At 59.2% G+C, this 40948-nt stretch carries 39 protein-coding genes and 7 pseudogenes; 16 read left to right on the top strand and 30 right to left on the bottom strand.

Annotation, left to right across the window (positions count from 1 at the left end):
* Both ltrA and FVF58_RS46235 read left to right on the top strand, forming a co-directional pair.
* A partial coding sequence (gene ltrA, locus FVF58_RS46240; protein ID WP_223191230.1) for a group II intron reverse transcriptase/maturase occupies positions 1–1634 on the top strand: 1634 nt, incomplete at its 5' end.
* A 92-nt stretch (positions 1635–1726) separates the two neighbouring features.
* Positions 1727–1932 (top strand): annotated as a pseudogene (locus tag FVF58_RS46235) (IS6 family transposase); the annotation flags it as partial.
* Between the two features lie 58 nt (positions 1933–1990).
* On the opposite strand, the gene FVF58_RS46230 reads toward FVF58_RS46235, so the two are convergent.
* The 3 genes from FVF58_RS46230 to FVF58_RS46220 form a co-directional block, all read right to left on the bottom strand.
* Positions 1991–2989 carry an NAD(P)H-dependent flavin oxidoreductase gene (locus tag FVF58_RS46230; protein ID WP_149676243.1) on the bottom strand — a complete coding sequence of 333 codons (999 nt, stop codon included), beginning with the start codon at positions 2987–2989 and terminating at the stop codon, positions 1991–1993.
* A gap of 61 nt (positions 2990–3050) precedes the next feature.
* Positions 3051–3683, bottom strand: coding sequence for a 2-hydroxychromene-2-carboxylate isomerase (locus tag FVF58_RS46225; protein WP_149676242.1), 633 nt, complete (start codon positions 3681–3683; stop codon positions 3051–3053).
* A 111-nt stretch (positions 3684–3794) separates the two neighbouring features.
* Positions 3795–5426: an AMP-binding protein gene (locus FVF58_RS46220; RefSeq protein WP_149676241.1), complete on the bottom strand. Its 1632-nt coding sequence runs from the start codon at positions 5424–5426 to the stop codon at positions 3795–3797.
* Between the two features lie 293 nt (positions 5427–5719).
* Between FVF58_RS46220 and FVF58_RS46215 the strand changes: the two genes are divergently transcribed.
* Positions 5720–6418 carry a TetR/AcrR family transcriptional regulator gene (locus tag FVF58_RS46215; RefSeq protein WP_149676240.1) on the top strand — a complete coding sequence of 233 codons (699 nt, stop codon included), beginning with the start codon at positions 5720–5722 and terminating at the stop codon, positions 6416–6418.
* A gap of 82 nt (positions 6419–6500) precedes the next feature.
* Positions 6501–6689: pseudogene (locus FVF58_RS46210) on the top strand (hypothetical protein); the annotation flags it as partial.
* Between the two features lie 89 nt (positions 6690–6778).
* Here the strand turns inward: FVF58_RS46210 and FVF58_RS46205 are convergent.
* The 4 genes and pseudogenes from FVF58_RS46205 to FVF58_RS46190 all read right to left on the bottom strand — a co-directional run.
* A pseudogene (locus tag FVF58_RS46205) lies at positions 6779–7042 on the bottom strand (ISKra4-like element ISBusp5 family transposase); the annotation flags it as partial.
* An 84-nt stretch (positions 7043–7126) separates the two neighbouring features.
* Positions 7127–8236: a M14 family metallopeptidase gene (locus FVF58_RS46200; protein WP_149676239.1), complete on the bottom strand. Its 1110-nt coding sequence runs from the start codon at positions 8234–8236 to the stop codon at positions 7127–7129.
* 42 nt (positions 8237–8278) lie between these two features.
* Complete coding sequence (locus FVF58_RS46195; RefSeq protein ID WP_149676238.1) at positions 8279–9472, bottom strand: M20 aminoacylase family protein; 1194 nt, start codon at positions 9470–9472, stop codon at positions 8279–8281.
* Positions 9473–9512: 40 nt separating this feature from the next.
* Positions 9513–10838 carry an MFS transporter gene (locus FVF58_RS46190; protein WP_149676237.1) on the bottom strand — a complete coding sequence of 442 codons (1326 nt, stop codon included), beginning with the start codon at positions 10836–10838 and terminating at the stop codon, positions 9513–9515.
* A gap of 250 nt (positions 10839–11088) precedes the next feature.
* On the opposite strand from FVF58_RS46190, the gene FVF58_RS46185 reads away from it, so the two are divergent.
* A complete protein-coding gene (locus FVF58_RS46185; protein ID WP_149676236.1) occupies positions 11089–11961 on the top strand; it encodes a LysR family transcriptional regulator in 873 nt (290 codons plus the stop codon).
* A gap of 299 nt (positions 11962–12260) precedes the next feature.
* Here the strand turns inward: FVF58_RS46185 and FVF58_RS46180 are convergent, their stop codons facing one another.
* Positions 12261–13073 carry a class I SAM-dependent methyltransferase gene (locus FVF58_RS46180; protein WP_149676235.1) on the bottom strand — a complete coding sequence of 271 codons (813 nt, stop codon included), beginning with the start codon at positions 13071–13073 and terminating at the stop codon, positions 12261–12263.
* 420 nt (positions 13074–13493) lie between these two features.
* The gene (locus FVF58_RS46175) at positions 13494–14327 is read right to left on the bottom strand and encodes an alpha/beta hydrolase (protein ID WP_149676234.1); all 834 of its coding nucleotides are present in this window, start codon (positions 14325–14327) and stop codon (positions 13494–13496) included.
* A 359-nt stretch (positions 14328–14686) separates the two neighbouring features.
* On the opposite strand from FVF58_RS46175, the pseudogene FVF58_RS53775 reads away from it, so the two are divergent.
* A pseudogene (locus FVF58_RS53775) lies at positions 14687–14863 on the top strand (LysR family transcriptional regulator); the annotation flags it as partial.
* Here FVF58_RS53775 and FVF58_RS46165 read toward each other — a convergent pair.
* On the bottom strand, positions 14864–15445 hold the full coding sequence (locus FVF58_RS46165; protein ID WP_149676233.1) for an SDR family NAD(P)-dependent oxidoreductase: 582 nt from the start codon (positions 15443–15445) through the stop codon (positions 14864–14866).
* 245 nt (positions 15446–15690) lie between these two features.
* Between FVF58_RS46165 and FVF58_RS46160 the strand changes: the two genes are divergently transcribed.
* Positions 15691–16074, top strand: coding sequence for a TraR/DksA family transcriptional regulator (locus tag FVF58_RS46160; protein WP_149676232.1), 384 nt, complete (start codon positions 15691–15693; stop codon positions 16072–16074).
* Between the two features lie 119 nt (positions 16075–16193).
* On the opposite strand, the gene FVF58_RS46155 is transcribed toward FVF58_RS46160, so the two are convergent.
* The 3 genes from FVF58_RS46155 to FVF58_RS46145 form a co-directional block, all read right to left on the bottom strand.
* Positions 16194–16793: an NADPH-dependent F420 reductase gene (locus FVF58_RS46155; protein WP_149676231.1), complete on the bottom strand. Its 600-nt coding sequence runs from the start codon at positions 16791–16793 to the stop codon at positions 16194–16196.
* 76 nt (positions 16794–16869) lie between these two features.
* Positions 16870–17847, bottom strand: a complete 978-nt coding sequence (locus tag FVF58_RS46150; protein WP_149676230.1) for a zinc-dependent alcohol dehydrogenase family protein — start codon at positions 17845–17847, stop codon at positions 16870–16872.
* Between the two features lie 153 nt (positions 17848–18000).
* Complete coding sequence (locus FVF58_RS46145; protein ID WP_149676229.1) at positions 18001–19017, bottom strand: zinc-binding dehydrogenase; 1017 nt, start codon at positions 19015–19017, stop codon at positions 18001–18003.
* Positions 19018–19197: 180 nt separating this feature from the next.
* Here FVF58_RS46145 and FVF58_RS46140 point away from each other — a divergent pair, with 180 nt between their 5' ends.
* Entirely contained in the window at positions 19198–19782 is a 585-nt protein-coding gene (locus tag FVF58_RS46140) for a TetR/AcrR family transcriptional regulator (RefSeq protein WP_149676228.1), read from the top strand.
* A gap of 345 nt (positions 19783–20127) precedes the next feature.
* Here FVF58_RS46140 and FVF58_RS46135 read toward each other — a convergent pair whose 3' ends face one another.
* The 3 genes from FVF58_RS46135 to FVF58_RS46125 form a co-directional block, all read right to left on the bottom strand.
* Positions 20128–21150 (bottom strand): aldo/keto reductase, encoded by a 1023-nt coding sequence (locus FVF58_RS46135; RefSeq protein WP_149676244.1) that lies wholly within the window; start codon positions 21148–21150, stop codon positions 20128–20130.
* Positions 21151–21242: 92 nt separating this feature from the next.
* On the bottom strand, positions 21243–22109 hold the full coding sequence (locus FVF58_RS46130) for an NmrA family NAD(P)-binding protein (protein ID WP_149676227.1): 867 nt from the start codon (positions 22107–22109) through the stop codon (positions 21243–21245).
* A gap of 35 nt (positions 22110–22144) precedes the next feature.
* Positions 22145–22486, bottom strand: coding sequence for a DUF4148 domain-containing protein (locus tag FVF58_RS46125; RefSeq protein WP_149676226.1), 342 nt, complete (start codon positions 22484–22486; stop codon positions 22145–22147).
* Between the two features lie 159 nt (positions 22487–22645).
* Here FVF58_RS46125 and FVF58_RS46120 point away from each other — a divergent pair, with 159 nt between their 5' ends.
* On the top strand, positions 22646–23560 hold the full coding sequence (locus tag FVF58_RS46120) for a LysR family transcriptional regulator (RefSeq protein WP_149676225.1): 915 nt from the start codon (positions 22646–22648) through the stop codon (positions 23558–23560).
* 335 nt (positions 23561–23895) lie between these two features.
* Here the strand turns inward: FVF58_RS46120 and FVF58_RS46115 are convergent, their stop codons facing one another.
* The 3 genes and pseudogenes from FVF58_RS46115 to lhpI all read right to left on the bottom strand — a co-directional run bounded on the left by FVF58_RS46115 (position 23896) and on the right by lhpI (position 26331).
* Positions 23896–24672 (bottom strand): alpha/beta hydrolase, encoded by a 777-nt coding sequence (locus tag FVF58_RS46115; protein WP_149676224.1) that lies wholly within the window; start codon positions 24670–24672, stop codon positions 23896–23898.
* A gap of 336 nt (positions 24673–25008) precedes the next feature.
* A pseudogene (locus FVF58_RS46110) lies at positions 25009–25149 on the bottom strand (proline racemase family protein); the annotation flags it as partial.
* Positions 25150–25419: 270 nt separating this feature from the next.
* Positions 25420–26331, bottom strand: a complete 912-nt coding sequence (lhpI, locus tag FVF58_RS46105) for a bifunctional Delta(1)-pyrroline-2-carboxylate/Delta(1)-piperideine-2-carboxylate reductase (protein ID WP_149676223.1) — start codon at positions 26329–26331, stop codon at positions 25420–25422.
* Between the two features lie 251 nt (positions 26332–26582).
* Here lhpI and FVF58_RS46100 point away from each other — a divergent pair, with 251 nt between their 5' ends.
* Complete coding sequence (locus FVF58_RS46100) at positions 26583–27332, top strand: FadR/GntR family transcriptional regulator (RefSeq protein WP_149676222.1); 750 nt, start codon at positions 26583–26585, stop codon at positions 27330–27332.
* Positions 27333–27445: 113 nt separating this feature from the next.
* Here FVF58_RS46100 and FVF58_RS46095 read toward each other — a convergent pair.
* The 4 genes and pseudogenes from FVF58_RS46095 to FVF58_RS46080 form a co-directional block, all read right to left on the bottom strand.
* Positions 27446–27603 (bottom strand): annotated as a pseudogene (locus tag FVF58_RS46095) (ABC transporter ATP-binding protein); the annotation flags it as partial.
* 95 nt (positions 27604–27698) lie between these two features.
* On the bottom strand, positions 27699–28811 hold the full coding sequence (locus FVF58_RS46090; RefSeq protein ID WP_149676221.1) for a branched-chain amino acid ABC transporter substrate-binding protein: 1113 nt from the start codon (positions 28809–28811) through the stop codon (positions 27699–27701).
* A gap of 170 nt (positions 28812–28981) precedes the next feature.
* Complete coding sequence (locus FVF58_RS46085; protein ID WP_149676220.1) at positions 28982–29470, bottom strand: aconitase X swivel domain-containing protein; 489 nt, start codon at positions 29468–29470, stop codon at positions 28982–28984.
* Entirely contained in the window at positions 29463–30710 is a 1248-nt protein-coding gene (locus FVF58_RS46080) for an aconitase X (protein WP_149676219.1), read from the bottom strand. The genes FVF58_RS46085 and FVF58_RS46080 overlap by 8 nt, the downstream gene beginning before the upstream one ends.
* 278 nt (positions 30711–30988) lie before the next feature.
* Between FVF58_RS46080 and FVF58_RS55075 the strand changes: the two genes are divergently transcribed.
* A complete protein-coding gene (locus tag FVF58_RS55075; RefSeq protein WP_425469029.1) occupies positions 30989–31153 on the top strand; it encodes a Sua5/YciO/YrdC/YwlC family protein in 165 nt (54 codons plus the stop codon).
* A gap of 244 nt (positions 31154–31397) precedes the next feature.
* Here FVF58_RS55075 and FVF58_RS46075 read toward each other — a convergent pair whose 3' ends face one another.
* The 3 genes from FVF58_RS46075 to FVF58_RS46065 all read right to left on the bottom strand — a co-directional run bounded on the left by FVF58_RS46075 (position 31398) and on the right by FVF58_RS46065 (position 34274).
* Positions 31398–31904: a winged helix-turn-helix transcriptional regulator gene (locus FVF58_RS46075; protein ID WP_149676218.1), complete on the bottom strand. Its 507-nt coding sequence runs from the start codon at positions 31902–31904 to the stop codon at positions 31398–31400.
* Positions 31905–32058: 154 nt separating this feature from the next.
* A complete protein-coding gene (locus tag FVF58_RS46070) occupies positions 32059–33636 on the bottom strand; it encodes an aldehyde dehydrogenase (NADP(+)) (RefSeq protein ID WP_149676217.1) in 1578 nt (525 codons plus the stop codon).
* A gap of 14 nt (positions 33637–33650) precedes the next feature.
* Positions 33651–34274 carry a cysteine hydrolase family protein gene (locus tag FVF58_RS46065; protein WP_149676216.1) on the bottom strand — a complete coding sequence of 208 codons (624 nt, stop codon included), beginning with the start codon at positions 34272–34274 and terminating at the stop codon, positions 33651–33653.
* Between the two features lie 646 nt (positions 34275–34920).
* Here FVF58_RS46065 and FVF58_RS46060 point away from each other — a divergent pair.
* From FVF58_RS46060 to FVF58_RS46040, 5 genes are all read left to right on the top strand, one after another.
* On the top strand, positions 34921–35367 hold the full coding sequence (locus FVF58_RS46060; RefSeq protein ID WP_149676215.1) for an Ohr family peroxiredoxin: 447 nt from the start codon (positions 34921–34923) through the stop codon (positions 35365–35367).
* A gap of 204 nt (positions 35368–35571) precedes the next feature.
* Positions 35572–36018: an OsmC family protein gene (locus FVF58_RS46055; protein ID WP_149676214.1), complete on the top strand. Its 447-nt coding sequence runs from the start codon at positions 35572–35574 to the stop codon at positions 36016–36018.
* A 70-nt stretch (positions 36019–36088) separates the two neighbouring features.
* On the top strand, positions 36089–36361 hold the full coding sequence (locus FVF58_RS46050; protein WP_149676213.1) for a hypothetical protein: 273 nt from the start codon (positions 36089–36091) through the stop codon (positions 36359–36361).
* Between the two features lie 106 nt (positions 36362–36467).
* Positions 36468–36860, top strand: a complete 393-nt coding sequence (locus FVF58_RS46045) for a VOC family protein (protein ID WP_149676212.1) — start codon at positions 36468–36470, stop codon at positions 36858–36860.
* A gap of 231 nt (positions 36861–37091) precedes the next feature.
* Positions 37092–37544 carry a MarR family winged helix-turn-helix transcriptional regulator gene (locus tag FVF58_RS46040; RefSeq protein ID WP_149676211.1) on the top strand — a complete coding sequence of 151 codons (453 nt, stop codon included), beginning with the start codon at positions 37092–37094 and terminating at the stop codon, positions 37542–37544.
* 487 nt (positions 37545–38031) lie between these two features.
* Here FVF58_RS46040 and FVF58_RS46035 read toward each other — a convergent pair whose 3' ends face one another.
* The 4 genes and pseudogenes from FVF58_RS46035 to FVF58_RS46020 all read right to left on the bottom strand — a co-directional run.
* On the bottom strand, positions 38032–39201 hold the full coding sequence (locus tag FVF58_RS46035) for a DUF445 domain-containing protein (RefSeq protein ID WP_149676210.1): 1170 nt from the start codon (positions 39199–39201) through the stop codon (positions 38032–38034).
* A 116-nt stretch (positions 39202–39317) separates the two neighbouring features.
* A complete protein-coding gene (gene phaZ, locus FVF58_RS46030; RefSeq protein WP_149676209.1) occupies positions 39318–40151 on the bottom strand; it encodes a poly(3-hydroxyalkanoate) depolymerase in 834 nt (277 codons plus the stop codon).
* A gap of 73 nt (positions 40152–40224) precedes the next feature.
* Complete coding sequence (locus FVF58_RS46025) at positions 40225–40650, bottom strand: phasin family protein (RefSeq protein ID WP_149676208.1); 426 nt, start codon at positions 40648–40650, stop codon at positions 40225–40227.
* Between the two features lie 52 nt (positions 40651–40702).
* Positions 40703–40948: pseudogene (locus FVF58_RS46020) on the bottom strand (class II poly(R)-hydroxyalkanoic acid synthase); the annotation flags it as partial.

The following is a 40948-nucleotide window of genomic DNA, read 5'->3' as shown; positions in this document are numbered from 1 at the left end:
CACGGGCGCGTGCACCTTCTGGCGTGACGTGGGACGGCATCAATTGGGCCGATGTTCAACGTCAGGTAAGAAGGCTGCAGTCGCGTATGGTGAAGGCGGTACAGGCTGGCCGCCATAACAGGGTGAAAGCCCTGCAATGGCTGCTGACCCACTCGTTCAGCGGCCGTGCATTAGCCGTCAAGCGGGTGACTGAAAACAAAGGCAGGAACACCCCCGGTGTGGACAAGGTAACGTGGAAAACACCGGCGGCAAAGGCCAACGCGATTGCGTCGTTGAAGAGGCGGGGTTATTCGCCCCTTCCGCTTCGGAGAGTTTTTATTCTGAAGAAAAATGGCAAGACGAGGCCGCTCGGCATCCCCGTGATGAAATGCCGCGCCATGCAGGCGTTACATCTGCTGGCGCTGGAACCCGTTGCGGAAACCACCGCCGATCTGAACTCTTACGGGTTCAGGCCGGAACGCTCAACTGCTGACGCTGGAGGACAATGCTTCATTTCTCTGGCGAAAAAGGCGAGCGCGGAATGGCTGCTGGAGGCTGACATTCAAGGCTGTTTCGACAAAATTTCCCACGACTGGATGATCGCCAATATCCCCACGGACAAGGTGATTCTAAAGAAGTGGCTCAAAGCGGGCTACGTGTATCAAAACGAACTCTTCCCCACTGACGCCGGCACCCCGCAAGGGGGAATCATTTCACCGGTGGCAGCCAACATGACGCTTGATGGCCTCGAAGCGATGCTCGCGGAGAGATTCCCGCGAGCCCGGCAGAGAGGACTGAAAGTGAACATGGTGCGTTACGCGGACGATTTCATTATCACCGGCCATTCGAAAGAGTGGCTGGAACATGAGGTCAAGCCGGCAGTAGCTGAATTTCTGGCGGAACGCGGGCTGGTCTTGTCGCCCGAAAAGACCAGGATAACGCACATCAAGGACGGGTTTGATTTCCTCGGATGGAACATCCGCAAGTACAACGGCAAGCTCTTGATGAAACCGTCGAAAGCGAACGTCAAAGCACATCTTGACAAAGTCCGTGAAATCATCAAGGCCAACAAGACGGCTAAACAGGCGAACCTGATAAGGCTGCTCAATCCTGTTTTGCGAGGATGGGCGAATTACCACAGCCATGCAGTCGCCAAGAAAGCCTTCAATCGGGTTGATCACGAGGTCTGGTCAATGCTATGGCGATGGGCGGCAAGACGGCATCCTAACAAAGGCACCCGATGGATCAAAACAAAATACTTCAAAACCAAAGATCTGCGGGACTGGGTATTTGCCGCTACAGAAAAACAAGAAGATGGCACGACAAGAGAGGTCACCTTGCTGAAGGTATCGGACACGCCAATCAAACGGCACGTCAAGATCAAGGCGGGCGCCAATCCGCACGATCCGCAATGGGCGCCGTACTTCGAATCCCGATGGGGCCAGAAGATGCTGAACTCGGCGCGAGGGCGCGCTAAGCTGTACCGTGTCTGGCTCAGGCAAGATGGCATGTGTTCCAACTGTCAGCAGCCCATCACAATGAACACCCGCTGGGTTGTTACGCATATTGTGAAGCCAACTGACGGCGGGACGGATGCCGCAGGCAACCTTCAAGTGCACCATCTCAATTGCCGTAGAACTCCGCAACACGCCTGAAAAGAAGTTGTACCACCGGGTGTCGACAGATGCCTTTGTAGAGGCTTGAGCCGTATGCTCCTAAAGGCGCACGTACGGTTCTTAGGGGGCCGTACCACAGCAATGTGGTACGGCTACCCGACCAGGACCACCTCGCCATTAAACGCATCATCAAACCGAAGATGGGGTTCAAGGATTTCCGCTGCGCGCGCATCATCCTGTCCGGCATCGAGATCATGCACATGCTCCGCAAGGGGCCGATGCGTGAAATGGCATCACGGCGACTGCTGCCGATCAATTCTATTCTCTTGTAACGTAAGCAATCCTGTTCATTCCGGAAGTTCGCTCAACCCATCTTCGATATTGCGACACAGCCTTTAATTCGGCTTGTCTACGCTTGCGCCATCAAGCATCGAGTGAAGCCTTGATGTGATGAGCTTGTCCGCTTCGTCGATAATAGTATCAATAAGTGCCTTTACGGTCGGAACATCGTGAATCAAGCCGGCAACCATGCCACAGCTCCAGGCGCCGGAATCCACCAGACCGTCGCGCATTACTTTGGGATAAACACCCGCCACCTGGTCAATGATGTCATCGATACGAAGATTGTTTCCCTTCTGGCGTTCAATCTCCAGAAGACGTTCTACACCTGCATTGTTGAGCACACGCTCAGTATTTCGCAGGCCACGCATGATCAGCCGCGTGTCCAACTCGGATGAGTTGACTATCGCCTTTTTTACGTTCTCATGAACCGGCGCTTCTTGCGTGGCAACAAACCGTGTGCCCATGCTGATGCCCTCAGAACCCAGCGCGAGCGCAGCCACCAGACTGCGTCCGTTAGCCATGCCACCGGAAGCAATAGTTGGAATGGTCAACTCGTCTGCCGCACGGGGCAGCAGGATCATATTCGGAATATCGTCCTCTCCCGGATGGCCTCCGCATTCAAATCCATCCACGGTAACAGCATCGCATCCTATCTGTTGTGCTTTAAGGGCATGACGTATGGACGTGCACTTGTGAAAGACCTTGATACCCGCGTCCTTGAGACTACCAATGTATGGCTCCGGATTGCGACCGGCCGTCTCGACGATACGCACCCCGCCCTGCTTGATAGCGTCGATGTACTCAGGATAGGGAGGGGCCGAAAACGTCGGAAGGAACGTAAGATTCACGCCAAACGGCTGATCGGTCATTTCCCGGCACCGGGCAATTTCCTTTGCAAGCAGTTCAGGCGTCTTCTGTGTCAAGGCAGTGACAATGCCCAAGCCGCCGGCATTGGAAACCGCAGAGGCAAGTTCCGCGAGGCCGACGTAATGCATCCCTCCCTGAATGATGGGATATTTAATCTGGAAAAGCTTGGTTATACGTGTCTTCATGCTGGCTCCTCAAAGCTTTGATTTCCGCCACCCGGAATTCCGGCTGGCGCTCACGCGCAAATTAGCACTGTGGTGTGAGAGGTGTGGCCGCTGCCGGCACATACTGCTTGCCAGCGGCAAGGAACTGATCGAGTAGCCAGATGCGGTCCCCGCCCCAGAACAGTTCGTTTCCAACTGCGAATGTTGGGGAGCCAAACACCCCCCGGGAGACCGCAGCCTGGGTCGCCTCGTTGACGGCTCTACGCGACTCAGGCGACTCAATGGCTTCCCGGAAACGTTGCCTGTCGATGCCCACCGCCTTCTGGGCAACATCGAGCAGGATGTCCATGTCACCGAGGTGCCGCCCTTCGGCCCAACGTGCACTCAACAACGCTTTCGCCAGCACCGGTCGCTGTTCAGGCGGTTGCGTGCACATCAACTGCTGGGCAGGCACAGGGTCAAACATGGAGAAATCATCTGTAAGCGGCATACCTAATACTTTCGCCATCCGTGACGCGTCATGACGGACATAGGTGCCTTTGAGCGGCGTATCAAGCAGCGGCTTCAACCCCATTACCTTTACAACCGCAACGCCAAGCCTGAATGGCAACCAATCAAGTCTTTTACCGTGACGGTCTGCCAAGGCCTCAATCGCATTCGATGCGAGGTACGCGTAGGGCGAGACAAAGTCGAAATAAAACGCGATCGAATCCATAAGTTTCGTTGGGCAAATTTGAGTGCCTTGCCCGTATCCTCTAATTCCAGCGAACTTTTGAAGAAAATCACCCCGGCGGAAGTTCGTCCTCGCTAGCGCGTAACCGTCAGATTACGAGCTGCCGTCCGTTGGTTTTTTCGCACGTGCTTCTTTAAGGAGCTGCTCACGCAATACATATTTCTGAACCTTCCCCGATGCAGTCTGAGGGAACTCGTCGACGAAACGCCAGACCCGTGGCGTCTTGTATGATGCGAGACGATCGCGACAAAAGGTCGTAAGCTCACTCTCTCCTTCGGCACGTCCGGCTCTGAGCTGGATGAAGGCAGCGATTATCTCGCCCCATTCGGCGTCGGGCAACCCGACCACGCAAGCGCCTGCAACGTCAGGATGGCTAAGCAAAACTTCCTCGATTTCGCGAGGATATACGTTTTCTCCACCGCGAATGATCATCTCCTTCATTCTTCCCTGAATGGTGAGATAACCGTCGCTTGCCATCGAACCCAGATCGCCCGTTCGAAGCCAGCCATCGTTGGTCAGCGCCTGTCGCGTCGCTTCCTCGTTGTCAAAATAACCCTTGGTGACGCAGCGTCCCCGAGTCCAGATTTCACCTAATGTGCCTATTGGCACCGTCTCGCCGCTATGTGGATCGGCCACTTTGACTTCAATCTGAGGCATAGGCCGCCCGACTGTCAATTCCCAACCCGATCGGGACTCATTCTCGCGTGTATGAGTGATATAGGGCGATGCTTCCGTTTGCCCGAAACCAATGCCCACCTTAACGTGAAGAGTACGCTCGATCCGCCGCACAAGCTCAGCCGAGACCGGTGCACCGCCGAGTGTTGCGAGTCTCCATGAACTCAGGTCGAAGGCTGCCAGATCCGGGTGATCCAGGATACGAACCATCATAGTTGGGACTGCAGACATCAAGGTGCCGCGCTCCGACTCGAACAGATCCAGCATCAGCGCCGGATCGAAAGTCGGCGGAAGAACATGAGTCCCTCCCGTCTGCAATGCTCCCAAAGTCACGAGACCGCACCCGGCGGTATGAAACAGGGGCATTGGGTTGACCCATACGTCGCCTCTGCGCGCGCCGATAACTTGCGCATAGATTCGCCCATTGTTTGCCAACCCGCGATGGGTTAGAAGCGCGCCCTTGGGGAAGCCTGTGGTGCCTGATGTGTATTGAATCTGGGCTATATCGCCAGGTTCAACACGTGGCAACGCGGCGAACTCTGACGAACCATCAACGAGGTCTGCCCAACTCTTCAGCGAAATGATTTCCCGCAAGCGTGGCAGATCAGGTCTGACTTCATCCACGACAGCTGCGAGGTTCCGTTCGCGATACTCTGGTTCCAGGATAATTCCGCAGGCCTGTGACTGCTTGAGAACATACTTGAGCTCCGAAGCGAGATACGCCGGGTTCACAGTGACGAGCGTAATACCGGCAAGTGCTGCACCAAGTTCGATATGCACCCACTCCGGACGGTTGGATGCCCACACTGCGACGTGCTCGCCTGGGCGAAAGCGGTTCAGAAGCGCGCCCGCTACTTTGCGTGATTGCGTCAGCAACTCGCCATACGTCCAGCGACGCCTCCCGGTCCCGCTTACACCCTCAACCAGCGCAACTTCGTTTTCCCAACGCTCTGCTGCATTCGTGAGCGCATCCCCAATGCTGAGTTCCAGGAATGGCTCGGTTTGGTCTGCGGGCCAGTACGACAGGTCGTGTGAAGCGGCATGTTCCATGTGACTTATGTTTCCTTCTATCCGTTCAACCAAGCGTAAGATCCTTGTAATAGTGTGCGCAACATATGCCCAGCGGGAGGCGCACCCTGACTACGCCCCCATCATAGGCGGCACACTTTTTTGCCTCTATTCGGATTTCGGCGCCCCAGCGCCGGCCCACCACACTGCCCTTCTTCTTGCCTGCCCGCGCGACTTGCCAGACGCCTACTCGGATCTACCCGGATATCCGATGCCCTCGAAATTCGACCACGCGCGCATAGGGCTACAATCTATATGGCGTAGTTCGCGCCACGATGGTGGCTGCCGCGAACATTGTTGCCGGGGAGGAAGAGGTGCCTGCCAAAAGTCGAAAATTCGGCGCGAACGCGGAGATCGCCGTGCGCCGCAGGCCGCGGCAAGGACGGTCCCAGATGACCGTTGACGCCATTCTCGAGGCTGCTCGGCAGTTGTTGATAAGGGATGGATTTGATGCCACGAGTACGACGCGCATTGCGGAAACCGCTGGCGTTAGCGTCGGTTCACTTTATGAGTACTTCACCAGCAAGGAAGCCCTCGTCGCGAAACTGATCAAACGCCATTGTGACAACCTGCTCGACACGTACGCCAAGGCCTTCAAGGAAGTTGAGGGCAAAGGAATCGCGCCACTGGTCGACGCGTGGATCGATACAAGTGTGGACGCGTATACGAAAGATCTTGCCTTGCATCGCGTTCTTCTCGATCAGATGGGCAAGGTGAGCAAGACACAGCACCTGAGACGCGTTTCTCTCGCCATTGTGGACCTTCTCGAAAGCGCACTTCGCCGATGCGGGGAGCCTGTGCCCAGGCCGGACCTGCGGCTAGCGGCGTTTGTCATCGAGTCGGCTGGAGAAGCACTATTGCATAGGGCCATTCTTTACGGCGACGATCTCTTCAGCGATGAGTTGCGGCGCGAGTGGAAGCTCATGACTTACCTCTATCTTGCCAGTACGGACAGGCCGTCCTCGCGGACGTGACACTTCACGCCGGAGGCTCTGGTGCAAATGGGATCGGCGAATCGGTTGGAGTTGTCGGAACGAAACGAACTGATGTCCCGCAATGAACACGCTGAAGAGCCTAGAGGAGTTGTTCGGCGGCCGCCATTTTGATCGAGAGATCATTCTGTGTGTGCGCTGGTACCTGCGCTACAAGCTCAGCCTACGTGATCTGGTCGAGATGATCCCCCAAGGGGACTTCCTGCGGGGCGTGGCCGAACGGGGTTTGTCTCTGGCTCACACGACGATCCTGCTGTTGAAGGAAGCCGTTAAAAACCCCGGGATGTGCGTCGCCAAGGCCACGTAACGCGGCGCTCTCCAATCCACGGAAACTGTTGCTGTGCGAGTTCCTGGAATTCCTGGTTCAACAACGCGGCGCGCCTGCTTACCGGCTTGGCCCAAGGCAGCGACGACAACTGCCATCGACGCCGACCGGTTCCCAGCTTCCGCGCGATTTTCCTTGCCCGAACCTTTGCGATTGCAACGTGCACGACGGACATAGCCGACGTCAATGCCGAGTTCCGCATCTGGCTTTGTCGTCTCGCACCTCCGGCGCACTGGCCGCGCGTTATTTATCGATTTTCCGATCGCCACGGTGTGGTTGCGCCGACGCTTGGGAACGGATCCGACGACCGTTGAGAAACTCAGCATTTAATCGATGCATCAGCGCCGCACAACTCGACACCCCGGTCACGTTGACCCGACGCTCGCCGATTCGCGCGACAGCCCCATGACAGCTTGCAGAATCGCCGCGCGCGCCTGTCCGAGAATCATCCCCCGCCATGCGTCGTCATCACAGTAGAAGGCTGCGCGAATAGCCTGGTGGATCGCGCTGATCTGCTGCTTCTCCGCCTGGGGATGCTGGCGCAGCCAGACATCGGCACGCAGCATGTGCAACATGTCGACGAGTGGAATCGTGCCGTATTCGATCGCGATCGCCGTGGTGTCGGCATGCGTGCAGGTCCGGCGCAGCGTGTCGAGCACTGGTCCCGCTACGTTTGCCGCAACCGACGTGCCGTCCAGCGGACTGGTCACGTCGGCACCCCACCAGTTGCGGGCACGCCGCAGCTCGCCGTTACCGATCTGCCCCACGCAGATTTTCTCCCCATGTCCGTACGGGCCCAGTCCCGTATGAAAATCGATCCAGCCAATGCTGTCGCACGCTGTGCCATGCTGCTCGAACACCATCTGCAATACCCGCGTGCTCCAGACCGCACGATGGCCGCCAAAGAACATGCCGTCGGCATGCTGATATTGTCCGACTGTCAGAGCCTGCTGATAGGCCTGTTCACCGCGTTGTGAGATGTAGTCCGCAATGGCCGCCGCGTTTTCGTCCGACGGCGGCCAGCTCGACGGCACCAGCAATGCATGCAGATCGTCATAGGCGGGATTGACCGGCAGCGGCAGAGAGAAATCGATGCTGTTGCGATTCAGATCGACGTTGTCCTCGTTCGTGCGGCTCAAATACGAGAAGCCGTACGGATTGATCGCGTGGACCACCAGGATCGCGACATTCAGCTTGTCGAGTAACGCCTGCAGCGGTCGGTCATGCAACAACGCGATCTGCGCCGCCGAGCCGCAGAAGCCCTCGACCCCGTGTGTGCCGGACGTCAGCACGAGCATCCGCCGCGCCATGGCGGGGCCGAGCCGCACGACATCGGTCGACAGGTCTTCGCCTTCGAGACCCTGGTGCCCCGGAATCACGTGCCTTTCCACGCGTGCCTGAATAGCCGCGGCGGCCCGCACGTACCGCTCCCGCGCGCTCGCATAAGACCGCTGGAAATACTGTGAATCGTTCATCGGTTCTCCTCGTGAGACGTGTGTCTGCGCGCGGCCTGACACTTAAGCGGGCGTCAGGAACGATTCGGTGAGGCGCACCCAGTAGGTCGAGCCTAGCGACAGGACGTCGTCGTTGAAGTCATAGCTCGTGTTGTGCAGCATGCAGGGGCCAAGACCATGACCGTGGTCCCGATGATCGCCGTGACCATTGCCGATGTACGCGTAGCAGCCCGGCTTCTCGAGCAACATGAACGAGAAGTCTTCAGCGCCCATGGTCGGATCGATGTTCGTCTCCACTTGATCCTTGCCCACGATATCCTGCATCACGCCCAGTGCGAAATGCGTTTCCTTCTCCGTATTGACGGTCGGGGGATAGTTGCGCCTGAACGAGAACTCGACGCTGCAACCATAGGCGAGCGCCGTCGCTTCGGCGAGCTGCTTCATGCGGGTTTCGATCAGGTCCAGCACGTCCACCGAGAACGTGCGCACCGTGCCGGCAAGCGTCGCCGTATCGGGAATCACGTTGACGGCTTCGCCCGCGTTGATCTGCGTGATCGACAGGACCGCCGCGTCGATCGGACGCTTGTTGCGCGTCATGATGCTCTGCAGGCCCGTGCCGATCTGCATCGCGGTGAATACCGGATCGATGCCGTTGTGCGGAATGGCCGCGTGCGCGCCGACACCCTTTACCTGAATGCGGAATTCGTTGCTCGATGCCTGCGTCGCGCCGACCCGCGCGCCGAATTCGCCGGCAGCCATACCCGGCCAGTTGTGAAGCGCGAACACGGCATCGACCGGAAAGCGTTCAAACAGTCCGTCTTCGATCATGGCCTTTGCGCCTCCGCCGCCTTCCTCGGCCGGCTGAAAGATGAACACGACGGTGCCATCGAAACTCCGGTGTTGTGAAAGATACTGCGCCGCGCCGAGCAGCATGGCGGTATGGCCGTCGTGGCCGCACGCATGCATCTTGCCGGTATGCTGGGACGCATGAGCAAACGTGTTGAGTTCCTGGATCGGAAGTGCGTCCATGTCGGCACGCAAGCCGATTGCCTTGCGGCTGGAGCCGTTACGCAGCACGCCGACGACACCCGTCTTGCCGAGTCCGCGCGTGACTTCGATTCCCCAGGACGTGAGCTTCTGAGCGACAACGTCCGCTGTACGGTTTTCTTCGTAGCAAAGTTCCGGGTGCGCGTGAATGTCGCGCCGAATTGCCTGGATCTCAGCTTGAGCCTGGGTAATCTCGGGAATGATTTTCATATGGGTTCCTGCTTTCTTAAGAAGTGGTTCGTTTGACCGGCTACATCAGGGGTTGCTTCGAGCGGTCCTTCAGCAGTGCAATCGTGACGAATCCGACGACGCAGCCGAACAGCCCGTAATAGACGACCGCGAGTTTGTCTTCGGTCACCTTGATGAGCAGCGTCGCAATTGCACCCGCGAAGCCGCCGAATATCATCACGGCAAAGTTGTAGCCGATGGCCATGCCCGTCGAGCGCACATGCGCCGGAAACAGTTCGCAGACGAACGCACAGTACGATCCCTGAAATAGACCGAGCGTTGCCATCAGGCTGCACTGGACAAGAATCAGCACAGGCAGTGTCGGATGGCCTGTCAGCAGCACGAAGAGCGGATATGAGATCAGCAGGCTCAGAACGGTGGAGATCATCATCGGCTTTTTGCGGCCGACAGCGTCCGAGACGAGCCCCGACGCAAATGTCGCGGCGATATAAGCGATGGCCGCGCAGCACGAAGCAATGACGCTGCTCGAGAACGGGATGCCCAGCGTCTTTGTCGCGTAACTCGGCATGAAGTAATAGAAGATGTAAGTGCCGATCGTGCCGTACACCGTCAGACCAAACCCGGCGAGAATCGCCCGCCAGTGAATCACGATTGATTCGAGGAACGGCGATTTTGCCGTCGGCAACCGCTTCGCGTGATCTTTGAAAACTGGCGATTCATCAAGCTTCGAACGCACATAGAGCCCCACCGGCACGATCAGCAAGCCGAGCATGAATGGAATGCGCCAGCCAAACTGGTCGAGCTGCTCCGGACTCAGAAACTGGGTCAGCGCCACTCCGGTCAGCGCACCAAGCAGCATGCTGCACGCCTGGCTGATCATCTGAAAGCTGCCGTAGACGCCGCGCCGCTCCACCGGTGCATGTTCGACGAGAAACGCTGTTGCGCTACCCACTTCGCCGCCAGCGGAAAAGCCTTGCAGGAAGCGTCCGATCAGCATGAGGATCGGCGCAAAGATGCCTATCTGCGCGTAGGTCGGCGAAAACGCAATGATCCCCACGCCGAGCGCCATCAACGAAATCGTCACCACCAGCGCGGACTTGCGCCCGTGACGGTCGGCATAGTTGCCGAGAATGATGCCGCCGAGCGGCCTCGTCAGAAAACCCACACCGAAGGTTGTCCAGGCCGCCAACAGCGAGGCGGTGGCGTTGTCGCTCGGGAAAAACTGCTTCGCGATGATCGCGGCAAAAAACGAGAAGACGGTGAAGTCAAACCACTCGAGCGCATTGCCGATAGTTGCAACGACAATCACGCGCGCGTCGAACGGCCTCGTGCCTGTGGCAGCGAGAGACAACGCATCAGATTCGCCTCGTTGAACGGGTACATCCATTTACGTCTCCTTGAGCACGGCAAATAGTCTGTTTTTGGATAAATCAAGCGGCCCCGTCAGCACTGAAACGCAGTTGGGTCACTTTCATGCCTTGTGCTTGATACCGGTTCGTCTTTCGACTACTCATTGTCCATAGCCGTTATCACCAAAGAAAGCTAAAATTTCTTGTGATTCGCTTCAAAATTTTTGATGTAACAATCGTGTCCGGCCAGTTGCGGGCGCATTCGTTTCCGGTGTCGTCGAGGTTGACTTGAGCACGTTACGCTTTCTCCGTACCTTCGCGGCCGTGGCACGCCACGGCTCGTTTGCGGTTGCCGCCGAGCAGATGGCGCTCACGCAATCGGCGGTCAGCATGCAGATGCGCGCACTCGAAACCGAGTTCAAACATGAGCTGTTCGACCGCTGCGGGCGCAAGGTGATGCTGAATGCGATGGGCAAAAGCCTGTTGCCGCACGCGCAGCAGTTGCTATCGCTGTATGACGCCATGAGGATGGTGGCGGGCGGCCTCGAAGAAGACGTCGGGCCGGTCTCCATCGGGGCGGTCGAGTCGGTCGTGGGCGCGCTCGCCGAGGCCGCAGCGCATCTGAAGATCGCGCGACCCAATCTCGATGTGAGGATCATGGCGGCAAAATCCGTCGACCTGGCCGCGCGCGTCGACTCGGGCGAGATCGATGCGGCCGTGATCATCGACACCCTTGGGCGCCGGCCAGCCAGCGTGCAATGGACACCTGTCTATTCGGAACCGCTAGTGCTGCTCGCCAATGCGACCATGGTTCCAGAATCGGTACCCGAGTTGCTCAAGTCGCAGCGATTCCTGCGATTTGACCGCACACAGCGAACCGGCATCGTCATTGATCGCGCGATACGCAAGCAGCGCCTGAAGGTAAACGAATTTCTCGAACTCAACTCGCTGGAAGGCATTGCGGAACTGGTGCGCCAGGGGATCGGCGTCGCGGTTGTGCCACTGCTGCGGCGCTCGTCGTGGATGTGCGACGACGCGTTGCGGGTGATGCCGCTGCCCCAGCCAGATGCGAAGCGAATCGTAGGCATGCTGGAGCGCGCGGAGCACGGCAAGATGGCCGTGACAACGGCGATTGTGAGGCACCTGCAGGATGTGATTTGAGGATCGTCAGGGGGTTGCCGTCGCCGTAAAATTTTCCACAACTCTTGGTTATGTCCCCCGGCGGAAGCGCCAGCGCTTTGCCACCCGGAGCAGGGGCGTTCTCGGCCCGGATCTGGTCGAACCAGGCGTCCGCGCGCACGATTGCATACTTGACGCCGTTGACGGTAGCATATGTCGCCTTCTCGTCGAGCTTGTAGTTGGGATCCTTGACGTCGATTGCCAAGATGGACACCTCCTCGGACCACCGACACTAATGGTCTAGCGCCTGCGCCGCGGGTCTGACGTAACCGGACGACTATTCAGGGCTTTCTCGCAGACGCGAGTACACACGGCATCGGGACTTGCACCTCACCGTTGTTCGTATACGATGCCGCATCGCCGGCCACAGCTTTCTGGATCGAAGCCAGCGCTTCTGGCGACTGCGCCTTCAGGATCGCCGCGACGCGCACCCCACCGCGCATCAGGACGTCGAAAGGCGTTTCGGGCGCGCGGATACGCAACGTTTGACTGACTTCCTTAGTGCGGGGCTCAACGAAGCCCGCATCAAGCAGCGCACGCTCCGATTCGTGCGAGTCGCTGAAGCGGAAGAACGGAGGCCCAGGCGGCAGTTGGACATCCATGCGACCGTGCTTCTCAATAGCCTTGAGCACCATCCCGAATCCAACGGTCCGGTCCGGCGGCGCCCAAACCGTAAACGAGATTCTGCCGCCGGAGCGCAGCACCCGAAACGCTTCGGCGAGCGCAGCCTCGGGACGAGCGAAATGCAGCATTCCGAAGCTGATACCAACCGCGTCAAAACTCATATCCGGAAATGGCAGATCTTCGGCGCTCCCGGGACGGAATGCGAGGTCGGGAAAAATGCGTCTCGCTTGTTGGATCATCGCGTCCGCGAAATCGACGCCGACTACATCGGCACCACGACGCGCCGCCGCTGCCGCGAGATAGCCGGGTCCTGACGCGACATCAAGGAACTGGACGCCGGCACGTACCTCAAGCGCGTCGAGCAACGCATCATTGGACTGCGTCGTCAGTTCGCCAAAATACGAGTGATACGGCTGTGCGACTGTTTCCCAGCCCTGACGCTCAAAGGCGCTGAATTCGTCTTGTTCCATGGCACACCTCCATCCGGGGTCACCCTATCGCGCCCCGACATCGGATTGACGCGAGCCGCGCCAACGCATGGTGGTCAGGTTAGTGCCGCCCGGCCACTTGTACAAGATTGCACGGGAGTTCCAAGTTTCATCTTGTCACGCCACCACCATCGACCAAGACAGTGAATCCGGTCGTATGTGACATCGTGGCGAGACAGGCCATTGCGTCCGCGATGCGCGTCCCCTGTCTCCCTGTTCGATGAACATTCGACAGAGCCAACGTTTGAACGCGAACTGTCGACCACCTGCGGCCGTTCGCCATCAAGAGACATTCGTCCGATCGGCTAGCGAGACACTCCTATGACGCCTTCGCTTTCGACACCGGCCATTTCGACAGGGCGAAAGCCGCAACCTTTCTGCGCCGATTATCGAATCGCCTCTTTAATGCGCGTCGATGAAGGCGGTGACGTCGGCCAGAACCGGTGAGACCGTATTCTGCCCCGCCGAAAACGACTCGACGATCGTATCGTGGCCGTAACCCGGATATTTTTTCAGTTCGACGGCGCCGCGATGCGCGCGCAGCGCGTCTGCGAAACGATCACTGTTATGCGGATCGACATCGGTATCCGCCGTGCCGGCGGCGAGCAACATCGGTGGCTCGTGTCCCGTGACGAATGCGATGGGCAGCGCCCGCTGGCGCAGTGCAATCGGAAAGATCTCATTCATGTGAGGGTCGCTCGTCGGAATTGCGGCGTACGGACCCGCGAGTCCGATCATCCCGGAGAGCGAGGTATTCGACATGCCCTGCGCGGCCAGATAGCGCGGATCGGTCGCGAGCATCGCCGCCATATGCGCGCCGGAGGAATGCCCCATCACGAAAATGCGTCCGCGGTCGCCGCCGAATTCGCGCACATGATCGCGCGTCCAGCGCACGGCGGCAGCAGGGTCGTCGAGAAAGCCAGGGAAGACAGTCTCCGGATAGATGCGGTAGTCCGGCGCGATCGTTACGATGCCTCGCGCGGCGAGCGCTTGCGCAACTCCGCGCGACGCCGAGCGATGACCACTTTGCCAGGCTCCGCCGTAGAAATACACGACGACGGGGTGGTTCGTGCGGGTGCGGGACTTTGGCGCATATACATCTAGCCGCTGGCGCGGCGCCTTGCCATAGGCGATGCCGCCCGGTTCGTCGTGCTCGCGCGCCCGAGACGGGACTATGCCGGCTGCGCATGCGGCCAGTGACAGTGAAATGAACCTTCGTCTCGCCAATGCACGCATGTTGCTCTCGACCCGCGATTGTTATCGAAAAAGACGGCTGTCGCGCGCTCGAGCGACGCAAGTCCGAAAACGAACGCGCCCTCGTTCATTGATATCGCGTCAGGCACGCAGGGCACTTGTGTCGACAAGTGATAGCAAGCCGTCAGCCGACTCGATCAGGACGCGGTCGGCCTGCTTCTTCGCTATTAAAGGTCGCCTGAAAATGGCTGTACGTGCGGAAGACATCGTTCGGAACAATCAAGTCAGCGCCCGCGTGAGGGCAGGACCGCCCGCAAGGGCAGTCCCACGAGTGACCGATGCACGCAAGAGCGCGACGTTTGAACCGCAATCCCACGACAGGCCGTTCAGGGTCAACCTCATGGACCGACGAAAGGTTTCCTCTCTATGCCCTGTACCCTTCGCGCAACCACATGCCGGCCAAGACCAGCGCCTTTCTGGACTTCGTTTCATCGCTTGCGGGCAACCCACGAAGAAACGTCGGTGCTGCTGCGACACACCAGTACCCACTCCGGCCCTGGATTGCACCAGCCTCGTGATTACCAGGGCAGCACCTGGTCGAACCGGTCGATAAAGCGCAGCCCCGTCTTCCCCTGGTTCCGGGTAACCACATCGACAACGAGCGGAATGCTTTCATCAACCGAGAACATGGCGTCGGCCCCTCCCATCTCGGTTCGCACCCAACCGGGCGCCACGAGCAGCAGTGCTCGCCGGTTGTTCGGCCGGTGGCCGAGGTAGCACTTCATGAGCATATTGAGTGCAGACATGCTGGAGCTGTAAAGATCCCAGAAGCCGTTGTTGTTCGCGATACTCCCGAGCTCCGATGACATGACCGCGATCGTTCCGTCAACAGCAACGACATCCTCGAGCGTCTCGATCAATCGCACCGGGCTGAATGCGTTGACGAGCATCATGTCAAAGAAGTCCTGCTCTGTAGCCGTCAGCGGCGTCTTCTCGATGGACCGGACAATACCGGCGTTGATGAACAGCAGATCGAGCGTGCGGTCGCTCAACCGTTCGCGCAAGGTCTTGACGCTCTGCGCAGTCCGACATCCTCGTGACGGCTCGGCGGCGAAGCGATATGCAACGTTCGCGGCGCGGATTAAGTGTCGATCGTGCATGAGAACAGTTCGACTTGTCGCACCCGCTTTAGGTATGGCCGATGCGCTAAATGCGACCTTCAGGAGGAGCAACGTTCCCGAACCATCCGATCATTTGCAAACCCTATACTTAAGGTATGCCCGTCAAACATGATCTGGCTCAAATGACGGGTGAGTTAAACACTTAATTGGGCGTATGCCATCTGACGATAGGCCTTCGCGATTTCACCATTGTGCGGGCGTTACAGAACACATCGAACCTGTCCATGATCACCCTCACCTCTTCCGAACTCGCGCTGTTACAGCAAACGCTCTGCGAGCGCCGTCGCGAGTTGCTGGCAGCGCTACACGGCGAATACGGAGATCTCGCCGGAGCCCGACCGCCCGAAGCGCTGGGCCCCGAGTCGCATCCCGACGAGACCGCATCGCGCAAGGCGGGCGACGAGTTGCGCGCTGCGCTCGCGCGGCACGACTTCGACGAACTGCAGCAGATCGAGGCAGCGCTGGCACGCATCGCCGCCGGCCTCTACAGCGCATGCGTCGAGTGCGGGGACCCGATCGGTTATGAACGGCTTGCCGCCGCACCCTTCACGGCCCGCTGCGTTTCATGCCAGACCGCGTTTGAACAACACCGCCGCATCCGCCAATAAGATGCTCAACAGATACAAAACGATTTTCTGGCGCGATAGACGGACGGTGGATTCAACCGGACATCCAGCCGCCCTGCTCCCCGGCAATAACGCGCCATTGGTTTGCATACCTTGCAGTCCTATGCGACGACCCAGTCGTGGCCAGCAATCGGACCACCCGCTTGCTGCATGCGACCGCCCGAAACCAGACCGCCAAGATCCACAGGTGCGTAGCCAAAATCGTTGACTAGTCCGATCACCACCGCCTTCGCGTCCTTGTCGTCACCGGAGACGAAGATGACGCGCTTTCCGTCATGAAACTTGGGGCCCTTGTCGTAGTGCTCCATGCGGATGGCATTGAACGCCTTGACCACACGAGCCCCTGGCGCGTGTGCCGCGACGATCTCGCTGGCGCCCTTGTCCCCCAGGTTGGCCAGAATCAATTGAGGCTCATATTGCGTAAAAGGGTTGGTGGTATCCACCAGAATGCGGCCTGCCCAATTGGTTAAGCCTTCCAGGGCCGATGACACTTGAAGCCATGGAACGGCGAGCATGACCAGCTCGAGCCGGGCCACCTCCTGAACCGTATCTGCCGACGCGTTCGGACCGAGTCCGGCCACGATACCACTCAAAGCCTGCGGCCCACGACGAGCGCTCAAGACAACCTCATGTCCTGCTTGAATGGCGCTCCTGGCGATGGACTGCGCTACAACACCGGCTCCAATAAAACCAATCTTCATTTCGACACCTCAAAGGCAACGTAAGTCAACGAAGCCATGCTCGCCCAGGAGCACGGCACTTGGGAGACCAGCCAGGTCAGTTCGATGAGCGCAAGTCGAGCAGCACCTTGCCACCTTTGATTGCATGAGCGACGGCCTTCTGGTAGTCCGCAAGCGGATAGACGGCAGCCACAGGCAGGTCGAGCTCGCCGCGAGCCATCAGTTCGGCAGACTCCTTGATTGCGTCCATGATGTACGGCAGGTATTCGGGAAGGTCGATGTATATGCCGCGCACGACGATGCCGCGCAGATGCAGGTCCACGACCTTGAGCGGCATGACCAGCTCGCCGCTTGTGAACGCATAGCTCACCAGCGTACCGTTTTGCGACAGCACGTCGATCAGGCGCACCGCAGCCGAACCGCTCAGGCCGTCGATGGCCAGACGAACGTTGCCCGGACCGACCGCGGCCTTGGCTTTGTCGATGGCGCCCGGCTCATCGACGAGAACGACGTCCCCACCCGCTTCTTCCAGTTCCTTGACCAGCTCCGGACGACGTACGAAGTTGATGGTCCGCAGGCCACGCTTCTTCGCCAACGCGATCACGGTACGGCCGATGCCGGAGTTGGCCGCGTTTTGCACGACCCAGTCGCCTTCCTTGAGGTCAACGAAGCGCCCCAGCAGAAGTACGGCCGTGGGAGGATTGATGCGCAGCATGGCCAGTTGACGTGGATCGACGTTGGCAGGCAGCGCAATCAGCCCCTTGGCCGGGATCACCAGGTGCTCGCGCCAGGTCAACGCATAAAGCGGGGGCAACACGCGGTCGCCGACCTTCACGTTGGAGACATTCGAACCGACCTGCAGAACTCGCCCGACGCCTTCGTTGCCCACGATCGAGGGCAGCGGAGTCGAGTAGACGAAGCGATTGGTGATGACGGCCAGGTCATTGCCGTTGATGGGGGCATACTCCATCGCGATCAGGACTTCATTCGGGCGGGGGTTGGCCGGCTCCGGAAGGTCAACGAGTTTCAGAGTGTCGACGGGGTCGCCGAAAGCGATGTTCTGGATAGCGCGCATGGCTTACGTCCTTTCATAAGATGCTCAGCTGAAAAGCCGAGAGGCAATACGCCGGCACTCGGCGCTCATTTCGAATCGTGCAAAAAGCGGGGTGAACGCTACCAGGCCGCCATCATGACGAGGAGCGCCTCACATTGCGCAGGACGCGTAGCGCTAGAACGCAAGCAGCACCATGCCGGTCCTTCCCCTGCGGTACGTATGTTCGAGCGCTCCCAGGAAGTCGCTCGCCTGATATCGTTGCGCTACGGGGAAAAGGCTCGGGAAGTTGCGTGCGAGCTCGAGCGCCTTCGCCACGTCTGCGTCGTGCACCGTCGCAGGTTCGAATTGCCAACTGAACAACGACACACCCTTGATGGTCAGTGCTCGAGGGGCGATGGAACGAATGTCCGTCGTAGCGCCGCCCAGGGAGCCGTAGCTAACGATCGTTCCACCGCGAGCGAGGAAGCTCGCTATGTCGGGCAATAGCGCGCCGCCGACGCCATCGAACGCCACGTAGACAGGCTTGTTCGCAAGCGCATCGCGAAGCTCGTCCTTCCAGCCCTGGTTCTCCGTGACGATGACAGAAAGGCGGGGGCGAGCAGCTTTAAGCGCTTGCGCGCTCGCCGCGGAGCCGACGAGCAGGATCGGATGGACGCCCACTTCGACGAGCAGATGAGTGAGCAGCTTTCCGACGGCGGAATTGGCAGCCGTCTGAATAACCGTGACATCTTCGCGCCTGTCTTCAGGCAAGGCGTTGTGACCAGCCCGCGTTGCAAGGCGTGCAGTCAACGTGTTGACCAACATCTGCGCTGCGACCTCATCGCTCACTTCATCGGGCACCGGTATCAGCGACTGGACAGGCGCGGCGATCCTGGAGCTCCAGGCACCATTGACGGGAAAGAAGGCCACCCGTGTGCCAACCTGAATCGCGTGTGAAGGGGCGACGTCAGCGGCCAGCGCTTCCACCACCCCAACACCTTCGACGCCGGGCACTTGACCTCCCCTCGGGAAACGGGGAGCCGCCCCAAAGGCCGGGGAAGCCGAGACGCCCAGCAAGTCGCCCGGATGAACCGGTGCGGCGGACACCCGCACGAGAACCGTTCCGCTCGCCAAAGGAGGGGCATCGGAAAACGCTTCCAGCCTGAGCACCTCGGCAGGCTCGCCGTGGTTGTTGTGAACAATTCGCTGCATTACAGACTCCTTCTGCAATGATTTGATTATTGGAGCGATCGCTCCTTTATGGCAGAATAGGTTTGCCTCTACAGCATGTCAAGGATTTTTGGAGCTATGACTACAAAACAAGATACGCAACCCCGGCGTAGCCGCGGCAGGCCCTCAACCTTTGATCGCACAGAAGCTCTGAACCGGGCCATGGATCTCTTCTGGGAGCAGGGATACGAAGGAACCACCTTTGACCAGCTGATCCAGGCCATGGGAATCAGCCCGTCGAGCTTCTATAACTCGTTCGGCAGCAAGGAGAAGCTCTACAAGGAAGCGACTGACGCATACCTGAGCCTGTCCGAAGTCTGGTTTGCTGGCGGACTGTCCGGCACGGCCGACACGCGAGAAGCGTTCACGAAACTTCTCGACGCCACCGTCGTGGAATTCACGCGAAAGAGCCACCCGCCGGGCTGCATGATCTCTCTGGCCGGCACCCACCTGCCATCCGAACTCGCCTCTATTCGCGAGACGATGGCCAGGCACCGCGCAAAGGCTGAAGACATGATGGCGCAGCGGTTGCGCAAGGGCGTTGAAGACGGTGACTTACCGCCTGACACCGACGTGCCCGCACTTGCTGCCTTCTACAGCGCCGTGACCCGTGGCATGGCCGTCCAGGCACGGGACGGAGGCAGCCCGCAGAAGCTGAAGGCGATCGCAGACGTCGCCATGCAAGCATGGCCAGCTCAAAGCCGTCGGGTAAGACCTGCAAGGCCCCGGGGGACTCGCGTCGTCTGACTGGCCGTGTGCACGGAGTGGTCCAGCACCGGCGCCCGCAGGGCGTCGATTTGGAGCGTCATGCTCTGCTTTGCAAGGATCTCTCGAAGGCGGGCGATATTGATAGAGCCACTTGCCAAGTCGATGATGACATAGTGGTCGAGCGTGAGCTTCATAACTCGGACCTACCTCCAACTGGATTCTGAGCATCTTAGGATCCGCACTCACCCACGGCAAGCCGATGCTGCGTCAGCCGACGAAAGAAAAAGCGAGCAACGTAATCTGTCAGAAGTCGCTGCCCGTAGTCAGCAAGACTGGAATGTTGGCCGATTCAGACGACGGCGACGCGAGTTCGAGTGACGACTATCAGACCACGACTCGATCCTTGTCGTGGAACTGCTGCATCCAGTACGGATATGGCAGGGGCGGCTGCGAAACCTGATTCAGACGCTCGGTCTGTGCTGCGTTCAGCGCGATTTGCTGAGCGTCGAGGTTAGCGGTCAGTTGGTCGGGCGTGCGCGCGCCTACAATGACGGAACAGACTTCGCGGCGCGCCAGAATCCAGGCCAATGCCACCTGTGCGGGCGACGCGTTCAATTCCGTAGCGATGTCGCGCAATACGCGCACAATAGGATCCGCCTTCGCGGGATCGATCGGCGGAAAATTCAGCCTGGTGCGACGTCCGGTTTCGCCGCTGCTTCCCTGGGTGTACTTACCGCTCAGGTACCCGCCCGCGAGCGGACTCCACACCAGAAGCGCAACATCATTCGCCTTTGCCACGGGCGCGATCTCATGTTCGACGTCGCGGCTCGTCAGCGCATAGTGAACCTGATTGCTGACGGCGCGGGCCCAGTGCGTGCGGGTGGTAATTCGCTGTGCACGCTCCAGGTCGCCCGCGCTGAAGTTGCAGACCCCGAGGTGCCGTATCTTGCCCTGACTCACAAGGTCGTCGAGCGCGCGAAGCGTTTCTTCGAGCGGAACAAGCGCATCGCGGTCGTGCAACTGAAATAGATCAATATGATCCCGGCCGATACGCCGAAGACTCGTTTCGACCGACCGAATGATGTGCGAGCGGCCGAGCCCGACGTCGTTGTGGCCTGCTCCTGTGCGCAGCCGGACTTTGGTCGCGACCAGCATGCGCGATTCGTCGAGTCCAAGGTCAGCCAACGCCTGACCGACGACCGTTTCAGACTGCCCTTGCGAATAGGCGTCAGCCGTATCGATCAGGTTGATACCACGCTCGAGAGCCATCGCGACAAGCCGTGTGGCCTGGGCGCGGTCGAGGCCGGCAATTTCGCCCCAGATTCCGGTACCTGCACCAAAGGTCATGGCGCCAAGACAAAGACGGGAGATGCGCAGCCCTGAGCTGCCGAGTGTGCTGTATTCCATAGCGAATCCCTTGATATGAATCCCTTGATGATCGATGAGCGGAAAGCACCCGGCGACGCGGCAGCCTGTCCGCGCCGCCGGGTGCGCCCGCATTAGCCTGCCTGCGAGACGAGGCCTCGCAGAACGGTTTCCAGTTCCACTTCCCCCTTGACGACGTCGGCCTCCTCACCTTCGAAGGCGATGAAGCCTTCGTTGAACCCGTCGAGCATGCGGATGCGCGGCAACGGTTCCTTCATACCTTGGGACCGGAACAGCGCGTCCCATGTTTCGCGCGGCACCGCCTCCGCACGAACCGGACGACCGAGCAACTGGGAAAATGCCTCGGCCAGATCATTCGGGCTTACACGTTGCGGCCCCTCAAGCTCGACGACACGCACGCCGCGCCACGTTTGTTGAAGCAGTTGTGCGGCAACGCGACCGACGTCCGCGGTCGCGACCATCGGCACAGCCTTGTCGAGGGGCTGCAGAAAGCTGGGGATCATCCCTGTGTCCCGGGCTGGCGCAACGTCCCATGCGGCGTTTTCCATGAACCAGCCGGGACGCAGGAATGTCACGGGCATCGGCAAGTCGCGAAGCGCCTGCTCCATCAGCGTACGTTGCGTGAGCAGATTGGTCTCGGTGGCCTGCGCGCCGATCGTCGACAGGCAGAGCACCTTGCCTGGTGCCGCCGACTGAAGCGCGGCGCGCACGGCGTCGATGACAACACGTGCCTCGGGAAAGCCCGGCGACGGGTCGAACTCGGACGGCGGCAGAATGAAGACGCCTTGCGCGCCCTCGAAAGCGGCCGTAAGGGACGCCGCGTCGTCCATCTCGGCTGTCACCACGTCACACCCGCGCTCGGCCCACGAACGTGCCCGGGCGGCATCGCGCACCACCGCGCGTACCGGCTGGCCCGCTGCGAGCAACGTGCGCGCCACCGCACCGCCGACCTTTCCTGTTATCCCTGTGATTGCATACATTGCAGTTTCTCCCTGCATAGATAGATGTGTTCCGATCAGTGATGTGCGTAAAACGAGCCGAACGGTGCATTCGCGGGGGCCGCTCCAGCGGTGACGCGAATGCCCGAAGCGGACGAACCGATGCGCGTACCGCCCACGCCGCTGTCGACGTTCGACCCGGCATCCTTCTGCGAGGCCACAGCCGCTTCGGCAGCCTGAATGTCGGCGGGGTAATAGGGATCATTGGCGCGGCCGGGCCGGTAGCCCACGCTTTCCAGTTGTACGAGCTCTGCGCGCAGTTGCGCACGAGTGACGGCCGAGCTGGATTCCTGAGCGTATCCAGCGGCTGGGAAGGCGATGGCGGCTGCGATGGCAAGTGCGAGATGACGGGTATTCATGGCAATGCTCCGTTGGGTCGTGGGGTTGAAACGTCCTGTTGGGATGCATTGTGGGTATACGCGACGAGAAACTAAATGACACGAATGGCACTTGTGAGATGACGGATAGTTACTAATGGGTCATAGTGCGATTTTCGACGCACTGTGCGGGGAGCGCCTATGAGATCGTCCAGCTTGAATCTCTCCAGCGGTATCAGCGTATTTGCTGCCGTCGTCGATGCGGGGACGTTCGTAGCCGCGTCCGAAGTGATGGGTATGTCGCCACCCGGCGTTAGCCGGGCAATAGCCCGACTCGAAAAGCGGCTGAAAATACGGCTCTTCAATCGGACGACCCGCGCCGTTTCCCTCACTGAAGAGGGCCGACGGTTCTACGAACAGGTCATGCCGCACTTGAGGGGAATGGAAGAAGCGGCCGCAGCCGCGGCAGGAGGCGCCGCGACAGTGCGCGGGAAGCTGCGAATCAATCTTGATCCGGCTTTTTTGCGAATCGTTCTGGGCCTGAAGCTCGATGAATTCATGGATGCGCATCCTGAACTTGAACTCGAGTTCATTGCGAGAGATCAACTCGGCGACCTCATCATGGACGGCTTCGATCTGGCCTTGCGATTTGGCGAACCCCGCTCATCCAGTCTGATTGCGCGAAAGCTGCTGGACACCGCCGTTGTCACAGTCGCAGCGCCCTCGTACCTCGCTCGCCGGGGGCGGCCAGCGGAGCCTCAAGAGCTGAGTCGCGGGGTGCACAGGTGTCTCGAATTCCGGAACCCGGAAACCGGAAAGCCGTATCCGTGGGAGTTTCATCGCAAGCGCAAAAAGCTCGTTGTCGAGACGAATGGAAGGCTTACGGTGAATGATCCGAGCGCACTCCTGAACGCGTGTCTGGCCGGCTCCGGCGTCGCGCAGATGCTTCTGCTCGGAGCGGAACCTCTGATCCGGGAGGGGCGGCTTGTCAATCTGTTCCCAGACTGGACGGATGAGCGCTTCCCGCTCTATGCGTACCATCCATCGCGGCACCACACGCCGGCCAAGACAAGGGTATTTCTTGACTTTATCGTCGCGTTGACGCGTACGAGTTAGCAAGTCGAAATAGGCCAGTTGTGAACCTGGAACGATGCTGACGTCGACGGTCGCGAGTCGAACTTAAATCTGCGGTCTAGCACGCGGCAGTTCGAGTATCAGCGCCGCCCTGGATTCGTCCGCGTATCCGGCTGACAGATAGAACGTCTGTTACCTGGGTGCAAGCCGACTCTCGTAGTTATGCTTCGATCGGCCGTCTGTGGCCAGTTGTACCCGCTTAGCTACGAGGCCACAAAGCGGGCACTGGTCCGGGGGCATGCTTTCGAGCGGCGGCTAAGGGCAGGAAGCTGAACGCGGACAATAAGCGCCAATGCGATGTGAGTACCGCGTTACTTCTACACGCCAGCCGCTTCGAGGATCAGGTTCGCTACCTCGGTCGGATGCGACAGTAGCGACACGTGGCTCGACTTGATTTCGATTGTATGCGCGTGCATGCGGTTCGCCATGAAGCGCTCGAGATCCGAATTGATGGTCCGGTCTTCAGTCGACACCGCGTACCAGGTCGGCTTGTCGTGCCACGCGGCGACTGTCGTCTTCGCCATCGTGATCGACTTGCCAATCGGTTGCTGGACCGCATATAACGTTTCCGCTTCAGCCGTCGGCAGATCGCCGGCGAAGTCTTTCGCAAACGCGTGCTCGGATAGCTTGCCATAGCCGTCGGCCGACCACTGAAGGCCCGCCGATGCGGGCGCGGCCGGGAATTTCTTCGTCAGCGCCGGATAGTCCTCGCCGGCATCCGGCGCACGCGCGGCGATGTACACGAGACCGGCCACCTTCGGATCATCGCCAGCCTGGCTGATCACCATCCCGCCATACGAGTGCGCGACCAGCAGCGTCGGGCCATCCTGTTGCGCAAGCGCGCGCTTGACCGAGTCCACGTCCGCGTCCAGCGAGGTCGTTGGATTCTGCACCGACGTCACGTGCAAGCCCTTCGCCTGCAGCAGCGGAATCACTTTTTGCCAGCTCGAACCGTCCGCAAACAGCCCGTGAACCAGCACGACGTTCTTGATCGGAGCGGACGGGGCGGCGGCGCTGTCCTGCGCGAATGACGTTGTTGCGCTCAGCAGCGTGGCGCAGACAAAACCGGTGAGGACAAGCGAATTCAACTTCATGAGACTTCTCCGAGATATGTGAAGGATGAGATTCGCGGATTTCGCTCAGCCGTTGCGGCGAGTCGATAGACGAACCATACCCAGCCAATCATCCGGTCGACGCTTCCAACAGCAAGCGGGCGCTGGATTCTGGTGTACGAAGGTGCAAACACGGTGTCCGAGCAAACATTCCATCCGCTGCATAGTCTTTTTTTGGCGCTCCTCAATTTGAATCGAGGCCTGCCGCAGATGAGCGCCAAAGAGTTTTTCGGGCCTCTGCGTTTCCGATTCATGAAAAAAAGCGCGGACGCTGGGTCACAGCGTTCCGCGCTAACTGGTACCGCCAGGAGGAACTGCTTAACGGACGAGGAACCCGTAAGCCAAAGGGTCTCGCTCGTCCACGATCCGATTCGCGAAGCCGCAAACATACGCGTTGCCTTCGACTTCTTGGATTACTGCCTGCATATCGCCGACCATCGTATCGCTCAGCACGCGTGCCGACAGCTTGATAGAAATACCTGGGCCTTTATAGATGCCGCGACCGGCGGACGCCTTGCCGATGCCGTGAATTGATTTCTCAAACGACGCGTAATAGCGCTGCGCATCTTCGCCCGGACTGCGGGCCAGTCGGGAAGCGAGTACTGACTGAATCGCGGCTGCGCAAAACGAAAAGCGCGTCTGACTCGAACATCGTGCTGCCAGTGCAGCGGGACAACGGGTGTCAGGTACTATGGCTCGAACGGCGATGCATCTGGCGGGTTTCTTGAATCAGCCGAGTGCTTTGCGGGCAACGCGGCAAGCCGCGAGGTCCCACGCCGCGCATCCGACGCTCTTGAAGAAAATCGGCGCATTGGGGCTCAGTTGGCCTTGAATCGCTTGAGCCAAAGAAGCTGCCCGGGTCCAGTCGAAGTTGGCCTGAATAAGGTCGCCTGCCTCGTGCTTTGCACCCACCGGGTCGTCGACAACCACGAAGCTATTATCGACAACCTGCCTGCTGATCTCAGCAGCGTCTGGGGTGAATGCACCAACGCCGACGACCAGGCGACTAGCGTGCACAGTTTCGTCGTAGACGGGCTTTTTGCTCGTCGTCACGGTGACGACGACGTCAACCGAATCGGGAATCTCGCCTTGCAGCGCTTCGAGCTTGGGAGCGACGGCCTTCTGGCGCTCAACAAAGCTGCGCGTGTCGTCGACGGAGATGCCCTTTGCCAGCATGCGAGCGCCGGGAAAGAGCGCGGCGAACGCTTCGACGTGGTTGGACGCCTGCTTGCCAGTGCCGATGACCAGGATTTCCTTAGGCGAACTATTCGTCAGCGTCATGGCGCCCAGTGCCGAGACGGCGGCGGTCCGCCGGCCAGTCACGGTCGGACCGTCCAGAACGAACTTCATCTCGCCGGTGACAGCGTCGCACGCGATAACCTGACCATTGATAGTCTGCAGATTGCGCGCGATGTTGCCAGGGCAGACGTTCACGAGCTTATGGATAGCGATGTCTTCGGCGCTCGACGGCATGGAGAGCATCAGGCCGCCTTGCTGCAATGGAATGGCGAGGCGCTCCGGACTCACGATGCGTCCGGCGCCGTACTCGACAATCGTCTCGCGTAGGACGTTTACGAGCGTTGTGTAATCGAGAAGCGAAGCGGTCGCCTGTGCATCGAAGGTTGCCTTGGAGGTGTTCATGCTGTTCCCACGGAAAGGTTGAAAATTCGCGGTGGACACGGAGGGCTCTTGCCGAGATCCCGATGGACCGAATTTAAACCAATTTTGGTTCCAATACAAGCCACAAACAAAATCGAACATAATTTTTGGTCATCTTATTGACCCACATGCTCTGGAGGGAAGACCCTTGATAGGGTTGCGGCATCGCTGTGGTCGCAAATTGTGATGAAAGTGGTATATTTGAAACCACCCAATATCACTCGGCTTTCAACATGGCATCCGCCTTACTCGAGTTGCCTCGCAACTTCCGCCCGCTTCAGATTTACGAGCAAGTCTCGGAGAAAATCCGCGCGGAAATTCGCTCTGGACGGTTTATGCCCGATGCACGCCTGCCCTCGGAGCGAGAACTGGCGTCGCTTTTCGGCGTAGGCCGTCCCGCGGTACGCGAGGCCATCGGCGCCCTGCAAAACGAAGGCCTCGTCGTGACCCGGAGAAATTCCGGCACCTACGTCGCGACCAATGCGCCTGATCTACTCTCCAAAGGCGTCGGGACGACCGAGGAAAGCCTCGATGGAGCAATTCAGCCCGACTACAGTCCGTCCGCCACGCTTGATGTCCGCCTGATTCTTGAACCGGCGATAGCCCGGCGAGCGGCGGCTCACAAAAAACGCGACAAGTTGGCTGAGCACTACCTCTCGCAAATGGAAACGCTTACGGACGTCTCTGACCCTGAGCAGCGTGCGCTCTGGAACAACAGTGACCGCCTTTTCCATCGCCAGCTTGCGCAAATGACTGGCGATGCGCTGCTCGTGAAACTGGCGGGCGAGATTGCTGAAACGATGGACCAGTCGCTTTGGAAGCGAATCAAGGACGACGGCATCTTCGACCCACAACGTATCCGCCTCTATGTTGCGGAGCATCGACTCATATACGAAGCGATTGTGACGGGCGACGCAGACGCCGCAGCGTTTTACGTTGAGCAGCACATCCAGCGCGTGAAGAGAGACATTACTCCGGCCTAACGAAGGCGGTGGCCGTCTGTTCGATAGACGGGCGCTCCGCCCTGACACCCCATGTTGAAGTAAGGCAAAAGAGGCGCGCAAACGGTGTCTCCACTGGCTGGGCCTCGCCCGGCTCATTCACCCAAGTAGGGGGCACGTACCGCTGGGTCATCCGGCATGACCTTCGCGTCACCTGACATGGTGACGGTGCCCGCGTCCATCACATCCCGCGATTGGCCGCCTGCCGTGCAAGACGTGCGTTTTGTTCGACGAGCAGAACCGTGAGGCCCTCAACGGGCAAAGTTCGCCCCTTTAAACCTCCGCGACCGGCGCATTGCTGCTTCGGATGGCTCGGGCTTCCGAGCCATCCGATTGATGCAAGGAGGGTTAATTGACCGCAACCATTTGACCGTCCTTGTAAGTGAACACGGTCGTCGGCGCGTTATTCAGGTCGCCCGCTTTGTCGAACGTGTAGGTCGCAGCGACGCCCTTGAAATTGGCGTTGCGCAGCGCCTGGACCAGCTTGGCCGGGTCAGTAGTCTGCGCCTCCGAGATTACGTTCGCTAGCAGCAGCATTCCGTCGTAGTACGTGATGCCGTAGGCTTGCGGCTCGGTATTGAACTTCGCCTTGTAGCGCGCGATGTAGTTGCGGCCCTCCGGAGTGCCGTCCAGACCCGCACCACTCATCGAGCAGTAGACGTTGGTTGCTGCTGCACCGGCAACCTTTGCCATGTCGTCCGCGCAGATGCCGTCGCCGCCGAGCAGCTTGGCGCGCACGCCGCGAGCGATCATCTGTTTCGCCATCGGTGCGCCTTGCGGGACGTAGCCACCGAAGAAGATGACGTCGGGGTTCTTGCCCTTGATCGTCGTCAGAATGCCTAGGAAGCCCGTCGCCTGCGAGCTCGTGTACTCGCGGTCGACCACCTGCAGTCCAAGCGACTTCGCCTTTTCGATGAACTCGTCGGCCAGGCCCTGACCGTAAGCGGTTCGGTCATCGATGACGGCTGCGGTCTTTGCGTGCAGCTTTTCAACGGCGAACGTTGCCATCGACGAGCCCAGTACGGAATCGCTTGCTCCCGTGCGGAAGATATTGTCGTTCCCCAGCTTGGTGAGCTGCGGGTTCGACGCAACCGTCAGCATCGGGACTTTGGCTGCACTCGTCAGGCGCGACACAGGAATAGCCACCCCCGAGTTCTGCGGGCCGAGGAAAGCTGTCGGCTGTTGGTCGATGAGGCGCTGCGCTACCTGGACACCGGTCTTCGGATCAGCTTGATCATCTTCCGACAGCATCTGGAACTTCACTGCCTGGCCGTTCACCTTAATCGGCTTCTGGTTGAGCTGATCGATAGCCATACGAAGACCGTTTTCGTCGTCCTTCCCGCTCACTGCTTGCGGACCGGTCAGAGGGCCGGAAATTGCGATTTTTACAATCTGGTCGGCGTGAGCCGCCATTGAGAGACCACCGAGTGCGAACGTAGCGATTGCAGCTTTGAGATTCATGATGCTTCCTTGTCTAACGCCCGCATTCCCGCGAGCCCTGTTGGTCAACAAAAACCTCGATTTCCTGCCATTGCGACGCACAAGCAACAGCTGATTGAGCACAGCTTATATTGCAGTACTAATTAACTATTTTATTGGATCGTACTTTCGAACCAATCGCTCAAACCTCTCTAGTCTGTGAAAAAGACCCTTGCGCCGTTGATTCCTTCACCGGCTTCAATGCGAATCGACCCTCGCGAGGCAATGACCTGGTCGAAGGCAGACGGCGTCAGACACACGACAGGGACAGCGAGGTTGTATAACTCGACGGCGACGATGGCGCCAATCGAGATAATGAGGTCGCGCTCCCTCAGGACGATGCCAGCGGGTCCTGTGCCATTGCGAATCGCTTCGGCGAGCACGCTACTGCTGGAACTAGAACCCTTGGCGTGAGCCATGACCATGATTTTCCCTGCCAGAGTCTCTCCGACCTGCGGGTGTGTGCGGTCAATGATTTTTCCGACGTTCGAGTCATACCCACCCCAGAAGCTCAAAGGCTTCTCAAGCACAATTCTCTCAGCGTTCGCTGTGCCGGACACCAGAACATCGCCGACCAGGATGGAACCCGTCTTTGCCACTTCGGCGTTTTCCGGAACGGAAACTTCAGAACTCTTAACCATTGAAACGCACCTTCCCTTCGAAAGCCGACTGCACGCACTCGCTCATACTTCCGTACGCAACGCTTACGCCGATGTTTGCCGGCGCGTAAGATGCCCATTTGCCGGAATTGGTCATGACCAGTCCGGTCAGCTTCTTCATGACTGGCGTGATGTACGTGCACGTATCGACGACAATCTGGATGCCTCGTTCCTCGAATTTGCGAGCGAGGCCAGTTTCCTCGAGCTCCCAGAGGATGAACCGGCTCGTGTTCACATAAAAGTCGGACCTGGGCTTGCCCTCAAAGGCATCGAGGAGGCTAGCCAGTCGATCAAATTCTGCAAGAGAGAAGTGAGGCGTACCGAGCGAAACAGCGACGAGTTCGTCGCCCTCGCGCCCATTGTTGAGCGTGTTGCGAATGTCATTGAGTTCCGCAAGGGAAACATCGACCTTCTTCAGCGGGGCCTTGTTCTGCAAGGCAGCCTCGAGCGTAGGCGCCTCCGGCGTTACGCCGACCGCGTGAAAGAGCGCTACTGCGCCGCTCGATGCGGCAGCCGCGCCCAGCGCCTTCAGCTCGTCTTCGGTCGTGTCGGGCGGCAATCCAATGATAATCGGGACAATCGCGCCCGCTACTTTGCCAACGAGGAGACCAAGCGCTGCGAAGTAGATGTCGCGGGAGGCCATGCGCGAGAAGTCTTCAACCTCGAAGACAATCTGTCCTGCGCGATTCTCTTCGACGTGTAAGCCAGCATACGGTGCACGGCCTGTAATAGCCGCGGCCAGGTCGAGAAAGTCTCCATAACGGCTGGTTCTCGCGCCAAGCACCGAATTGGCAAAGACGATTGCATTCGACTCGGCCCAGGCGATTTGTTCACCTTTCACGGGCCGGTTTTTCAACTGATATGGCGCGCACGTGAAGCTCGACTCGCAGCCCAGGAGCAGGTGCGCGTCCATCAGCCTTTGTGCGTCGCGCTGAATCGAGCGGTCGCCGTGATAAAGCTCGGGATGAATCAGGTCAAGCGAACCAACGTTTAACGTGGTCAGAACTGCGACTTTGGCACCTGCGGCGACAAAGAATTCGACGAAATCGAGGCTTGTTTGCCCGTGGTAAAGGCAACCATCAATGTGCGCAGATGTAATGTCGATGAGACTCGGCGCGGACATCACATCAGCAGTCCGTGTAACGATGCGCATCGCACGTGCTGGTCCTACGCCAAAATCGCCGTTCAACATCGCTTTGTCGCGTTCGCTCAACTGCAACATCTGAGATTCCTCATAAGTTACGGGCACGCCCGCCGGAACGTTAGGGTGAAATGTACAACTGGAAATAAATTACGTCCATACTGGTTTTTATCTAGCCCACTTATCCCCGTTTTTCCCCGGTGCACCCGCAAAATTCAAGTGTATTCGCACTTATTTGGACTAATTTAGAACCAGTTAAAACGGGGCAGCAACCGCTCGACCAGTAGATATGGGACCTCGTTCCAGAGGGCATGCTGGCCTCGATCCATCGCTCATGGCCAGGGCCCGTAACATGAGTTCTGCCGGCACGTGACCTTGTCCCGGCATGGATTCGCGGGCAGCACGCCGACGCCGCGATGCGCGTAAGCGCCAATACGCCAATTGTCGCCCTCTGCGACCTCCCTGGCGGGCCGGTCGTTTCGACAAGCGCGAATCGGCACGGTCAACACACCCGCCCGCTCTGAGAAAGCGGTCGAGGACTACTTCGACCGTCAACTCGACGCATTGCTCGACGCGCCGATTGGCAAGCTGGGCATAGCGACAAGGATCTTCGACGCCATGACAGGCCAGTCATTGCGCGGTTGACTAACTGGTCGCCATCGTTGCATGCGCTCCGACGTACCAGCAGATTTTTCGTGCCACTCTGGCCCTACCCCCCGGGAATTGTGTCAATCGAGCGTGTGGAATCAGTCACGTACTGCGTATGAATCACGCAGGCTTAACGGTTTTCACTGCGTCCTGACGTGCCGCGCGCTCCTGCGCGTAAGAAGCGCTCAATTCGGGCTTTAGATCTTCGCGCCGCAATGGTTCACCACAGGCCTGGCAAACAGTACCAATGCCGGCATCGTGGCCACAGGTGAGATGCTTATAGCGCACCGCGATGTCCTCGCCCCGTGACTTGCACCATGTCTCGCCCCATTCGCGCAGCGCCAGGATGACGGGGTAGAACGCTCGGCCCATCTCCGTGAGTTCGTATTCGTAACGAGTGGGCTTTTCCATGTAGCGCTTGCGCTCGATCATGCCGTCTGCTTCGAGCCGTTTGAGGCGAGACGAGAGCATCTGCGGTGTCGCCTGCGACTGCGCCAGCAGGCTGTCGAACCTTCGATTGCCCATGAACAGTTCGCGCACGATCAGCACAGCCCAGCGGTCGCCGATAACAGCCTGAGACCGCGCGACCGGGCACAGCGTATCGCTCATCTCGGGCAATGCAGTCATTCAAACCTCCATCGAAATCGCAACGCTTGTCAGTATGGTAATCATATTAATGATAGCACCCGATCGCGCCGCAACTCGCGCGCGAGGAACTCGTGACTTCGGGACACGCGCGGATCACGGGCTCCTGTCACGGTACTTTCAAGCTGACCGCCGATCAGGCTTTGGACAACTCGCCATCGGTGAGACGCCAGATGCCGCGAGGATTGTCATGCTGCAAGGCCTCCGGCAGCAGCTCGTCCGGAAAACCCTGATAGCAGACAGGTCGCAGGAAGCGCTCAATCGCACTCATGCCAACAGAAGTAAAGCGGCTATCCGACGTGGCAGGGAAAGGACCGCCGTGAATCGATGCGTATGAAACCTCTTGCGGATGCGCGAACGCATTGACGACGATGCGCCCCGTGCGACGTTCGAGAAGGGGCAGCAGGCGGGCAGCGAGTGGGTGATCTGCGGGATCGATTTGCATCGTTGCCGAGAGCTGGCCGCGAAACTGTCTCGCGATGGCGGTCAGTTGCTCCTGGTCCTTTACCCGCACAAGCAGTGCAGCAGGTCCGAAAACCTCCTCCGACAATGAAGGACTCTCGAGCATGCGCGCGCCGTCGGCCTCGAAAAGAACCGATTGACCGTCCCACACACCTTGCGGATCCCCACCCGCTGCGATTCGCTTTGCCCCTGCGTTGCTCTGACGCTCCACGTTCTTCCGATACGCCGCGTTGATGCCAGGCGTCAGCATCGTGCGCGCTTGCATCGCTTCGACGCGGGAGATCATCGCCTCCTTCAGTTCGAGATAGCCCGGCCCGTCGATAGCGAGCAGGATGGCGGGTTTCAGGCACGCCTGACCGACGGTAACGAGCATGCGTTCGGTAAAACCATCGCCAATAGTGCCACCACGCGCAGCGAGCGCAGCCGGCAACACGAAAGTCGGATTGACGCTCGTCATTTCGCTGAAGACCGGTATCGGATCCGGACGTTGCTGCGCGCGGCGGAATAGCGCCATTCCCCCGCCTTCGGAGCCCGTAAAGGTCACGCCTTTGATGAGCGGATGATCGACCAACGCCTCACCGATCTCATTACCACCACCTCGCACCAGAGAAAACACACCCTCATGCAGCCCCGAATCTCTCACGGCCTGCTGGATCACCCGCCCCATCAGTTCTGATGCGCCGGGATGCCCGTTGTGCGCTTTCAAAATGACGGGGCAGCCGGCGGCCAGCGCCGACGCAGTGTCGCCGCCCGCGACCGAATACGAAATCGGAAAATTGCTTGCGCCAAAGATCGCGACCGGGCCCAGTGCGATCTTCTGCATCCGATGATCCACCCGTGCACGCGGTTGACGTTCCGGCTGGGCAGGATCGATCGTTGCCTGGCGGAAGCGCCCCTGACGGACGACGGTCGCGAACTGACGAAACTGGACCGCCGACTTTGCTGCTTCTCCTTCGAGTTGAGCGACCGGCAGGCCGGTTTCGAGTGACGCGCGCTGCGCGAGTTCCGGCGTGATGACGTCGAGGCCGTCGGCGATTCGCTCAAGGAACTCGGCACGTTCCGGGAGGCTCGTGCGGTTGTAGCTATCGAATGCAGCGTCGGCGAGTTGTGCTGCGCGATCAACGTCTTCAATTCCGCCAAGTGCAAAGTGCGGTTCAATCTCGACATTCGTCGCTGGATTAAGCGCCTTCATGGTGCCGCCCGTCGCTGACACTTCCTGCGCACCAATTAACAGATTACCGGTGAGTTTCATGGTGTTCCTTGTGATCAGGCGGGAAGTGCGGCCACCAGCTGTGCCGTCGTCAGGATTTCATGGGCGAAAGTCGGGCCGTTCAGATCGTGTGCGGCGCGCATCATTTCCTTGGTGAAAGCGGCCGTTGCGTCTCGCACGAGCGTGACGTGATAGCCCAGTTCCATGGCGAAGCGGCTCGTGGACTCAATACAGGTATTCGCCAGCAGACCGACGACGATCACATGCGTGATGCCTTGCTGTTTAAGCTGAAAGTCGAGATCGGTGTTCGCAAACCCGCTCTGACCCCAGTGCTCCTGGACGATGATGTCGCCTTCCTGCGGCACAAAGTCCGGATACCATTCGCCGCCCCACGTCCCCTTTGCGAACGTGTGGCGCTGCTGCACGAGACGTTGAGTCGGATTCGGATGATCCCAGTTGTCGTAATCACCGGGTTGCCAGCGGCGATGCGGGACGTAGACAACCTGAATAGCTGCTTTTCGCGCGGTATCGACCGCGGCGCGGAGATTGTCGAGCAGTCGGACGTCTGCGGCGATGTCGCGAAGCATCGGAAAGAGCTTGCCGCCATCCGAGAGAAAGTCGTTGTATGGGTCGACCAGTAACAGTCCGGTGCGCTCCGCGTCATATGCAGGGTTGGACATTTCAGTGCTCCATTAAGAAAGTGTGCGAGCGAACGGATTCGCGTTGCGCAACCGGCGCCGGGCTGCTTTTGTCGGACGATTCGTGACGTCTCACGCATCGCATAGGGTGAGCGAAGAATATAACTATGATATTCATACCGTCAAGTACGGCGCGGTTTTACTGGCGATTTCTGGGAAGTTGACAGTTCACGGCACCGCCGTTCACCGGACTGCGGAGCGTGCCGGGTAGACGGGTCGACCGCCCCCGGCGAGCCCACAGCAGCGGTTGCCCCTGCGGTAAGCCGTCGCGAACTGACGCCCCCTGACACAGAGAGACACCATGCAAATGAGTGGATCGCGCTTGCCCGGAAAGGTCGGTTGCCCACCTGGAAATCACGTCACTGGCCGACTCCGCGTCGATTACACGATGGCTCATTGGCCTACACCCTGGTAATGGACGAGACAGCGCGGCCCGTGCGACAGCGCGTTAGACAGGCGACATCACGCTAGCCGCTGCAGGATCCTGGTTCGCCCTATCAAACACACGCATGCGATTAAATCTTTTGCGATTGACATTCGTCAACCCCTCCCTCATCATGCAACGCATGCGATTGCATCGCATCCGATTTAACGCCGATTAGCACCCTTATTCACAAAGGAATCCAACATGACCAAGATCGATCAAGTCCTCCACTCAGGCAACAGCCACGCCACGATCAATCGCGACCCGAATGTCCAGCGCGGTGAGCTCGGCGTCCTCGACCTCAAGCTGTCAGCGCCCGGCGGTGAAAACCGCGAGTTCATCGCCACCGAGTTGCATCCGAGAGCCGAGCAGTTGTTTTCGGGGGCGTGGTCGGCCTGTTACATCAGCGCGTTCGAGATTGCGGCCTCGATGAAGAAGGTCACGCTGCCGTCCGACTATTCCGTGGACATCCAGGTCAGCATTGGGTCGGTCGGGGCCGGGCATTGCATCGGCGCCGAGTTCACCATCCGCGTGCCGGGTCTGGCAACGGAAGTCGTCGAGACACTCGCGCACCTGGCCCATCAGCTCTGCCCGTACTCGAAGGCTGTGCACGGCAACATCGAGGTCGGCCTGAACGTCGTCACGGTGTGATCGGACAAGGCATACGGGTCTCACCAAAATATGGTTGAGGAATCTGGTCAACGCATGGTACTCACTCATGTCCTCTTAAACTCGTATGCGATTAACTCTTATACGATTTACATCGGCAGCATCTTCGCCCATTATGTATCGCATGCGATTACATATCACGCTATTTAAATACGCTTAACACCCTTATTCACGAAGGAATCCATCATGGAAAAGATCGAAAAAGTCCTCGCCTCAGGCAACACCCACGCCACGGTCAATCGCGACCCCAATCTCCAGCGCGGCGAGTTCGGCGTCTTCGACCTCAAGCTGACAGCGCCCGGCGTTGAAAGCCTCGAGTTCATCGCCACCGAGCCGCACCCGACAGCAGAGAAGTTGTTTGCGGGCGCGTGGTCAGCCTGCTACACCACCGTGTTCGGGATTGCGGCCTCGATGAAGAAGGTCACGCTGCCGCCCGACTATTCCGTGGACATCAAGGTCAACATTGGGCAGACCGGTACCGCGTGGTTCCTCGGCGCCGAGTTCACCGTCCGCGTGCCGGGTCTGGCTAAGGACGTCGTCGAGAAAATCGCGCACGCGGCCCATCAGATCTGCCCATATTCGAAGTCTGTGCGCGGCAACATCGAGATCAGCACGAACATCGTCACGGTGTGATCCGCCAAGGCACGTGCATCTCGCTGAGGCACGTGCCTCTCACCGAACATCTTTTTAGGGAATTCCCATCATGAGAACCAAGCTCATCGTTGCACTGCTCGCCCCCGTTTTGGCGTCCGCCACCGCACCCGCGTTCGCCGGCGGCTATGGACCGGCCCCCTTCTACAAGCCCTCGGTTGGCGCACCGGCGTCGCAAAGCGGTCAGAGTATGCGAACCGTCGCCGCCGAACGCGACAACGTAACTGGCTCGGAAGAGGCGTACGGCGGTGCAGTCTCCGGACTGTCCCAAGCGGGGAGCCATGTCGCCGTGACGCCGCGCGATAGCCTCTTCGCGCACCACTAGACCGTGCATTCCTCCGTTGCTGGGCCGTGGCGCATCTTCGTTCCTCATGCGCGACGGTCACAGCATCGGATGGGTCGTGGTTTATTGACTAAGGAAGATGGAAACAATGTTCAGTCACGTAGTGGTCGGCACCAACGACCTGAAAAAAGCAAAGCACTTCTACGATGCGGTGCTAGGCGCGCTCGGCTATGGAGAAGGTCTCAGCGATGACAACGATCAGCGCCGGCGCTATGTGTATCGCGCCCACACGGCGCTTTTCATTATCACCCAGCCGGTCGATGGTCAGCCGGCTACCCCTGCCAATGGTGGAACGATCGGCTTTACCTGCCAGTCGACCGAGCAGGTCGATCGGTGGCATGCCGCCGGGGTCGCCAACTGTGGAAAATCGGCTGAGGCGCCGCCCGGCGTGCGTCGGGCCGCGTTGGGCAGCCTCTATCTCGCCTATCTGCGCGATCCGGACGGCAACAAGCTCGGCGCCCTGTATCGCGTGCCGGCCTGAAGCGAACCACGGCGCCAAAGGCGCTCTCGACCAGCAACGGCCATAGCGGCAGTCAGGCGCCGTCGCAAGACCTCTACGATGGGAAATAGCTGGGCCCGTGAAAGTGACAACCGATTGCTGCACTCTATGCGGCAGCGGCGCGACGTTCGTTATATTGCGATATAATCGCATGCGATATATCACGCTTCGTATGTGTTGTGAAACATCAGGCTCTAGCCAAAGAGGATACAGATGAAAACTACGAACCAAGCGGCGGTGCCGCTCTCAGACTATCTGTGCTTTGCGATCTACTCCGCGAACCTGGCGTTCGGCAAGGCATACAAGCCGATGCTCGAAGAGCTTGGGCTCACTTACACGCAATACATCACGATCGTTGCGCTTTGGGAGGAAGACAACCAGACCGTCAGCGGTCTGGGCGAAAAGCTGTTTCTCGAATCCAACACGCTCACGCCGATGCTGAAGAAGCTCGAGGTGATGGGTTATCTGGAGAGGCAGCGCGATCCCGAAGATGAGCGTCAGGTGCGGGTCAGGCTCACGAAAAACGGTCGACGGCTGCGCGAAAAAGCCCTAACTATGAGTCTCTCAGGGGCGACTGGCCTCGCGCCAGACGAGTTCGCCAAAGTGCAGAAGGCGATCGTGGCGCTGCGGAACAATCTTATCAAGTCAGTACAAAACGCCGAATGAGCGCTTAACAGTCGTATTGCCGCTATCCTTTTCGGGCCTCTACGCATCGTAGGCCCGGTGGTCTCAGTCGTAGAACGCGAGCGCAGATGGTGTGTCGCGCCGCGCTGCAGAAAAGGTCGATAGGCGCTCTTCTTACCGGACAAATCGGTATTGTAAAGGCCGTCACACCTCGCAAGCGGCGAACTCGCGATTTCGATCCAGATGGCGCTCGGGCGGCCTCAAGCGCTTGATCAAGGAGATTGGAATAATCCGTTGCAGATGCCCCGCTCTCCTGGTTACCCGAATTGTTTTGCGATGCCAAGGAAGAGGCGGCGCCGTACTGCAGCCTGCAAGCTATCTGAAGAATCTGGCCGATAAACTGTTCGAAGGCCGAATCAATACCAGCGTCGGATAGCGATGCCGCATGCGAGCCAGCGTTACTGCCTTGGGCCCCTCCGCTTGCAGCCGGTCCCGGCGCTGCTGCTTGAGCTCAAGGGCAAATTGAGCTTCACCTGCTCACAAGCAATGTGGTTGCATGAAGTAAAACGCCGACGACACCTCCTACGAACGTCCCGTTGATCCGGATGTACTGTAGGTCGCGACCAATTTCTGCTTCAATCTTCCGACTGGCTTCCTTGGCATTCCAGCCTTTCACGACGCCGATAATGAGCGCCGAGATCTGACGCCGATAGCGCACCACGAGCTTGTGCGCGAGACCCAGCCACCACGCGTTTAACTTCTGCTGGAGCGCAGGCGAGCGCCGGATGCTCTCGCCGAGCGAAACCAGCACGCCGGTGCTCACGCTTCGAACGAGCGACTGCTCGCGATAGACCTCGGCCGTCACGCGCGTGCGGATGTAGTCGAGAAGCGCGCTAGCGTGACGCCCGTTCCTGAAATGCCGAACATAGTCGCGCATCAACGTCTTGCCAAAACGGCGATGGATGTGGGATGTCTGAAGTTGCAGAATCAGATCCTGAAGCGCCCCATCGAACTGGCGACGAAGCTCATGGTCCTGATTCGCGACCACCTCGCGAAGCAGCGCAATGATGCCTTCGACGAATTTGTTGACGATGTACGCGTCAAGCTGCGCAGGCGTGTAGCGCGACGCCGCGCTGAACTTCGCCTTGAGCATCCCCGCGTTGTTCGTCAGCCAAAGCTCCAGCGCCCCAAGTCCATGGTCCAGCAGAGGCTGATGTCGATTGCCGTCGGTCATGACCTTCAGCATATTGCCCGCGATGCGCGACACATCGAGCGTGCGCAGTTGTGGGATCACAAGGCGATCGAGGAATCGCGCGAAGTCCTCATCGTCGATTCCTTCAAGCAAACCAGGAAGCGAGTCTGCGACCACGTCTGCAATCGCCTGGCTGTTTGCCGGCTTGACGAGCCAATCCGCCAGCGCTTTGGCAGTGTCGTGGCCGCTCAGCCTGCCGATGACGACTTCCGGTGTCAGGAAATTTTCCTCAACGAAGCTGCCCAGACTCTCTGCGATCCGATGGTGGTTTTGTTCGATAATCGCCGTATGCGGGATCGGTAGACCAAAGGGATGCCGGAACAATGCGACCACGGCGTACCAGTCCGCTATCGCGCCGATCGCGCTGGCCTCCGCGAACGCTCGCGGCCAAGCGAGCCAGGGATAGTCGGCTTGAAAGAGGACGCAAACAAGCAGCAACACTATCATGACGCCCAGCAAACACGTCGCTGTTCGCCGAATGCGTTTCAAACGCGCCTCTTTTCGGATTCCGCGCTCATCGGCTGCTACGGCTTGCCGGCTTTTGTCATTGTCAGTGACGCAACTCAATTCGTCTCCTGCTGGAGGAATTTTCGCACCACGGGAGCAACTTCCTTTGCGCGCGCGACGAGGAACAGATGGCCGTCGTCAATGACGTACAACGTCGCATCGCGGATGCGGGCTGCGAGAATTTTCGCGTTGACCAAAGGCACGATCGGGTCATCGGTACCATGCATGACGAGCGTCGTCTGGCGCAGGCTGCCGAGCCAGGGCAAACTGCTCCATCCCCAGGCGGCCAGTAGTTGATAGAGATATCCGCGACCCCGCGGTGCACGGATATGACGGCTGTGCTCCTTCACCAACGCAGGGTCACGCCGATAGGCTCCGCCATATATCTCGGCGCCAATCGCTTCGAGGTATGCCGGGTCCGTGTAGCGGCGTGGTCCGATGAGCTTCGCGAGCACCGATACCTTGGCCGGCACCATGACGACGCCTGGCGAGGTCGCCGCGAGAATCAGCCTGCGGCAACGCACGGGATACAGATGCGCGAATTGCTGCGCGAGCGCGCCGCCCCACGATACGCCGAGCACATCGACGGGCCCTTTATAGCCCAGCTTCGACAACAGCCTGTCGCTGAGCACCGAGAGCGTCGAGAAGCGATACGGCACGCGCGGAACCGGCGATCCGCCGACGCCGGGGATGTCGAAGACAATGACGCTCACATCCTCCAGGGCGGAGACAAACGGCTCGACCAGCTCAAGGTTCGCGCCCACGCCGTTGAAGATAAGCAAGGGCGGGGAATTGTCACTGCCACGCCGGATGCCGACACGCAGCGTCTGACCATCCAGATCGATTGTCTGAATGTGCAGGTTGCAGACAGACTCAGGGGTATTGAGCATTTCTCTTATCCGGGTGACTGTCATGCGAGGCGCCGCGCAGAGCGTCGGCGCCTGTTCGTATTGCGATACTGCGCTACTTCGCCGGTTGCAGAAGTGCCTTCAGATCTTCGACGTTCTCCGCGACGCGCTTGCTGACGATCGCATAGCTGTCGGACTGCGTCGTATAAACCGTACTCGTCACTTCCTGCGCGTTCGACAAGACCCTGTGCAGCGCCTGTTGAACCAGTTCACCCGCGTTTGCAAGAGGCTTGCGCGCCGAAGTCTCCGGTTGCCTGGTGACCAACGATTGCAGGCCGGTCACCGTCGAGTTCAGCATGTCCGCCTGCTTTTGACCGAGCGACTGCAAGCCCGCGAGCGTGGTTGCGTTGAGCGCCGCGAACGCCTCGATGTCTTTGCGCCGCCGCTGCAGAATGGCGGCAAGGTCGAAACCGGGCAACTTGAACTGACCGAAAAACCGGGTGTAGTCGGCAAAAAGACTCTTGGTGTTGCTTGATTCCATGTCAAATTCTCCGAAGGGGTTATGTGAATGAAAGTCGTAGTGTTCCCAGACGTTACATCTCAGCGACGTAGGTGCCGGGGGCATCGGCAATCGGCGGGTGCTGTTCGTTGCCTGGCGTATCTGGCGCAGGCCGGCGTTCGCCGGAACGCTCGGCGAGCCACTGTCGCCAGTCGCCCCACCATGAGTCCGCTTCAGGTTTGGCTGTAGCGAGCCATTCGGCGGGACTCGCCGGTAATTCAGAATTGAGGAAGAACTTCGCCTTCGGATTGCCCGGAGGATTGATCAGGCTCTGGATGTG

The sequence above is a fragment of the Paraburkholderia panacisoli genome, assembly GCF_008369935.1.
GTDB classification, from domain to species: Bacteria; Pseudomonadota; Gammaproteobacteria; order Burkholderiales; family Burkholderiaceae; genus Paraburkholderia; species Paraburkholderia panacisoli.
The sequence above is the reverse complement of the archived record's forward strand: the minus strand, read 5'-3'. Positions and strand labels throughout refer to the sequence as shown.

Coding starts and splice junctions, on each gene's coding strand:
- FVF58_RS46230 (WP_149676243.1), bottom strand. CDS start 2,989: ATGAAGACACGTATAACCAAGCTTTTCCAGATTAAATATCCCATCATT.
- FVF58_RS46225 (WP_149676242.1), bottom strand. CDS start 3,683: ATGGATTCGATCGCGTTTTATTTCGACTTTGTCTCGCCCTACGCGTAC.
- FVF58_RS46220 (WP_149676241.1), bottom strand. CDS start 5,426: ATGGAACATGCCGCTTCACACGACCTGTCGTACTGGCCCGCAGACCAA.
- FVF58_RS46215 (WP_149676240.1), top strand. CDS start 5,720: ATGGTGGCTGCCGCGAACATTGTTGCCGGGGAGGAAGAGGTGCCTGCC.
- FVF58_RS46200 (WP_149676239.1), bottom strand. CDS start 8,236: ATGAACGATTCACAGTATTTCCAGCGGTCTTATGCGAGCGCGCGGGAG.
- FVF58_RS46195 (WP_149676238.1), bottom strand. CDS start 9,472: ATGAAAATCATTCCCGAGATTACCCAGGCTCAAGCTGAGATCCAGGCA.
- FVF58_RS46190 (WP_149676237.1), bottom strand. CDS start 10,838: ATGGATGTACCCGTTCAACGAGGCGAATCTGATGCGTTGTCTCTCGCT.
- FVF58_RS46180 (WP_149676235.1), bottom strand. CDS start 13,073: ATGGAACAAGACGAATTCAGCGCCTTTGAGCGTCAGGGCTGGGAAACA.
- FVF58_RS46175 (WP_149676234.1), bottom strand. CDS start 14,327: ATGCGTGCATTGGCGAGACGAAGGTTCATTTCACTGTCACTGGCCGCA.
- FVF58_RS46165 (WP_149676233.1), bottom strand. CDS start 15,445: ATGCACGATCGACACTTAATCCGCGCCGCGAACGTTGCATATCGCTTC.
- FVF58_RS46160 (WP_149676232.1), top strand. CDS start 15,691: ATGATCACCCTCACCTCTTCCGAACTCGCGCTGTTACAGCAAACGCTC.
- FVF58_RS46155 (WP_149676231.1), bottom strand. CDS start 16,793: ATGAAGATTGGTTTTATTGGAGCCGGTGTTGTAGCGCAGTCCATCGCC.
- FVF58_RS46150 (WP_149676230.1), bottom strand. CDS start 17,847: ATGCGCGCTATCCAGAACATCGCTTTCGGCGACCCCGTCGACACTCTG.
- FVF58_RS46145 (WP_149676229.1), bottom strand. CDS start 19,017: ATGCAGCGAATTGTTCACAACAACCACGGCGAGCCTGCCGAGGTGCTC.
- FVF58_RS46140 (WP_149676228.1), top strand. CDS start 19,198: ATGGATCTCTTCTGGGAGCAGGGATACGAAGGAACCACCTTTGACCAG.
- FVF58_RS46135 (WP_149676244.1), bottom strand. CDS start 21,150: ATGGAATACAGCACACTCGGCAGCTCAGGGCTGCGCATCTCCCGTCTT.
- FVF58_RS46130 (WP_149676227.1), bottom strand. CDS start 22,109: ATGTATGCAATCACAGGGATAACAGGAAAGGTCGGCGGTGCGGTGGCG.
- FVF58_RS46125 (WP_149676226.1), bottom strand. CDS start 22,486: ATGAATACCCGTCATCTCGCACTTGCCATCGCAGCCGCCATCGCCTTC.
- FVF58_RS46120 (WP_149676225.1), top strand. CDS start 22,646: ATGAGATCGTCCAGCTTGAATCTCTCCAGCGGTATCAGCGTATTTGCT.
- FVF58_RS46115 (WP_149676224.1), bottom strand. CDS start 24,672: ATGAAGTTGAATTCGCTTGTCCTCACCGGTTTTGTCTGCGCCACGCTG.
- lhpI (WP_149676223.1), bottom strand. CDS start 26,331: ATGAACACCTCCAAGGCAACCTTCGATGCACAGGCGACCGCTTCGCTT.
- FVF58_RS46100 (WP_149676222.1), top strand. CDS start 26,583: ATGGCATCCGCCTTACTCGAGTTGCCTCGCAACTTCCGCCCGCTTCAG.
- FVF58_RS46090 (WP_149676221.1), bottom strand. CDS start 28,811: ATGAATCTCAAAGCTGCAATCGCTACGTTCGCACTCGGTGGTCTCTCA.
- FVF58_RS46085 (WP_149676220.1), bottom strand. CDS start 29,470: ATGGTTAAGAGTTCTGAAGTTTCCGTTCCGGAAAACGCCGAAGTGGCA.
- FVF58_RS46080 (WP_149676219.1), bottom strand. CDS start 30,710: ATGTTGCAGTTGAGCGAACGCGACAAAGCGATGTTGAACGGCGATTTT.
- FVF58_RS46075 (WP_149676218.1), bottom strand. CDS start 31,904: ATGACTGCATTGCCCGAGATGAGCGATACGCTGTGCCCGGTCGCGCGG.
- FVF58_RS46070 (WP_149676217.1), bottom strand. CDS start 33,636: ATGAAACTCACCGGTAATCTGTTAATTGGTGCGCAGGAAGTGTCAGCG.
- FVF58_RS46065 (WP_149676216.1), bottom strand. CDS start 34,274: ATGTCCAACCCTGCATATGACGCGGAGCGCACCGGACTGTTACTGGTC.
- FVF58_RS46060 (WP_149676215.1), top strand. CDS start 34,921: ATGACCAAGATCGATCAAGTCCTCCACTCAGGCAACAGCCACGCCACG.
- FVF58_RS46055 (WP_149676214.1), top strand. CDS start 35,572: ATGGAAAAGATCGAAAAAGTCCTCGCCTCAGGCAACACCCACGCCACG.
- FVF58_RS46050 (WP_149676213.1), top strand. CDS start 36,089: ATGAGAACCAAGCTCATCGTTGCACTGCTCGCCCCCGTTTTGGCGTCC.
- FVF58_RS46045 (WP_149676212.1), top strand. CDS start 36,468: ATGTTCAGTCACGTAGTGGTCGGCACCAACGACCTGAAAAAAGCAAAG.
- FVF58_RS46040 (WP_149676211.1), top strand. CDS start 37,092: ATGAAAACTACGAACCAAGCGGCGGTGCCGCTCTCAGACTATCTGTGC.
- FVF58_RS46035 (WP_149676210.1), bottom strand. CDS start 39,201: ATGATAGTGTTGCTGCTTGTTTGCGTCCTCTTTCAAGCCGACTATCCC.
- phaZ (WP_149676209.1), bottom strand. CDS start 40,151: ATGCTCAATACCCCTGAGTCTGTCTGCAACCTGCACATTCAGACAATC.
- FVF58_RS46025 (WP_149676208.1), bottom strand. CDS start 40,650: ATGGAATCAAGCAACACCAAGAGTCTTTTTGCCGACTACACCCGGTTT.